This is a genomic window from Pedobacter ginsengiterrae (assembly GCF_039537385.1).
GTDB classification, from domain to species: domain Bacteria; phylum Bacteroidota; class Bacteroidia; order Sphingobacteriales; family Sphingobacteriaceae; genus Pedobacter; species Pedobacter ginsengiterrae.
The window spans coordinates 173,015-230,685 of record NZ_BAABAK010000019.1 but is presented as its reverse complement, the minus strand read 5'-3'; the positions used below and the strand labels follow the sequence as shown (position 1 = coordinate 230,685).

The 57,671-nt window shown below is 40.0% G+C and carries 52 protein-coding genes (2 of these 52 running past the window's edge); 23 read left to right on the top strand and 29 right to left on the bottom strand.

The window, feature by feature from the left end:
• The 3 genes from ABD692_RS18540 to ABD692_RS18530 all read left to right on the top strand — a co-directional run.
• Window positions 1–392, top strand: the final stretch of a protein-coding gene (locus tag ABD692_RS18540) for a helix-turn-helix transcriptional regulator (protein WP_344769370.1). Its footprint begins 463 nt before the window's first position; 392 of the gene's 855 nt are visible here — the last part of the coding sequence; the start codon falls outside the window, past its left edge; its stop codon occupies window positions 390–392.
• An 85-nt stretch (window positions 393–477) separates the two neighbouring features.
• The gene (locus ABD692_RS18535; protein ID WP_344769368.1) at window positions 478–894 is read left to right on the top strand and encodes an OsmC family peroxiredoxin; all 417 of its coding nucleotides are present in this window, start codon (window positions 478–480) and stop codon (window positions 892–894) included.
• Between the two features lie 14 nt (window positions 895–908).
• The gene (locus tag ABD692_RS18530) at window positions 909–1,403 is read left to right on the top strand and encodes a hypothetical protein (RefSeq protein WP_344769366.1); all 495 of its coding nucleotides are present in this window, start codon (window positions 909–911) and stop codon (window positions 1,401–1,403) included.
• A 248-nt stretch (window positions 1,404–1,651) separates the two neighbouring features.
• Here the strand turns inward: ABD692_RS18530 and ABD692_RS18525 are convergent, their stop codons facing one another.
• Window positions 1,652–2,722, bottom strand: coding sequence for an SDR family oxidoreductase (locus ABD692_RS18525; RefSeq protein WP_344769364.1), 1,071 nt, complete (start codon window positions 2,720–2,722; stop codon window positions 1,652–1,654).
• 136 nt (window positions 2,723–2,858) lie between these two features.
• On the opposite strand from ABD692_RS18525, the gene ABD692_RS18520 reads away from it, so the two are divergent.
• Window positions 2,859–3,437 carry a Crp/Fnr family transcriptional regulator gene (locus ABD692_RS18520; protein ID WP_344769362.1) on the top strand — a complete coding sequence of 193 codons (579 nt, stop codon included), beginning with the start codon at window positions 2,859–2,861 and terminating at the stop codon, window positions 3,435–3,437.
• Window positions 3,438–3,743: 306 nt separating this feature from the next.
• Here the strand turns inward: ABD692_RS18520 and ABD692_RS18515 are convergent, their stop codons facing one another.
• Window positions 3,744–4,274, bottom strand: a complete 531-nt coding sequence (locus ABD692_RS18515) for an NAD(P)H-dependent oxidoreductase (protein WP_344769360.1) — start codon at window positions 4,272–4,274, stop codon at window positions 3,744–3,746.
• 95 nt (window positions 4,275–4,369) lie between these two features.
• Here ABD692_RS18515 and ABD692_RS18510 point away from each other — a divergent pair, with 95 nt between their 5' ends.
• A complete protein-coding gene (locus tag ABD692_RS18510; protein ID WP_344769358.1) occupies window positions 4,370–4,759 on the top strand; it encodes a winged helix-turn-helix transcriptional regulator in 390 nt (129 codons plus the stop codon).
• A gap of 6 nt (window positions 4,760–4,765) precedes the next feature.
• On the opposite strand, the gene ABD692_RS18505 is transcribed toward ABD692_RS18510, so the two are convergent.
• Window positions 4,766–5,239, bottom strand: coding sequence for a DinB family protein (locus tag ABD692_RS18505; protein WP_344769356.1), 474 nt, complete (start codon window positions 5,237–5,239; stop codon window positions 4,766–4,768).
• 1,085 nt (window positions 5,240–6,324) lie between these two features.
• Window positions 6,325–7,656 carry a putative sensor domain DACNV-containing protein gene (locus ABD692_RS18500; protein ID WP_344769354.1) on the bottom strand — a complete coding sequence of 444 codons (1,332 nt, stop codon included), beginning with the start codon at window positions 7,654–7,656 and terminating at the stop codon, window positions 6,325–6,327.
• 460 nt (window positions 7,657–8,116) lie between these two features.
• Between ABD692_RS18500 and ABD692_RS18495 the strand changes: the two genes are divergently transcribed.
• From ABD692_RS18495 to ABD692_RS18475, 5 genes are all read left to right on the top strand, one after another.
• The gene (locus ABD692_RS18495) at window positions 8,117–8,899 is read left to right on the top strand and encodes a (2Fe-2S)-binding protein (protein ID WP_344769352.1); all 783 of its coding nucleotides are present in this window, start codon (window positions 8,117–8,119) and stop codon (window positions 8,897–8,899) included.
• A 14-nt stretch (window positions 8,900–8,913) separates the two neighbouring features.
• Window positions 8,914–9,897 carry an FAD binding domain-containing protein gene (locus tag ABD692_RS18490; RefSeq protein WP_344769350.1) on the top strand — a complete coding sequence of 328 codons (984 nt, stop codon included), beginning with the start codon at window positions 8,914–8,916 and terminating at the stop codon, window positions 9,895–9,897.
• 10 nt (window positions 9,898–9,907) lie between these two features.
• The gene (locus ABD692_RS18485) at window positions 9,908–12,040 is read left to right on the top strand and encodes a xanthine dehydrogenase family protein molybdopterin-binding subunit (RefSeq protein ID WP_344769348.1); all 2,133 of its coding nucleotides are present in this window, start codon (window positions 9,908–9,910) and stop codon (window positions 12,038–12,040) included.
• Window positions 12,041–12,118: 78 nt separating this feature from the next.
• On the top strand, window positions 12,119–12,523 hold the full coding sequence (locus tag ABD692_RS18480; protein WP_344769346.1) for a hypothetical protein: 405 nt from the start codon (window positions 12,119–12,121) through the stop codon (window positions 12,521–12,523).
• 291 nt (window positions 12,524–12,814) lie between these two features.
• Window positions 12,815–13,366: a hypothetical protein gene (locus ABD692_RS18475; RefSeq protein ID WP_344769344.1), complete on the top strand. Its 552-nt coding sequence runs from the start codon at window positions 12,815–12,817 to the stop codon at window positions 13,364–13,366.
• A 1,489-nt stretch (window positions 13,367–14,855) separates the two neighbouring features.
• On the opposite strand, the gene ABD692_RS18470 is transcribed toward ABD692_RS18475, so the two are convergent.
• From ABD692_RS18470 to ABD692_RS18450, 5 genes are all read right to left on the bottom strand, one after another.
• Window positions 14,856–16,664 carry a glycoside hydrolase family 13 protein gene (locus ABD692_RS18470; RefSeq protein WP_344769342.1) on the bottom strand — a complete coding sequence of 603 codons (1,809 nt, stop codon included), beginning with the start codon at window positions 16,662–16,664 and terminating at the stop codon, window positions 14,856–14,858.
• A 61-nt stretch (window positions 16,665–16,725) separates the two neighbouring features.
• Window positions 16,726–18,081 (bottom strand): alpha-amylase family glycosyl hydrolase, encoded by a 1,356-nt coding sequence (locus tag ABD692_RS18465; protein WP_344769340.1) that lies wholly within the window; start codon window positions 18,079–18,081, stop codon window positions 16,726–16,728.
• A gap of 72 nt (window positions 18,082–18,153) precedes the next feature.
• On the bottom strand, window positions 18,154–19,626 hold the full coding sequence (locus ABD692_RS18460) for a RagB/SusD family nutrient uptake outer membrane protein (RefSeq protein WP_344769338.1): 1,473 nt from the start codon (window positions 19,624–19,626) through the stop codon (window positions 18,154–18,156).
• A gap of 6 nt (window positions 19,627–19,632) precedes the next feature.
• Window positions 19,633–22,578 carry a SusC/RagA family TonB-linked outer membrane protein gene (locus ABD692_RS18455; protein WP_344769335.1) on the bottom strand — a complete coding sequence of 982 codons (2,946 nt, stop codon included), beginning with the start codon at window positions 22,576–22,578 and terminating at the stop codon, window positions 19,633–19,635.
• Between the two features lie 362 nt (window positions 22,579–22,940).
• Window positions 22,941–24,665 (bottom strand): DUF6377 domain-containing protein, encoded by a 1,725-nt coding sequence (locus ABD692_RS18450; RefSeq protein WP_344769333.1) that lies wholly within the window; start codon window positions 24,663–24,665, stop codon window positions 22,941–22,943.
• A 254-nt stretch (window positions 24,666–24,919) separates the two neighbouring features.
• On the opposite strand from ABD692_RS18450, the gene ABD692_RS18445 reads away from it, so the two are divergent.
• From ABD692_RS18445 to ABD692_RS18430, 4 genes are read left to right on the top strand one after another with little or no spacing between them, the layout of a single operon-like run.
• Window positions 24,920–25,276: a hypothetical protein gene (locus ABD692_RS18445; RefSeq protein ID WP_344769332.1), complete on the top strand. Its 357-nt coding sequence runs from the start codon at window positions 24,920–24,922 to the stop codon at window positions 25,274–25,276.
• Window positions 25,267–26,067, top strand: a complete 801-nt coding sequence (locus ABD692_RS18440) for an MlaE family ABC transporter permease (protein WP_316761640.1) — start codon at window positions 25,267–25,269, stop codon at window positions 26,065–26,067. Before ABD692_RS18445 ends, ABD692_RS18440 begins: the two co-directional genes overlap by 10 nt.
• Window positions 26,068–26,074: 7 nt before the next feature.
• Window positions 26,075–26,848, top strand: coding sequence for an ABC transporter ATP-binding protein (locus ABD692_RS18435; protein ID WP_344769329.1), 774 nt, complete (start codon window positions 26,075–26,077; stop codon window positions 26,846–26,848).
• Window positions 26,849–26,850: 2 nt separating this feature from the next.
• Window positions 26,851–27,828 (top strand): MlaD family protein, encoded by a 978-nt coding sequence (locus ABD692_RS18430; RefSeq protein WP_344769328.1) that lies wholly within the window; start codon window positions 26,851–26,853, stop codon window positions 27,826–27,828.
• A 280-nt stretch (window positions 27,829–28,108) separates the two neighbouring features.
• On the opposite strand, the gene ABD692_RS18425 is transcribed toward ABD692_RS18430, so the two are convergent.
• Window positions 28,109–28,501: a hypothetical protein gene (locus ABD692_RS18425; protein WP_344769326.1), complete on the bottom strand. Its 393-nt coding sequence runs from the start codon at window positions 28,499–28,501 to the stop codon at window positions 28,109–28,111.
• Between the two features lie 448 nt (window positions 28,502–28,949).
• On the opposite strand from ABD692_RS18425, the gene ABD692_RS18420 reads away from it, so the two are divergent.
• Together ABD692_RS18420 and ABD692_RS18415 are read left to right on the top strand one after the other, a co-directional pair.
• On the top strand, window positions 28,950–29,525 hold the full coding sequence (locus ABD692_RS18420; protein WP_316761631.1) for an arylesterase: 576 nt from the start codon (window positions 28,950–28,952) through the stop codon (window positions 29,523–29,525).
• A 10-nt stretch (window positions 29,526–29,535) separates the two neighbouring features.
• Window positions 29,536–30,018 carry a hypothetical protein gene (locus tag ABD692_RS18415; RefSeq protein WP_344769324.1) on the top strand — a complete coding sequence of 161 codons (483 nt, stop codon included), beginning with the start codon at window positions 29,536–29,538 and terminating at the stop codon, window positions 30,016–30,018.
• A 13-nt stretch (window positions 30,019–30,031) separates the two neighbouring features.
• Here the strand turns inward: ABD692_RS18415 and ABD692_RS18410 are convergent, their stop codons facing one another.
• From ABD692_RS18410 to ABD692_RS21005, 3 genes are read right to left on the bottom strand one after another with little or no spacing between them, the layout of a single operon-like run.
• Window positions 30,032–30,712 (bottom strand): SOS response-associated peptidase, encoded by a 681-nt coding sequence (locus tag ABD692_RS18410; protein ID WP_316761626.1) that lies wholly within the window; start codon window positions 30,710–30,712, stop codon window positions 30,032–30,034.
• A gap of 19 nt (window positions 30,713–30,731) precedes the next feature.
• Window positions 30,732–31,976 carry a Y-family DNA polymerase gene (locus ABD692_RS18405; protein WP_344769322.1) on the bottom strand — a complete coding sequence of 415 codons (1,245 nt, stop codon included), beginning with the start codon at window positions 31,974–31,976 and terminating at the stop codon, window positions 30,732–30,734.
• A complete protein-coding gene (locus ABD692_RS21005) occupies window positions 31,960–32,388 on the bottom strand; it encodes a LexA family protein (RefSeq protein ID WP_316761620.1) in 429 nt (142 codons plus the stop codon). The genes ABD692_RS18405 and ABD692_RS21005 overlap by 17 nt, the downstream gene beginning before the upstream one ends.
• 169 nt (window positions 32,389–32,557) lie before the next feature.
• Here ABD692_RS21005 and ABD692_RS18400 point away from each other — a divergent pair, with 169 nt between their 5' ends.
• Together ABD692_RS18400 and ABD692_RS18395 are read left to right on the top strand one after the other, a co-directional pair.
• Window positions 32,558–32,797 (top strand): hypothetical protein, encoded by a 240-nt coding sequence (locus ABD692_RS18400; RefSeq protein WP_316761616.1) that lies wholly within the window; start codon window positions 32,558–32,560, stop codon window positions 32,795–32,797.
• 18 nt (window positions 32,798–32,815) lie between these two features.
• Window positions 32,816–33,250, top strand: a complete 435-nt coding sequence (locus tag ABD692_RS18395) for a hypothetical protein (RefSeq protein ID WP_344769319.1) — start codon at window positions 32,816–32,818, stop codon at window positions 33,248–33,250.
• An 18-nt stretch (window positions 33,251–33,268) separates the two neighbouring features.
• Here ABD692_RS18395 and ABD692_RS18390 read toward each other — a convergent pair whose 3' ends face one another.
• A complete protein-coding gene (locus ABD692_RS18390) occupies window positions 33,269–33,985 on the bottom strand; it encodes a DUF3891 family protein (protein ID WP_344769318.1) in 717 nt (238 codons plus the stop codon).
• Window positions 33,986–34,390: 405 nt separating this feature from the next.
• On the opposite strand from ABD692_RS18390, the gene ABD692_RS18385 reads away from it, so the two are divergent.
• On the top strand, window positions 34,391–35,083 hold the full coding sequence (locus ABD692_RS18385; RefSeq protein ID WP_344769316.1) for a DUF421 domain-containing protein: 693 nt from the start codon (window positions 34,391–34,393) through the stop codon (window positions 35,081–35,083).
• Window positions 35,084–35,141: 58 nt separating this feature from the next.
• On the opposite strand, the gene ABD692_RS18380 is transcribed toward ABD692_RS18385, so the two are convergent.
• The 13 genes from ABD692_RS18380 to ABD692_RS18325 form a co-directional block, all read right to left on the bottom strand.
• A complete protein-coding gene (locus ABD692_RS18380; protein WP_344769314.1) occupies window positions 35,142–35,432 on the bottom strand; it encodes a hypothetical protein in 291 nt (96 codons plus the stop codon).
• A gap of 182 nt (window positions 35,433–35,614) precedes the next feature.
• On the bottom strand, window positions 35,615–36,070 hold the full coding sequence (locus tag ABD692_RS18375) for a GNAT family N-acetyltransferase (RefSeq protein ID WP_344769313.1): 456 nt from the start codon (window positions 36,068–36,070) through the stop codon (window positions 35,615–35,617).
• Between the two features lie 405 nt (window positions 36,071–36,475).
• Window positions 36,476–36,841 carry a hypothetical protein gene (locus tag ABD692_RS18370; RefSeq protein ID WP_344769311.1) on the bottom strand — a complete coding sequence of 122 codons (366 nt, stop codon included), beginning with the start codon at window positions 36,839–36,841 and terminating at the stop codon, window positions 36,476–36,478.
• A 265-nt stretch (window positions 36,842–37,106) separates the two neighbouring features.
• A complete protein-coding gene (locus ABD692_RS21000) occupies window positions 37,107–37,322 on the bottom strand; it encodes a hypothetical protein (protein ID WP_425567355.1) in 216 nt (71 codons plus the stop codon).
• A gap of 149 nt (window positions 37,323–37,471) precedes the next feature.
• The gene (locus tag ABD692_RS18365; RefSeq protein WP_344769309.1) at window positions 37,472–38,332 is read right to left on the bottom strand and encodes an ROK family protein; all 861 of its coding nucleotides are present in this window, start codon (window positions 38,330–38,332) and stop codon (window positions 37,472–37,474) included.
• A 9-nt stretch (window positions 38,333–38,341) separates the two neighbouring features.
• On the bottom strand, window positions 38,342–39,514 hold the full coding sequence (locus ABD692_RS18360) for a glycoside hydrolase family 76 protein (protein ID WP_344769307.1): 1,173 nt from the start codon (window positions 39,512–39,514) through the stop codon (window positions 38,342–38,344).
• A gap of 35 nt (window positions 39,515–39,549) precedes the next feature.
• Window positions 39,550–41,904 carry a GH92 family glycosyl hydrolase gene (locus tag ABD692_RS18355; RefSeq protein ID WP_344769306.1) on the bottom strand — a complete coding sequence of 785 codons (2,355 nt, stop codon included), beginning with the start codon at window positions 41,902–41,904 and terminating at the stop codon, window positions 39,550–39,552.
• A 15-nt stretch (window positions 41,905–41,919) separates the two neighbouring features.
• Window positions 41,920–43,128 carry a glycoside hydrolase family 76 protein gene (locus ABD692_RS18350; protein WP_344769304.1) on the bottom strand — a complete coding sequence of 403 codons (1,209 nt, stop codon included), beginning with the start codon at window positions 43,126–43,128 and terminating at the stop codon, window positions 41,920–41,922.
• Window positions 43,129–43,173: 45 nt separating this feature from the next.
• Window positions 43,174–44,301, bottom strand: coding sequence for a SusE domain-containing protein (locus ABD692_RS18345; RefSeq protein ID WP_344769302.1), 1,128 nt, complete (start codon window positions 44,299–44,301; stop codon window positions 43,174–43,176).
• A gap of 11 nt (window positions 44,302–44,312) precedes the next feature.
• Window positions 44,313–45,935 (bottom strand): RagB/SusD family nutrient uptake outer membrane protein, encoded by a 1,623-nt coding sequence (locus tag ABD692_RS18340; RefSeq protein ID WP_344769300.1) that lies wholly within the window; start codon window positions 45,933–45,935, stop codon window positions 44,313–44,315.
• A gap of 23 nt (window positions 45,936–45,958) precedes the next feature.
• Window positions 45,959–49,111, bottom strand: coding sequence for a SusC/RagA family TonB-linked outer membrane protein (locus tag ABD692_RS18335; RefSeq protein WP_344769298.1), 3,153 nt, complete (start codon window positions 49,109–49,111; stop codon window positions 45,959–45,961).
• A gap of 70 nt (window positions 49,112–49,181) precedes the next feature.
• The gene (locus tag ABD692_RS18330; protein WP_344769297.1) at window positions 49,182–50,597 is read right to left on the bottom strand and encodes a sugar porter family MFS transporter; all 1,416 of its coding nucleotides are present in this window, start codon (window positions 50,595–50,597) and stop codon (window positions 49,182–49,184) included.
• 5 nt (window positions 50,598–50,602) lie between these two features.
• Window positions 50,603–52,423 carry a class I mannose-6-phosphate isomerase gene (locus tag ABD692_RS18325; RefSeq protein WP_344769295.1) on the bottom strand — a complete coding sequence of 607 codons (1,821 nt, stop codon included), beginning with the start codon at window positions 52,421–52,423 and terminating at the stop codon, window positions 50,603–50,605.
• Window positions 52,424–52,796: 373 nt separating this feature from the next.
• Between ABD692_RS18325 and ABD692_RS18320 the strand changes: the two genes are divergently transcribed.
• The 4 genes from ABD692_RS18320 to ABD692_RS18305 all read left to right on the top strand — a co-directional run bounded on the left by ABD692_RS18320 (window position 52,797) and on the right by ABD692_RS18305 (window position 56,223).
• Window positions 52,797–53,531, top strand: a complete 735-nt coding sequence (locus ABD692_RS18320; protein WP_344769293.1) for a GntR family transcriptional regulator — start codon at window positions 52,797–52,799, stop codon at window positions 53,529–53,531.
• A 509-nt stretch (window positions 53,532–54,040) separates the two neighbouring features.
• Window positions 54,041–54,664: a PAS domain-containing protein gene (locus ABD692_RS18315; protein ID WP_344769291.1), complete on the top strand. Its 624-nt coding sequence runs from the start codon at window positions 54,041–54,043 to the stop codon at window positions 54,662–54,664.
• Between the two features lie 34 nt (window positions 54,665–54,698).
• Entirely contained in the window at window positions 54,699–55,097 is a 399-nt protein-coding gene (locus tag ABD692_RS18310) for a response regulator (protein WP_344769289.1), read from the top strand.
• 367 nt (window positions 55,098–55,464) lie between these two features.
• Window positions 55,465–56,223 carry an endonuclease/exonuclease/phosphatase family protein gene (locus ABD692_RS18305; RefSeq protein WP_344769287.1) on the top strand — a complete coding sequence of 253 codons (759 nt, stop codon included), beginning with the start codon at window positions 55,465–55,467 and terminating at the stop codon, window positions 56,221–56,223.
• Window positions 56,224–56,503: 280 nt separating this feature from the next.
• Here the strand turns inward: ABD692_RS18305 and ABD692_RS18300 are convergent, their stop codons facing one another.
• Complete coding sequence (locus ABD692_RS18300; RefSeq protein WP_344769285.1) at window positions 56,504–57,295, bottom strand: hypothetical protein; 792 nt, start codon at window positions 57,293–57,295, stop codon at window positions 56,504–56,506.
• A gap of 273 nt (window positions 57,296–57,568) precedes the next feature.
• Window positions 57,569–57,671, bottom strand: partial view of a tRNA uridine-5-carboxymethylaminomethyl(34) synthesis GTPase MnmE gene (gene mnmE, locus ABD692_RS18295; RefSeq protein WP_344769283.1) — the end only. The gene runs 1,256 nt beyond the window's last position; the window shows 103 of its 1,359 coding nt (coding positions 1,257–1,359); the start codon falls outside the window, past its right edge — the gene reads right to left on this strand; its stop codon occupies window positions 57,569–57,571.

Genomic DNA, 57,671 nt, shown 5'->3' with positions numbered 1-57,671 from the left:
AGATTATCATTTTACTTTCTCAAACTAAAAATGCCGATGCTGTACAAATGATTTTGGCGCAGTTGTTCTCCCCTACCATTTATTCCTTCAAACAAATTATAGAGGCCAATCTATTCGCTCCCATTACCCTTAATGAACTGGCAGATTACTGCAACCTCAGTTTATCATCCTTCAAAAGAGAATTTGCCAAACATTACAACGATACACCTGCCAACTACATTAAAAGCAAGCGACTGGAAAAAGCAGCGGAACTCTTAATGGTTTCCAATATGCGCATTACAGAGATTGCTTTTGAATGTGGCTTTAACGAACTGGCCAATTTTACCAGGAGTTTTCACGATAAATTTAGCATTACGCCCAGCAATTACAGGTTGAACCAAATTGCCAAATAATTGAACCAAATAGCAAAAGGCCTTTCTGTTTTCTACTCCATATTTGCATTGTCAATAACGACAAAAAATATAAAAACTAGAAAATATGAAACGTACAGCACAAGCACAATGGTTTGGTAACCTAAAAGAAGGTAAAGGCGACATTACTACACAAAGTGGAATTTTAAACCACACTAACTATAGTTTCAAAACCCGTTTTACAGGCGAAGAAACAGGTACCAATCCTGAAGAATTATTAGCGGCTGCCCATGCGGGCTGTTTTACCATGGCGGTTAGTGCAGCCTTAACCGAAAAAGGTTTAACTCCACAATCATTACACACAGAGGCAATTGTGCAAATGGAAGGTTTGTCCATCACAACCGTACACCTTAACATTACTGGTCAGGTAGAAGGTTTAAGTGCTGATGACTTTGAATCGATTACCAAAATTGCAGAAAAAAATTGCTTAATCTCTAAAGTATTAAGCATTCCAATAAGCTCAGAAGCACATCTTTTAGCCTAATTAAAGATAAAATTATGGGATTATCATCATTAGGAATTTTTCATACCATTATAGGTGTTGCGGCTATTGTTGCCGCAATCATATCTTATATTAAATATGCAAAAATCAATTTAGCAGTAACATCTGGCAAAATATATGCTTACAGTACCATCATCACCTCGTTAACCGCCCTGGGCATTTCAAAACACGGTGGCTTTAATGCAGGCCATGTGTTCTCCATATTTATCCTGACTTTAATTATGGCAGCTTATTTCCTGTTTAGTCGAAAGCCAGGCAATAACAGAAATCGATACGTAGAAAATTTCCTGCTCTCCTTCAGTTTTTTTCTATCTTGGGTGCCTACCATTAACGAAACCTTTACCCGTGTGCCACTTGGGCACCCCTTGGCAAAAGGCCCAACTGATTCAATTATTGGCCAAACCTTATTAGTGCTGCTGGTTTTGTTCATTGTAGGTTCAGTTTTACAATTTTCTAAACAAAAGAAAATTAACAAGACACTTGACCTTTAAATAAGCCATCGAAAAGGGTTTTAATATTCAAATTCCTGTTCAAACCTGGGCAGGAATTTTTGAATGTTGATTGAAATCATAATTCAAAGTCATCAAGGAATCTTTTGCGGGTTTGGATTTACATTTCGGAGAGAAACACCCTCCTTATTTTAAGGAGGGGTTGCGGGTGGTTTAAATGAATTATATTATCTTAATCGGAGGCCGAAAGATAAATAAAGTCATATGGGCAGAGCAAGTTCTGCCCTGAACTATGGAATCAGATGAGATGCACGCAGTTCATCAAACAATTCGAAAAACGTTTCTTCCGTATCCTGATAAACCTGAAAACCCATTTTCCTACTCTTGCCCATGTCGGTCATCACTTCAATTGGTCTGCCTAAATCCAGATCGGTATGCCATGCCGAAGACAAACGGCTAAGTTCGGTTTCCTTAAGCTGGTATTTTTTAGCAATTTCTGCCCAGATCGCTGCATCACCAGCCATCTCCTTTTCCAATGGTTTAATATGCATTTCAAAACCCACAGCCTCAATACCAAAGTAATCAGCTAAACGGAACCAGAGTCTGCTCCAGCGGAAAACTTCACCATTTACGACATTAAATGCCTGGTTCTTTGCAGCATCTGTGGTAGCAGCCCAGATCAGATGTTTAGCCAACACTCTGGCATCTGTAAGATCCGAAATCCCGTTCCATTGCGCTTCCGATCCAGGCCAAATAAATTTTCGCCCAGTTTCTTTGCAAATCGAGGCATAAGCAGCCAGGGTGGTGCCCATGTTCATCGCATTCCCGATAGCCTTTCCAATAACGGTGTGCGGACGGTGGATGCTCCAGCTAAACCGATCACGGGTTGCAGCCGCATAAACCTCGTCTTCCTGTGCGTAATAGAAGTTTTCAATATCCAATCTTGGATGCGATTCCCGTACAGGCGTTTCAGGTAAAAATCCTTCCTTCGCATAAGCCTCGAATGGGCCGAGGTAATGTTTTAGTCCCGTCACCAAAGCCACATGTTCTACTGAACCTTTGGCCGAAAGCACATCCAAAAGATTTCTAACCATGAGAGCATTAACCCTTATATTTTCAGATTCCGTATCCTGGCGCATCCAGGTGGTAATAAATATGTGTGTAGGTTTAATGTCTTTTAACCCAGCTCTCAGGCTTTCCATCTCCAGCAAATCTGCTGAAATGGGTTTCAAACCTTCAATATCTGTATTCGGTTTACGGGCAAGACCAAAAGTTTCCCAGCCCGCATTAATTAATTCTTTGGCTAAGTTGGAGCCAGTTATACCACTCGAACCTACTACCAATGCAACTTTATTTCTCATGTTTTTTTTATACAATATTAACGTTAAGGCCATGTTTTTTTCTTGATCTGCATCATGAAATAATCTTGACCTGGATCAAGTAAACAATTCTCTGGTGGGTTTCCTTTGGGTGAAAAGCTTATCTTTGCCAGCGAAAATGGTAGAGGTACTTTTTGAGCATATAGAAAAAAAGGTGACGTTAAGCGATGCAGAACGTGCAGCCGTAAAAGATTTTTTTACACCAAAAAGTCTTCGTAAAAGACAATACCTGCTGCAAGCTGGAGACAGCTGTAAATACCTGGCTTTCATTGCAGAAGGTTTGCTGAGAACTTATAATACCGATGATAAGGGAAATGAGCATGTGAGTGTATTTGGATGGGAAGGCTGGTGGCTTTCAGACTTTAACAGTTTTCTAACTGGAGAACCAGCCATTTATAACATCGATGCCATCGAAGATGCACAGCTACTGCTACTTTCGCGTGCAGACTACGAAAAACTGACCCTGAATGTACCCATTATGGATCGCTATTTCAGAATACTTTTTCAAAACAGCATCCTCACAAAAGAACGAAGGCTGACCAGTTCGATCAGCCACACGGCGAAAGAAAAATACCTGGAATTTATCAGTAGCAATCCCGAAGTATCCAAGCGCATTCCCCAACATTTGATTGCTTCCTATCTAGGTATCGCACCCGAAACAATTAGCCGTATCAAAAAAGATTTGCTAAAAAAATAACCACATTTTAATCCTGAGTGAAGTCGAAGAACAACCCAGCTTATCATAAACTGTCACCCTGAGCAAAGTCGAAGGGCAACCCAGCTTATCATAATCTATCACCCTGAGCGAAGTCGAACGGCAACCCAGCTTATCATAATCTATCACCGGGAGCGAAGTCAAAGGGCACCCAGTTTATCATAAACTGTCACCCTGAGCGAAGTTGAAGGGCATCCCAGCTTATCATAAACTGTCACCCTGAGCGAAGTTGAAGGGCAACCCAGCTTATCATAAACTGTCACCCTGAGCGAAGTCGAAGGGCACTTACTAAAAATCAGCTAAAAAATCCAGGTATGATTTTACACCCTCTTCGATATGAATATCTGAAGCATTATGTTCCATTCCATAAAAAGCGAAGAGTGGTTGGTAATCTGCCTTAATATATTCAAAACTTAATTCAAATGGCCTGGTAAGTTCGTTTAGCGGATACTTGTAAATTCCTGATGTACTTAACTCATACGCTTCAACGCCCAAGGATATGGCTAGCGCTATTTTTTTTCCCGCCATACGATAACCACTTTTACTACCGTAAGCCCAGCCATGGACTAAAACTTCATCGAGCCATTTCTTTAAAAACGAAGGACAATTAAACCAGTAGTAGGGAAATTGAAAAATAATTTTATCGTGCTGTTCCACTAAAAGCTGTTCCGCTAAAACATCTATTTTTTCATCTGGATAAGCTTCATGTAACTGATGAATCGTATAACTTTCAGGAAATTTACTTAATTCCTCTATCCATCTTTTATTAATTACAGATTCGTTTATATTTGGGTGGGTGACAATTATCAATGTTTTCATCTTAAGTTTTTAAAATATTTAACACAAAGTTATTACCTAACCCAAGCTTTTGTATATTAACTGCCAATTGTTAGGTACTATATAAAATGTAAGTAATGAGTGAGATTAAAGAAACGTCGACCAACTTCGCCAACAAATTAGCTCTTGCCGATGAATGTCTGGAAGCCTACGCTTCAAATATTATTGGAGGTCAGTGGACTTTGGTAATCTGTTCCTGGTTATTGAATGGGAAGCTGAGGTTTGGAGCGCTAAAAAAAAACTTACCAAACATTACCGAACGAATGTTAACCTTACAATTGCGGAAGCTAGAAGAAAATAAAATAATCAGTAGAACGGTTTACGCAGAAGTTCCTTCTCGTGTAGAATATGAATTAACACCAATTGGATACGCATTAAAACCTGTAATCAAAGCATTGGAAAGCTGGGGCGATGAGCACAAGAAATTAATGAAAGAACCCCAGGAGGTTTCTGGTTCAAAAAATTGAGGTGCTTTAATTATTGAATAACAGCTTCAAATACGTAAAAATCACCCCGCTATGCTCTGCTTCGTGATAATTAGCAGCTTGAAGTGCCTGAACATGATTTCTCACTTGAAATCCAATGGGTAACTCAAAGGGCGTATAATTAACAAATAATCCAGCTTCCAGATCCAATTCTAGGCGGTTAACCGTATCAATCAATAAATGTTTTACCTCATTAACATCTGGAGTAATTTTCCATGAAGCTGGCGACGATCCAATTTTGAAGGATTCCATGAATTCATTGGATATATACATGGGCAATCCACTTCGCATATACATATGTCTTTGCTGAGAAGTAATGCAATGGCCGATTTGCCAAATTATATTATTGTTAAAACCCGCAGGAATTTTAAATAATATCTCATAATTACTGGTTTCCATTAATTGAAATAGCCTGATCCTGCTAGCTCTTAAAATTTCACATTCGAAACGTTCATTAATCATTTAAATTGATTTAAGTCTTTAATAAAGCTAGAAGCCATAGTATTCTCTAAATTAATCTTTTCAGATTAATGTTCAAACTTAGTACCTTTTAGGAATATAGAAAGCAAAAGTATATTATTGATTCATATTATGCTTCGCGTACCCTAACCTGCAATGCCATTAACTTAAGGAAAAACAAAAAAGAATGGTCATCCTGAGCGTAGTCGAAGGACAGATTATTTTTGTTTTCGACCATCAAACTGGTCTTCGGCTACGCTCAGACTGACAACACTTAGGGAAAACAAAAAAGAATGGTCATCCTGAGCGTAGTCGAAGGACAGGTTATTTTTTTGTTTTCGACCATCAAACTGGTCTTCGACTACGCTCAGACTGACAACACTTAGGGAAAAACAAAAAAGAATGGTCATCCTGAGCCTAGTCGAAGAACAGATTATTTTTTGTTTTCGACCATCAAACTGGTCTTCTACTATGCTCAGACTGACAACACTTGTGCTTCAGTTAATAACATTGCCCTAACCCGCTCTTCTAAATGTTAACCGCAGCGCATATCAAAGGAATAAGAATCTAATTTGAAAACTCTTAATTTCCTTTTATATACTCCGTTAGTAATCGTTTTTTAAAAGATCTCTAAGCGGGATAAAAATTTAACATGCCTTAAAATGCAATCATCATGCCTTAGGACTGGGATGGGCATGCAATGGGAAAGCAGGATGCCTTTAATGGACTATAGCGAGCTAGCAAGTTAAAAGGAGCGTAAGTATTCGACTATTGGGTATCAACAAAAATAGAATTTCAATTTAGTACTATTACAGTACTCTATCTATGCTTTATCCCTACCTGATCTATGCTTTATCTATACATTTGGCTAGCTGATGCAATTAAAAATCCAGCGTTAATTCACGAAAATTCCAACGCTATTAAGAAATTTGTTATTATAGCTTGAGGGATTTACTTCCAGACAAATCGCTTTAGCGAACTAATAATCAAATATTTACAACACAAACTACACAATATCATGAAATTTTTGATAGTCAGATAAATTCAATTGTCTTTTTATAAAGTGGACGTTCCGCTTAAACTAAAATTTAACCTGACGCTTTCCGCTTCTTTTGGCTTCCTGTCATGTATTGCTGGGTTTTGATGTTCTCCCACATAATCAGCTTATCTTCGATTTTCGAGAAAGCTCTGATATCTCCATCCTGAGATATTACCAGTCCAAGTGCAGAGGGATGGTTCCAACAATAAGCAATCATAGAACGGTGCCTAGTGCCATAATGCCTTGGGTCATGTGGTTCAAGTGACTTTGGTGTAGCAGTAGCAGTGGAAGAAACATGGATTTTTCTGGGCATCTTCTTTGCACGGAGCACAGCGCCAAAGCCATTACTAACCATACTGCGATTGAATAATACCACGCCATCTACGCAGGTTTGTGAAGCAATAAAGCTGATCGCACCTTTGATCTCATCGCCTGTCCCCTTTTTACCATAAAAAGAACTTGTCTCTTTTAAATAAAGTGCCTTGTTAACCGATCTTTTGCCAGCACTGAGTTGCGTTTCTATTTTACTCTCCGCAACAAAGTTATCAATCGCGGCTTTGGCATGAGAAACCATGGCAAGAGTAAGGCGCTCATAGTGAATTCGGTATTTAACATCAAGGTCAGCGCTATCATCCGCAATAAGTATTGCACCCCCATGCTGATAGTTCTGTATCTTTAGCAAGAGCCTTGAAAAAGTCTGGATCCACAGACCGTCCAAAAAATTCTCCCAGTCGGTATAGTTCTCTTCAGGATGAATCTGCTCAATATATTCTTTTATGGAAATCTTCAGAAAGTCTGCATTCTTCCTCAACATTTTAGATATCGGACCAATGGTAAGCACATCCAGATAACGCTTAACCAGAACATTGTGCTTCAAGGTGGCTAATAGCTCATAATCAAAGAGTACATTTAGCGTACCAATATCACTAATCGAAACCTGAAAAAGGCCAGGCTGTTCAGAACCAGTATCAGACTCATAATTCAAAAAGTTCTGATAATGCATCGCCTGGTCAATCATCCCCCAGATGTAAATACACCCTTTCTCATCGTAATACACCGCGAGAGAAGAGCTGGCGGGATCTGCCGCTTTTGAAAGTTTCGCCAGCGACTTAGTGGTCATCATAACATGGTGATCGAAAGGAACGCAGCTCCATCTCTCTGGAACAATATGCTTTGGAGGAGCAGGATCTGGGTTAGCGGGGTCTATAAAAGTCACAGTTACTCTTATCAGCTCACTTTCCTCCTTGCACATGCTCGAGTAAAACAGGCAATCGAATAGGTCTTCAAGAATTTTAATTTCAGGAAGCGTTGAACTGCTTTTGGCTAGCCTGAGCTTGTTATGCACCAAAACTGCCAAGTCATTAGGGCGTGAGTTTTCCAAGTTTTTATTATTTAGCTATCAAACAGATGATTTTGAAAATCGTTTGCGCTCAAGCTCATAATTGCTAAAACTAATAAGCATAATCTCTGCCAGGAATCCATTTGGACTGTCTGGTATCATTATGCTACAAACAAAGGCGATCTGGATACTGGTTAAAAAGCCAATTAACTGCCTTGTGCAATGCTGCGCATTTGAGGCAAGAATGGCTTCTTAATAGGTAAATCGCTGGAGGATGTGCTTATGGATCTTAAAGAACAATTCGACTAATTCGGCTTTTAATTTTCATTGAGGTGTTATTGAAGGCTACATTGTTTTTTAATTTGCGGATTTTTTTCCTTGTAGGGCGATTTCTCCGTCATGTATCATTTTTGATTTAATAAAACTAAGTGTTTTCGAGATTGTTTATTCTTTAAGTAGTTGGTTTAAAACCTGCTGCAGGGTTATCATTCCATTCATCAACATGAAAAATAACAAAACATTGCTCAGCCCTGAAGAACGAAAGCTTTTCGGCGACTTAATGCCTGAAGAACTTGAAGAGGTCCTCACTTCGGGTTTTAACAGAAGACATTTTTTGAAACTGATGGGCCTTGCAACCTCTGGAATGTTGGCCAGCCACCTTATCGGTGCAGAACAGCTTTTTGCACGGGCGGCAACCATTGAGGAAATTCCTCACCTGATTCCTGAAGCTATCGAAAATGGCATCCATGTTAATTTTAAGGTAAATTCTACGGAAAGGAAGGTACTCGTTGATTCGAGAATGACTTTGCTGGACACGCTCCGCGAAAGGATTGGATTGACTGGTTCTAAAAAAGGCTGTGACCACGGTCAGTGTGGCGCCTGTACAGTAATTGTTAACGGCAACCGCGTACTTTCCTGCCTAACGCTGGCTGCTAGTTGTGAGGGAAAATCAGTGATCACCATTGAGGGGCTTGCCAAAGGCAGTGAACTTAACCCAATGCAGGCAGCCTTTTTAAAACATGACGGTTTTCAATGTGGCTTCTGCACGCCAGGACAGATTTGTTCTGCTGTGGCTTTAATGAAAGAAGCCAAAGAAGGTCAGGCAAGTTTTATAACTGGCGATATTCGAAATCAAAAACAAGGACTGCTTTTAAGTGATGAGGAAATTTCAGAACGGATGTCTGGAAATATCTGTAGATGTGGTGCCTATCCGAACATTGTGGATGCCATTAAAGAAGCGCAGAGCGGAAAAAATGTCGAACAAAACTGGCTTTATGCAGGCTAAAATACTCTATTGATATGAACCCTTTTAAATTTTCTATGGCACAAAATCCCAATCAGGTGATTTCGATGCTATTAAAGAATGAAAATGCTGCCTTGCTCGGCGGTGGAACCAATCTGCTGGATTTGATGAAGGAACATGTTTCCAATCCCAATGAGCTGATTGACATCAGTGGATTGGACCTGGGCGCAATAAACCAGAGTTCCATCGGCATAAGCCTGGGCGCAACTGCAAAAAATACCGATACAGCAAACCATCCGACGGTGAGAAAAGATTTCCCTATGTTAAGCAAAGCTATTTTGGCTGGTGCATCAGCGCAGATCAGGAATATGGCAACCAACGGCGGAAACCTGTTACAAAGAACGCGTTGTAGTTATTTTTACGATATTGCCATGCCCTGCAATAAACGGCAGCCAGGCAGCGGATGCGCTGCAATGGAAGGCTTCAACCGAATGCATGCCATCTTTGGCTGGTCGAATAAATGTGTAGCGGTATACCCTTCTGATATGGCCGTAGCACTTTCAGCTTTGCGGGCATCAGTAAGGGTACTTCAACCCGACGGTAATCTCAGAAACATCGCATTTGATGACTTCCACCTGCTGCCAGGATCGCAACCTGAAAAAGACAATAGCTTAAAACGAGGCGAATTAATTACCTCTATTGAAATTCCAAAAAATGAACTTGCAGCACACTCTTCCTATATAAAAGTAAGGGATCGGAATTCTTATGCATTTGCTTTGGTTTCAGTTGCCACAGGACTTGAAATCAAAGAAGGGCGAATAAATGCTGCACATATTTCGCTTGGTGGGGTTGCGCATAAACCCTGGCGGGCTTTCAAGGCTGAAGCCTATTTGAAAGGTAAAACGCCTAGTCAGGCAAATTTTAGAAAAGCAGCGGAAATGGAGATGGTTTCTGCAAAACCGCTTTCACAAAACAAATTCAAAGTTCAGATGGCTGAAAACTGCATCGTAAAAGGACTTGAATTGGCACTAAAGGGATAATCTTAGTAAAATGGAAGAAAAAAACAAAGCGATTGGCAAGGGTATTGACAGGATTGACGGGATACTGAAAATAACAGGAAAAGCAAGCTATGCAACTGATTATCCTGAGAAAAACATCGCATACGCGGTTCTTTTTAAGAGCACAATTGCCTTTGGTAAAATTACCGAGATAGAAAGTAATGATGCGAAAAAATCAACAGGTGTAATTGCAGTCATTACCCATGAAAATGCTCCTAAGTTAAACGTTAAGGGGGGCTTGAGGGGTGGTGCCCTTTTGCAAAGCCCAGATATTATGTTTTATGGCCAACACATTGGAATGGTTGTCGCCGAAACCTTTGAGCAGGCAACTGCAGCCGCGAATCTTATAAAAGTTAAATACGAGCAAGCAGCTAATCAGAAAACTGATTTTGATTTGGAAGCTAAAACTCCAGTAATGCCTAAAGGAAAAGAGCTGCAGGATTTTGTCAAAGGCGCTGGAAAATCTGCCATAACATCAGGACAGATAACTATAGAGGAAGAATATGAAACGCCAATTGAGCACCATCATCCCATGGAACCTCATTCTACGCTGGCGGTATGGAAGGATGAAAATCTTACACTGTATAATGGTTCGCAAATTATAAACGGCGCACAAACTGCAGCCGCAGCAACGCTAAACCTAAAAGCAGAACAGGTTAGAATTGTTTCGCCTTTTATTGGTGGTGGATTTGGATCAAAAGGTGGCCAATGGGCAAACCTGGTGCTGTGTGCTGTAGCTGCCAAAATGGTTAACCGACCTGTAAAACTTGCCTTAACTAGGCAGCAAATGTTCAATTCAGTTGGTTTGCGCCAGCGCAACATTCAAAAAATTACCTTGGCGGCTTCAAAAGATGGAATGCTAAGCACCCTTGCCCATGAAACCATTTCACATACCGCTATTGATGACGAATATATAGAACCTTGTGGCGACTGTTCTAAAATCATGTATGATGCATCTAATACCTTAATCTCTTACCGTTCGGTTCCGATGCATGTTATTCTCCCGACTTACACGCGTGGTCCGGGCAAGTCGACTGGAAGTTTTGCGTTGGAATCTGCTATGGACGAACTTGCGCATAAACTAAATATCGACCCTATTGAGTTAAGAATTAAAAATGAACCCAAACAAGATCCTTCCAATGGGAAGCCCTGGAGTTCAAGAACAACGGTACAATGTTTAAAGGAAGGCGCAAAGGCTTTCGGCTGGGATAAGCGTAAAAAAGCGCCAGGAAGCAATAAAGTCGGCGATGATTTGGTTGGTTATGGGGTAGCCTGTGGTACTTACCCTGCCCGCCAGCGCGACAGCTCGGCCAGTATTAATCTTCGCCTTCAAAATGGAAAAGTCTTTGCAACGGTTGAAATTGCCGCCTCAGATTTGGGTACTGGAACAAATACAATTTTAGCGCAAACGGCTTCCGATGGACTGGGCATTCCTGTTTCACAGATTACCATGAAGATAGGTGATTCATCACTTCCGCCTGCCGCTGGCTCAGTTGGTTCTGTAGGCGCGTCTAGTTTCGCCAACGCGGTTAATGATGCCTGTACAAAAATTACAGATGAACTTTTGGCGAAATCGGGCAAACAGTTTTTTGTGCGACCTACGGCTAACCAGCTTATGGTTTCGGAAAACATAGGTTCCTTTCAGACCCGATCAGATTCCAAAGCGCCTGCTGAAGCTGAAAAATATTCATGCCACAGTTTTAATGCTAATTTTGCGGAGGTTAGAATAAGTAGCGTTACTGGTATGGTTAAAGTAACACGTTTTCTTGCCGTTACTGGCGCAGGTAAAATCTTAAATCCTAAAACTGCCCGTTCTCAGATTATTGGTGGAAATGTTTGGGGGATCGGGATGGCACTGAGTGAAGAATCGGTAATTGACCCTCGTTATGGGAGCTTTGCAACCAGATCGTTTGCAGATTACCACGTCCCATCGAACTTTGATATTGGAAAACTCGACGCCATGTTTATCAATGAAGTCGATTTAGTTCCAAATAAAATGGGCATCAAGGGAATTGGTGAGGTTGGCATTGTAGGCGTTGCTGCAGCAATCGCCAATGCTGTATTTAACGCAACTGGAAAAAGAATAAGGTCACTGCCAATTACTCCAGATAAGTTATTACTTTAATTTGCTATTAACAGGCCTTAATTTCCAACAATTTTAAAGCAGATCAGATTTTTATATTTACGTCATAATTTTTTTAAGTTGCATTTCCTCGTATCCAAACCTGAAGCATTTTATTTCTGCCTGACAATTGGGATTTTCCCTGGCGAATGTCTGATCTTTCACCAAATTGCAGGCTTGGATTCACATCCCAATGCTGCTGATCAACTGCTGCAAAAACCTGGAACTATACGCCTGGAAAAGGGCATTGCGCTAGAGGGAAGGCTATGGAGCTGGTTGCTTAGCCAGACGAATGAGACCTCGAAAACGGAAACCTTACCCATGGAAATTTCCCTGCTGGGACCAGAAAAGATCTTGTCTGGCTGGCTGCTTATTAAAGCGTCGCCAATAACTGTGGTTTACGATGCAGAAATAGCCGATGGTCAGGTTGTCATTTCTGCATTAGAAATTTCCTTTAACCTCCAGCAATGTATTTACCCGCTATAATTTATTGCCTGATGATCCCTCCAATTCTGATCGGAACATTCTTATGGATTTCCAGACATTTTGCCATAGCAGGAAGTAAAAAAACCGTACCCAGGCTACTCCCCAAACTATTACAGACGTATGTTGTAAGCATTTAATATGAAATACTGACTGATTTTAAGCCGTAATTTTGTATATTAAATAATATGAATTTAAAGATTATTGATACTCATTGTTTTGAGAAATGTCATAATTCTATTTATCCTATAAACTCGTTTTCTTAAAAACTAACTTGCGCAATAAAGCTAACCAATGATACGTCCCTTGCTTTCTTATATTCTGCTCTACTGTGTGCTCTTGGCTATGCCAATTTTATCTAAAGCCGCTACAGATCCTTTAAGAGGAAGAGATTTATTTACAGAAAAACCTAATCGATTAGTAAGTTGGCTAGGCTACATAAAATCGAATCTCAAAGAGGGAATTAGCAACGTTCCAATGTTTATTATTGAAGACACCGACACCTATGCTAAAATAATCTGTGTGCCCAGCAAACCAATTGATTGGAATTCAAAATTTAAAGGGAAAAGCAGTGCCCAAAAAGCCTCAATTACTAAAACATTGGCACAAGGTATTCATGACAGAAGTATTGGTGCTAACCAATTCAGTATTTTTGCTTTTGTAAAACAAGTTACCAATACAAAAAGCAACGTTAAAAGTTCTAGAAGCAACGATATTACATTCCCGTCAAGGATATTTGTTTACGTATCCTCTGGAAGAAAATGGATAAAAATAACGGAGAAGGTTGTTACTAATATTTCAGACTACGGAAATTTACAATACCAAACTGCCACAGCCACTTTATAGCTCTTAATTTCCGTCCTTCGACTACGCTCAGGAGGACCATTCTTTTTTGTTTTCCCTTAAATTAATGACATTGTGGTTTGATCCAATATCATTAACTTAAGCATAAGTTTTGTCAGTCTGAGCGGAGTCGAAGACCAGTTTGATAGTCGAAAACAAAAAATAATCTGTCCTTCGACTACGCTCAGGATGACCATTCTTTTTTGTTTTCCCTTGAGTTAATGACATTGTGGTTTGGCCAAATGCCATTAACTTAAGCATAAGTGTTGTCAGTCTGAGCGGAGTCGAAGACCAGTTTGATGGTCGAAAACAAAAAATAATCCGTCCTTCGACTACGCTCAGGAGGACCATTCTTTTTTGTTTTCCCTTAAATTAATGACATTGTGGTTTGATCCAATATCATTAACTTAAGCATAAGTTTTGTCAGTCTGAGCGGAGTCGAAGACCAGTTTGATGGTTGAAAAGAAAAAATAATCTGTCCTTCGACTACGCTCAGGATGACCATTCTTTTTTGTTTTCCCTTGAGTTAATGACATTGTGGTTTGGCCCAATGTCTTTAACTTAAGCACAAGTGTTGTCAGTCTGAGCGGAGTCGAAGACCAGTTTGATAGTCGAAAACAAAAAATAATCTGTCCTTCGACTACACTCAGGAGAATCATTCTTTTTTGTTTTCCGTTAAATTAATGACATTGTGGTTTGGTCCAATATCATTAACTTAAGCATAAGTGTTGTCAGTCTGAGTGTAGTCGAAGACCAGTTTATGGTCGAAAACAAAAAATAATCTGTCCTTCGACTACGCTCAGGATGACCATTCTTTTTTGTTTTCCCTTAAATTAATGACATTGTGGTTTGATCCAATATCATTAACTTAAGCATAAGTGTTGTCAGTCTGAGTGTAGTCGAAGACCAGTTTGATGGTCGAAAACAAAAAATAATCCGTCCTTCGACTACGCTCAGGATGACCATTCTTTTTTGTTTTCCCTTAAATTAATGACATTGTGGTTTGGCCAAATGCCATTAACTTAAGCATAAGTGTTGTCAGTTTGAGCGTAGTCAAAGACCAGTTTGATGGTCGAAAACAAAAAATAATCCGTCCTTCGACTACGCTCAGGAGGACCATTCTTTTTTGTTTTCCCTTAAATTAATGACATTGTGGTTTGGCCCAATATCATTAACTTAAGCATAAGTGTTGTCAGTTTGAGCGTAGTCGAAGACCAGTTTGATAGTCGAAAACAAAAAATAATCCGTCCTTCGACTACGCTCAGGATGACCATTCTCTTTTGTTTTCCCTTAAGTTAATTTTGTTTTCCCTTAAATAATGACATTGTGGTTTGGTCCCCATTACCGTGGAAATAATTGATTAACTAAAAGCTGCATAATGGCAAAAAAGCAAGGGTCTGCCATCCAGCAAACCACTTGCTAATAACCAAATCAGCGGCGGCTTCGAGGCGCCACTTACTAACTAGTTAACTTAAAAGAATTTATAACGATGTTATTTACTCAAATCCAGAATATACTGTCCCTTAGCTGGAATGGAGATAGACTGTTTAAGTGCAATTTCTTTCGAAGAGATCACATCCTTTCCAGATGAATACCCAGTAATGACATCACTGAATCTATCCAGTTTTAGTTCCTTATCGGTTAACGAACTATTTATTACAACTAATACCGTTTTATCATCCTTAATCCGAGCGAAAACATATACCCCATCCTTTGGGGCATAGTGAATCATTTTTCCTGAGTTAATGGCTGTACTGGTTTTCCGCCATTGAAGAAGTTTTCGCAAATAATCCCATGCTTCATTTTGTTTATCACTTCTGCCTGCAGGGGTAAATTCATCTTTTTTATCATCTGGCCATCCCCCAGGAAAATCAACACGTAAACGCCCGTCACCGTCTTCTTTTGTTCCAACCATTAACACTTCAGTACCGTAATAAATTTGAGGGATTCCACGCATAGTTAGCAGAAAAGCAAGACCCTGCTTGTACCTTTTAAGATCTTTATCTTCCTTCCTGCTAAAACGCCCAAGGTCGTGATTATCTAAAAAAGTGAGCACATTATAAGGATCTGCATATACGAAATCCTGAGCAATATCTTCAAATAGATCGCCTAAGTAACCATTATCCGTTTCCCCGTCAAATGCCTTTTGCATGGCAAATGTGAGGGAAAAATCCATTGGTGTTTTTAAAAAGGGATTTTTTTTATTCAATACAGAATTAGCCTGCCACCAGGCTGGGGAAGTCTTTTTATTATACCAGGTTTCGCCCACAATATTAAAATCAGGATACTCATCATACACTTCTTTATTCCACCTAGCCAGAAAATCAAAATCCATATAAGAGTAGGTATCCTGTCTGATTCCATCAATACGAGCATATTCTATCCACCATATGCTGTTTTGAATGAGATAAGTTGCCAGATGTGGATTCTTTTGATTCAGATCTGGCATCCCACGAGTAAACCACCCATTCAAAAAAGTATTGCGCTCGGTTTGCGAGGCATGCACATCCATAACCGAAACCGTTGCATGGTTAGTCTGTAAAAAAACACCATCATTATTAATCCAGTTTTTGGCTGGCAAATCCTTCATCCACCAATGTGAACTCCCACAATGGTTCAATACCATATCCATCACCATTTTCATACCCTTGTCATGAGTCGCTTTGGTAAGGGCTTTGAACTCTTCATTACTTCCGAAACGCGGATCAGATTGATAAAAATCAGTAATGGCATAGCCGTGATAAGATCCACCACGCATTTTATTTTCCTGAATCGGATTTAGCCATACGGTAGTAATACCAAGATCTTTCATGTAATCAAGCTTCTGCTTTACCCCTTCATAATCTCCTCCATGACGGGCATTAGGGCTTTTTCTGTTCACCAGGACGCTATCCCAGTTATCATTCTGTACGTTTCCATTCACAAATCGATCTGGAGTTATCAAATACAAAACATCCGAAGCATTAAATCCAAGCGCACCACTATTATCTGTGCGGCTTTTGAGCGGGTAATTATAAGTAAATTTTTCAGTGCCATCGGTAAAAGTGATCGGCACTATCCCCGCTTTTGCATTCTTAGAAACATTCACATAAAGAAAAACATAATTCGGGTTCTCAACTTTTACTGCTTGATTTAAAGTAACCCCTTTATAATTCAGACTGACCTTAGCATTACCAATTCCAGGGCCATATACCAAAATCTGAAATTCTGCTTTTTTCATGCCTGTCCACCAGTTTTCTGGTTCAATTCTGGAAATTGAAATCTTGGCAAATGCCTGGTTGGCGGTTAGAAAGATTGCCAAGAGCAATATTTGTATTATCTTTTTGTACATAACCCTTTTAATTATTGGTCGATTTATAATTTTATTTTTGAAGAACGATATATTGGTAAGGTTCAAGTTTTACCACCTGGGCCAAATTAGCTTTCGAGCCATTGAAAGCATCTTTCCACTTGCCCGCTAATGAGACTGGAAGACTGTAATCAATTGGCTTATTTCTCAAATTAGAAAGAACCAACACCTGTTCTCCGTCGAGGGTTTTGCTGAATACGCATACATCGTCACTACTGTAGGAAATCATGGTACCCCTTCTCACCGTTTTACTTTTATTCCAGAAGGCAACTATTTTTTTATAATCAGAAAGCACATCGCCGTTAGCTTCTTGTAAAGACCAGTCAACTGATTTCCCTGTGAAAGGGAAAGTAAGGCGAAATGGGGTTCCGATTTCCTGTCCATTGTAAATCATCGGAATTCCTTTCATATAGGCTGTAACCACAAAAGCTGCCATAGAACCTTTTTTGCCGCCAAAAAGGTCAAGTGGAGTACCATCTGATCCGTTTACATCGTGATTGGTTAGGTAACGAACCACGGCCTGGCCTTCCTTTGCATCTTTATAATCACGTTCATTTAATGCATCAATTGATTTCACTGATTTGTTCTTATTGAATATGCCTTTCATATTCCCGAAATAATTAAAGCCAAAAAAGTAATCAAAACCAGCACTAAGATATTTCGGACTGCTGCCTTCGGCCAACATTAAGAGTTTGTGAGTTTTAATGGTTTTCAAACTATCGTTTACCTGTTTCCAGAAATCTAATGGAGGACCATCTGCGTAATCACAGCGGAAGCCATCGATATTAGCTTTATATACCCATGATTTCATGGAATGAATTAGTGATAACCTAAGTTCCTGATTGCGAAAATCTAATTGGGCCACATCTTTCCATGTTTCCGGATATTTAATTTGCCCGACACTATCGCGCAGGTAATAACCTGGCTTTTCTATCCATGGATGATCCCATGAAGTATGATTGGCCACAATATCGAGCATTACTGCGATATTTCTTCTATGAGCCTCATCCACCAGCTTTCTTAAGTCGTCAAGCGTACCAAATTCTTTCCCAACCTCGTCGTAGTTCATGGTTGCATAGGGAGAATTTGCACCTTTAAGTTTGCCAACTGGATAGATGGGCATCAGATAGATCACATTAATGCCGAGATCTTTTATCGCATCCATTCTAGCCGTAACGCCAGCAAAATCACCTGTCTTACTAAAAGCCCTGGTATTTACCTGATAAAGCATTACATCTCGGCGATCTGGAACGCCTTTAAATGGCTTTCCATACTGAGCTGGATAGGCTTTATCCTGGGCGTGGGTAGAGAACGGTACTATCAGCGCATAAAATGCTGCAAGGAAAAATATCGAAACTTTATTTATCATAAGTAGATTTTTTAAATATTGAAGATCATCCAGAGCTTGACAAATGCCAACCTCTGGATGTAAAAACTCAGATTAATAACCTGGGTTTTGCTTTAAATTCGGATTTGCATTCATTGCCGCAGTCGGGATCGGGAATAATTGCCAATGTGCATCCACCGCTGGAACCAGTCCATGTCCGAGGGTGAAAGTACCAAAGCGGATCATGTCTTGCCTGCGATGCCCCTCCCAGTTAAGTTCAAAACCACGCTCATCATATATATTTTCGAGTGTAGGATTTGCACTTAACGCTCCAACTCCTGCCCTTGTTCTTACCTGATCAATAAATGGTTTTGCAGAAGCAGCATTACCAAGACGAACATGGCATTCGGCAATCATGAGCAATACATCTGCATAGCGGTAAATTGGAAAATCATTGGATGATCCGCTACCATCATTTGGAGCAACAGGATAAAACTTAACACCACGTACGCCTTCGGTAATTCCCGCACCTGGATTTATAAGTGAGGTTACTTTCGGCGTATAGGTTACTCCACCAGGCTGAGGTCCGATTAAAAATTGCTTTATTCTAACGTCATTTGCGGCGTATTTGTTATAGGTCTCTTCTGGCACAATTGTTCCATTCCAACCAGAATAGCCAAACATTGCAACGCCGTTGGGACCATTTACGCTCCGTAGTGCCAGCACATTGTTGCCAATTACATTGCGTTTAAGCCAAATGGCTAAAATTGTTTCATCATCCGGGCAAGTATCTCCAAAGAGTTCAAAATAACGGTTACCCAGCGGACTTGAAGCATTTGCCGTTCCTGGATGCAAGGTATAACCTGCGGAAGCAACTTTAGTACAAGCCGCCAGACATTCTGCCCATTTAGCTGTTCCAGTGTAAACCCCTGCATTGAGGTACATTTTGGCTAAGAAAGTGTAAGCCGCCCATTTATTAAATCTTCCATAAAAGATGCCACCCTTGGTTTCTGGTAATAGATCGGCATTAGCCGTAATCTCACCAACAATCCAGTTGAAAATTTGGGTTCTGGTTTGCGTTTTTAGCTGAGCAGTAGTTACATTGTTGTCCGTATAAAAAGGTACATCACCGAAATCATCAATTAACAGGTAATAAAACCAGGCACGTAATATCTTAACCTCGGCTAGTTTAGCGGCAGGTGCATTGGCTTTTTCCAGTTGCTCTACTGCCAGGTTCGCCAGATAAATAGAATTGTAGCAGGCATTCCAAGTGGTATTGATTTGACCTAATGCAGGCGTCCAGGCACGGGTGTAAAGCCACGCATTCTCAGGCCCCCAGTCACCGCTTACACGATGCGGCACCACCTGTTCATCTGTACACATATTGTTGGTATCATAGTAACCGTTATCTCCGCCCCCAAACTGAGGCATACGAGCATACACGCTCGCTAAAGCAATATCGGCACCTTTAGGATCTGCAAAGAACTGATCTGCGGTGTATTTATCGTAAACGTTTTCATCAACTTTGGTGCAGCTCTGAAACATCATACCTGTACCTATTATCGCTGTGATTATTAATTTTTTCATGATTTTCTATTTTAAGATAATATTCAGACCTAAAGCAATATTTCTTACCCTTGGATAAATTCCGTTGTCTCCTCCGGTTTCTTCGGGGTCGATTCCAGAATACTTGGTAATTAGTGCCAGGTTTTGACCAGTAAGCGAAAAGCGTACAGAACTGATGTGTTTTGATTTTGTTGTTGGAATCCTATATCCCAGGTTCACATTCTCCAAACGGATGAATTTTCCGTCTTCGAGCCAGTAGTCTGATGCCAAAGGATAAGCTGAGGTGAAAAGATTATCGTCTATTGCGCTTTTCAATAAATTAGATCTTCCAAGATTTTCCAGAAAACTTAAATTTGAACGCAGGGCATTGAATAGCTTGTTCCCCCCAGAACCGCGAATTAATATAGAAGCGTCAAAGTTTTTGTAGCTAAAGCTCGGCGTAAAGGCGAAGGTATATTTTGGCTGTGTTTGGCCTTCGAAGATTCTGTCGGGGCTGGTTGCAGCTGCATCAATACGACCATTTTTATCCTGATCAACAATAATCTGTGTGCCATTAGCGCTTGCACCACCATGCTGCAGAATGTAAATTGAACCGATGGCTTGACCAACCACTAAGTATGCATTTTGTCCGCCATAAGGAACATTGTTGGTAATTAATGGAACTCCGTTTAGTGAGCCGCTTAAGTTGAGTACCTTTGAATCCATTAAAGTTACATTTCCACCAAGCGTTAGTCTTGTGGAGTTATTGCTAATCAGATCATAGTTCAAAGCCATTTCTATACCCCTGCCTTGTATGCTACCCACATTAGCCTGAATTGACCCAGTTGGAAAAGGCGGCTGAGGAACCGTATAGCCATACAACAATTTATCGGTTACATTTTTATAAATATCGAAACTTCCATTTAAGCGGCCTTTCAACAACGCAAAGTCAAGCCCGATATTGGTCGATTTCTTTTGCTCCCACTCCAGGTCCACATTTGCATTTTGAGTAACCCTAAAATTGGTTTGCACATTTCCGGCAAAATATACCGTTCCCGATCCTTGTACGATTTGCAATGATTGTAACACACTTAAAGGCTGTTGATTCCCAGTAATACCAAAACCGCCTCTCAGTTTCAATACAGTAAAGATATTAAGGTTCTTCATAAAAGGCTCTTGGTCAATCTTCCAGGCCAGTGAAGCTGAAGGAAAATTCCCCCATTTATGATTAGCACCAAAAACGGTTGCACCATCTCTTCTAAAATTGGCTGTCAATAGGTATCTATCTTTGAAAGAATAGTTTACACGGCCTAACACGGATACAGTTCTGCGTTGATTGCGATAAGATGAATAATCGCCAGCCTGCACTTTAGAAAAATCACCCAAGCCAAGGTTATTATAAGTTGCCAAGTCATTAACAAAACCTCTAGCCGCGCTTCCGCTTCCAGAATCCATTTGCGCCTGCCATTCATAAACAGCGGCAGCGTCGACATGATGATCGCCGAAATCCTTACTATAATTCAACTGGAAATCCATCAATTTGTAATCCGAGTTGTTATTATTGACACTTGCATAACCTTTCTGATCGATTGCAGCGGCAACTGTAGAAACCGCTGGGGTATAATTACCAGAAGTTCCATTGGTTTTCTGCCAACTACCAAATACCTCAGCAGAAAGCCCGCTGATGATCTTGTAATTAATGCGCATCGACCCCAGCAGACGGTTAGTTTCAGATTCACCGATAATGTTGTTTGCAGCTGCCAATACGTTCAAAGGCTGGAAAAGGTTCGGGTCTGTAAAGTAACTTCCGTCTGGACGATACACTGGATCGGTAGGTCTTGAGATGTAAGCATTGGAAATTAAGTTGGACGTAAATGCAGCACGTCCAATGGAGCCCGGGCTTCCGTTGTTTTGTGAATTTGTTCCATTTAACGTCATTGTAATGGAGAGCTTATTATCCAGAGCTTTTTGGGTAGCCTCAATGCGACCAATAAACCGTTGATTATCTGAGTGAATCACAATGCCATTTTGAAGCACCATACCTAGTGAGGCTCGGTAAGAGAAATTATCACTGCTTCCTCCTAAGGTTAGCGTGTGATTCTGGGTGGTACCATTACGGGTGATCAGCCCAAACCAGTCGGTATCGGCTCCGAAATTAGAAGTAGCTGGGATGCCCCGAGCCGCAGCCTGCTGTGACCATTCGGCTGCTGTAAGCATTTCGAGTTGTCTGGTAACCACATCTATTGAAGAATTCGCGTTGTATTCAATCGAGGTACCACCCCTGCTCTTCTTCATCGTCACAATTAGTACCCCCGATGCCCCTCTGGAACCGTATATTGCGGTAGCAGAAGCATCTTTAAGCACTTCGATACTTTGAATTTCCGTTGGAGGAATCTGGTTTAAAAAACTTACATCTCCTTGAACCCCATCGATAACGACAAGTGGATTGTTATTGCCCTGAATCGAGGTAATGCCCCTTATCTTTATATTAGGTGCACTTCCTGGCTCACTACCCGTTTGGGTGATGACTACTCCAGCTGCTTTTCCTGCAATCTGTTGCAACGGGCTTGTTATGGCTCCCTGATTGAAATCTTTACTCCCTATACTGGCCACCGCGCCGGTTACATCAGACTTCTTAGTTGTGCCATAGCCGACAACCACCACATCAGAAAGTGATTTTGCATCCTGCTTGAGTTGGATGATTGCCTCTTTTCCCGAAATTAAAGTGCGTTCCGCAGGATCGTAGCCCACATAGTTTACAATTACGGTCAAGGCAGACTGGCTGCTGCTTAACTGGAACTCTCCTTTAGAATTGGTAGTGGTCCGTTGAGTGGTTCCTTTAACCTGCAGTGTGGCACCAGCCAAAGCGTCATTATTTTCATCCACAACCCTTCCATTGAAAGCCGATTGTTGAGAAAATCCGATGGTGGAGATGAATAGACAAAGTAGGGTTAGCCCATACTTAAAAAAGTAAAAGAAGTAGTTTTTTCTCATAATGATTTTGTTTACTATTTGGTTATTGCGCTGCTGAAATGGCTTCCAGCGAATGCAAATCAAAGTAAAGAGAGTTTTAAAGCATCCACAATAGCAGGAAATCCAAATATTAAAAATAATGAACTCAATAAATCATTAAAACACTTGTAATCAACATATTAAATCAAAATCCTTACCAGTAATATATAGATAAGTACGGGATAATACTATCGTATATGGGCGATATATATTAAAAAAAGAGATACAAATCCAGCAATGAAGCCGTTCTGCTACAAATTCATTCAAGAGAAGAATAAATTAACTTTAGTGAGAATCAAGGTCTGAACAAGGAGAACAATTGAACACACATTTTAGAATTAAAACTACGAATGGAAATCTACTGGCAGATCGTTTTTCACCGTTCTTATGCTCATGATTTTTTCCTTGAAGATATCATTGGCAACTAAAGAGCGGTTCTTGACTTTCGTTTTGTAGGTGTATATGGTATTAACCGAATAATTTAAAATTTTTGCGATGGTTTCGTTTTCATCAATTCCGAGTCGAATCAGTGCAAAAATCCTGAGTTCATTATTCATTAGTTGACCAAGTGAAGGAAGGGTTTTATCTTTTTCCGCAAACAAGGCGTTAAAGTCTAAAATAAAATCGGGGAATAAATTTAAAAATACTTCATCAAATCTCTGAAAGAAGCTTTCTCTTTCAATATTCGTATCCATTCGCTTTACCACAATCTGTAACTGATCATATTGTTTTAAATGGGTAATTTTTTCCAGGCTTCTTTTCAGCTTTTCCAGCTTATCAATATAATCAGAATGGATGTTAAAGAACTGACCGATGTATTCCTCTTTGATCAGGTTGACCTCATCAAGTTTTCTATTCGTCCGTGTTAAAGATCGGTTAGCAACATCAAGTGAAGCATTTATTATAAGCAGTTCGGCGTTTGCATGGTTTAAGTCATGGTTTTTTTCCATTATCAACTTATCGGCAATACGGATTTTCTTTAATTGCCTAAAAGTTTTTGAAGCAAAATATATCGTCAGAATAATCAATAATGTAATAATCGATGCATAAATTAGAAGAGACTGTTTCTGCTTTTCGATGTCGTTTATTTTATCTTTTTCAATTATGGGCAGAATATTGCTGATTTCGACTTTTCGCTGCTTTGCACCGTAGAAGTTATTATCTTCAATAGCGCTATGAATATAATTAAAAGCCTCTTTTGTTTCGCCTTTTTGGTAGATGTATTCAGCAAGCTTAACCATTGCCAAAGATTCTTTTATAGAATGTGTATTATCGAGAATAGAAGACTTTAAAAGATAACGTAAACCAAGTTCTGGCTTATTTACACTGAAATAAAGATAGCTCAGGCAGCTATAATTAATGGCGCTATCGCGATAGGATAATTTAAGCTTGAGTAATGATTCGTATGAACGGATAGCCTGACTAAATTGCTTGGCTCTGAGTTGCTTTAATCCTATTCCCGACAGATATTCATAAGATCCTTTACCATATTTACTCATGATTGTATCACAATACTTCAAGCCTTCAGCCCGGTATAGTTCGCTAAAATCATGAATTTTATTATAGTCTGTCAAATCGAAATTTGCACGGGCCATCAAAAAATAATATTCAAACTGTTGAGCTTTGTTTAATACTTCAGGATTAACACGCTTTAAGGTATCTATACCTTCCTTGAACATACCCGAAGAAACCAATACGAAACCTAAGTTGACTTTAGAGTAGTTTATTTTTTCATTATCATTTAGAAGCTTTGCGTAGCTGGCAACTTTTTGACTGTACACATAAGCTGAATCGTGGATAAAGGATTTATATGCGTTAAATAAATTTAGGTAGGCCTGGTATCTTAAATTCGGGGATTGGTCATTTGACCTCAGTTTTCCCTCAAGTTTACGAATGCTTGACCATTTACTTGCATCCAACTCTTTTTTATTCTGCAGAACATCTTTTAACACACCTTTTAAACTGTCAATATTCTCCTGAGACTTTGCATCGTGGCCAGTTAGACACAGCCAGAGGGACAACATAAAGAAGATCAATATTTTTCCAGTTTGTAGGTTGTTATTTTTCAAGAGGAGCATCGATTTAAACTGTTTTACCCGGGAAGCTTTTGAAAATAGCTTTTAACAGCTACTATTTATATTTGGCTAATCAAATATAGCAAAAGCTAAGGAAAAATTATTTTATAGTGTTTATGTTACAATAACAGCGATTATTGTGCTGTCAAATTATTCAGAGCACTAAGCAAATCCTAGAAAACAGCTGAATAAAAATCACTCAAAGAGGCTATTATCAAACAATTATTGAATCCAAGTGTATTCTATAAATGAGCGTAAAATTCATGGTACCCTTGTTGCTTTTTAGTATTGGCTGCCACAACTCCAATCCCAATCAAGGTTCTGGCGGGAATAGGGTTGAAAAACAGACAACATTGTCAAGTTCAGGAATCATGGATTCCACCAAATCACTTATAAATCAATCCATTGCCTTGAAAAAAGAACTAAAGGAAGGAAAAATTAGTCGTGCAGCATTTGAAAAAACTAATTCAGACCTGATGACATCCTATCATACTTTGTTCAATAGTTTATCCCCAGCCGATACACTGATCATAACTCAATATAAAAAAGAAAAAGAAGTTTTGAAGGATAGTCTTAAAAATACCAATGCTCCAAGATGGAAATAGATAAAGATAAAAGTGGCAATTTGCCGCAGGCAACAGGCAAACTTGCCAATTGGTTCATTGGACTGTATAACGTTTTTGGTTTTATTGGAAGATTTTTCAAAGAAGCTTTTCTTCCTCCTTACGAATTTAAGGAACTTATGCGGCAATGTTACGAGATTGGCTACCGTTCTGCCTTGCTGATTTCTACAACTGGTTTTATAACTGGTTTGGTTTTCACCAAGCAATCCAGACCGTCTTTGTCAGAATTTGGCGCCACATCCTGGTTGCCGTCGTTGGTGGGCATTGCATTACTTCGCACACTTGCTCCGCTTTTGACAGGGCTAATTGCGGCTGGTAAGGTAGGTTCTAGTATTGGTGCAGAGCTGGGGTCGATGAAAGTGAGCGAGCAAATCGATGCCATGGAGGTTAGTGCAACAAATCCGTTTAAATTTCTGGTTGCTACCAGGGTTTTGGCGGCTACCATAACCATGCCTATTCTAACATTTTATACCGCAATGGTTGGCATGCTTGGCGCACTGCTGAATGTGTCTGTTAATGAAGGGACAAGTGCAACAACATTTTTTCAGAGCGCACTGGAAAGTATAACTTTTTTAGACATTATCGCATCTACGATAAAGGCGATCTTATTTGGCTTTACTATCGCAATCGTTGGATGCTACCAGGGATACCATTCTTCAAAAGGTACTGAAGGGGTTGGTAAGGCTGCAAATTCAGCCGTCGTTACAGCCATGTTCCTGATTTTTATAGAGGAGGTTGTGTGCGTACAAATTTTTAGTCTTTTTAATTCATAACCACACTATGATCTCAAAGAGTATAACAAATCCGCAAAGCGATAAGGTTATTGAAATTAAAGGTTTAAACAAGGCTTTTGGTACTTATCAGGTTTTAGAAAATGCTTCCCTGGATTTATATAAAGGTGAAAATCTTGTGGTTTTGGGAAAAAGCGGTACTGGAAAATCAGTGCTAATTAAAATCATTGTAGGCCTGCTTTCTCCAGATAGCGGGAGCGTTATCGCATTAGGAAAAAAAATCGACGAAATTTCTTATCCAGAGCTTTTAAAGCTTCGGTTAAGAATTGGATTTTCCTTTCAAAATAGTGCGTTATACGATAGTATGACCGTTCGGGAAAACCTGGAATTTCCTTTGGTTCGCAATGAGCGAAATAAAAGTAAAACCGAAGTGAATGCACTGGTTGAGGAGATGCTGGACGCCGTTGGACTGTCGCAAACCATAAACCAGATGCCCTCGGAACTTTCTGGCGGACAGCGAAAAAGAATTGGCATTGCCAGGACTTTGATTTTAAAACCTGAAATTATGCTCTATGATGAACCTACTGCTGGCTTAGATCCTATAACTTCAAAAGAGATCAATAAACTTATCAACGATGTTCAGGAACGTTATCACACCAGCGCAATCGTGATCACACACGACCTTACCTGCGCGAAAGAAGTCGGAAACAGGGTGGCAATGCTGGTCGACAGGCATTTTGACAGACAGGGAAGTTTTGATGACATTTTTACTAAGGGCGATAAACAGGCCCAACCTTTCTTTGATTACAATTTTATACAATAAGCATGAACGATAACAGAAAAAAAATTACGGTCGGCATTTTCCTGGCCATTGGGATACTGATATTTGTAGTAGCCATATTCACCTTGGGGAGTCAAAAGAAAACCTTCGTAAAAAGCTTTAACCTAAGCGTGGTATTTAATGATATTCAGGGCTTGAAGAAGGGAAATAACGTTTGGTTTTCTGGTGTAAAAATAGGAACCATAAAAAAGATTGATTTCTATGGTAGCTCACAGGTTAAAGTCCTGCTTAGTATTGAGGAAGATGTTCATAAATATATCCATAAAGATGCTGGGGCCAGCATTGGGGCTGATGGACTGATCGGAAACAAGATTGTGGTATTAACTGGTGGAACACCAAAATTCCCTTTTGTTGAAGACGGAGATATGCTTAAAGTAAATACCTCGCTTTCAACCGACGATATTATGAAGACTTTGCAGGTGAACAACAAGAACCTGGTTGATGTGACCTCTGATTTCAAAATACTTTCCCGTAATTTAATTGATGGAAAAGGTGCTGCGGGAGCACTGCTGAGTGATGAGCAACTGGCGCAGAATTTTAAGTCAATGGTATCGAATTTAAATCGAACTTCGCTTGTTACCTCAAAGGTAGCTATGGACTTAAGTGCCTTCAGCAAAACGATGAACACCAAAAACGGATTGATGGATAAGCTGCTGACAGACACTGCAGTGTTTTCCAGATTAGAGGGATCTGTTGGAAGCTTACAAAAAACTACCCAATCAGCAAGCGTAATGGCCGCAAATCTGGAAGCCGCATCAGGAAAACTTAAGACATCAGACAATGCTGCAGGACTGCTGCTCAACGATGCGGCGACAGCCCAACAGGTAAAAACCATCATGTTAAACCTGGAAAAAAGCAGCAAAAAACTTGATGAGGATCTGGAAGCCCTACAAAGTAACTTTTTACTGCGTGGTTTTTTCAAAAAAAGAGCTAAAGATTCCTTAAAAACAAAAAACAATTAAATTATTTAAACCCAAATGCAGGGTTCAAACGTTACGCTTTAAAATAAATAAGACGGGCTAGTTGAAGACTTATATTATTCGACGGAATGTTTAACTGGGAAACTAATTATTAAAAAATGAGGAACAACTGAGATCGTTCGATCAGAATATAAAAATAGCTGACAGATGCCGGTGACGCCATTGTAGCCATCAATATAATTTATGGAATTGTCTGCTTTGTTTTTATTGATTTCCTGAAGTGGGGGAAATATTTGGCTTCGAATATAATCAATGTAATAGACTATATTCTGGAGTTATCAGCTTTAATACGCTTGCGATAACGCAGGAATAAAACAACTAAAATCACCAGATATGGCATACAAAATAGAATTCCTGGCCAAGGTTGATCCCACATTGCTAGCAGTGTAAAAAACACAAAAACGATTGGAAGAAAAAAGAAGCTCAAAGCACTCCACATTTGGTTAGATCGGACCCGATCATTAAGATTCAGAAAAACAGGAAAAGTTCCCAAGCCCAGGCAAAAGTTGACACCAATAGCTATTCCATAGGGAAGGTTTCGGAAGTCTGAATCAGCATTACCTATCAGATTGAGTGACAACAATATAAATACGCCAATTAAACTAATGATAGACGCAGATAAAAAGCACATAATAATCAAGGCCAGATATTTCATATTTAAAGCAAAAGTTTACTAATACGAACGAACAAATAACAGCAATGTTTGGATTATTTTAATGTAATGACCTGGAATGATTTATCGTTCCATTTTATATTATTTGCAAAATGTAGTTGGGTAATTTATTTCATATCTGCTTTCAGTTAAATTACATAGATATGCAAGAGCTTGTTGAAGGTTTGGCTAAATGGACCGAGAGTAAGAATGCATCTTTCTGTCAGCATAGCTAGCAATGTAAGTGAATAGCCGAATTACCTGGCAACAGTTGCAATCATCTTCAGCGGGGATCAGTACATCTGGTATCCAGATAAGAACTGCTAAAAAAACATTTGTATTTGTTATTGGGTTTATAAATAATGAGACCTATTAGTAAACTTGAATATAAGAAAAGGAATATTGTAATTATTGGTGCTTACAGTAGAGTACTAAAAAGACTTTAAGGTATATGAAAAAAATTGTTTTTTTTGGCAATAGCCTTATCGCCGGATATGGATTAATTAACCCATCGACTGAATCTATACCAGCCTTGATTGCTGGAAAACTTAGATCTGCTGGTATGGAATATGAGGTAATCAATGCAGGAATTAGCGGAGACACCACAGCTACTGCCCTGGATAGACTCGACAGGCATTTAAATGGAAATATCGACATTTTTGTCGTCGAACTTGGTGCAAATGACTTTTTACGAGGTGTAAGCCCACAGGAAGTTTCACATAACCTGCAAGGCATCATATCCAAAGTGATAACCTTTTGCCCGCAGGCATCCATTATGCTACTGGGGATGGCACTACCAGAGTGGGCACATGGCATCCATGGCACACAAAGCCTGGCTTACCAAAACATTTATAAAGACCTTGCGGCAGAAAACAATATTTCCCTTGTGCCATCCTTTTTAAAAGGAGTAGCTGGCAAACCTGGGCTAAACATGCCTGACGGTGTACATCCGCTTGCGGCAGGATACCAAATTGCAGCAGAAAACATTTGGCCAGAACTGTCTAAACTCATCAACAGATTGCTCTAAACCAACTTCCATGAAAAAAATTACAAAAAAAGCCAGGATTCAGGAAGGCGAAAAATTTGAAAGTGCAAAAAAGCTTGAGTTGGAAGGGGCCTTTGCTGATGCTGTAAAAATTTATCAAACTATAATAAAGCGAAATCCAATCCATATCGATGCGGTTTCCAGACTGCTTATTCTTTACAGGAAAACAAAAGCCATGGACGCAGAAATTGAACTTTTGAAAAATGCAATTTCCTCACATGAAAACCACATTGAGGAGGCACAGCAAGAATGGATCGATAACCATCAGGAAATAGCTGAAGATTCCCGTCCCCTGGCCCAGATTCTTGGATTGCTCAATGCCAAGCACCTGCCATATTATGAACATGAAGTACTTCAAAAATGGACACGGCGTTTAGCCCTATTAAAACAAAGGCTAGATAAAAGCAGCAAGCAAAAAAATGTTGTCCGAAAAAATAAAGATCGCAGTCCTGAAAGAAGCGAGATAAAAAAATAAATGGATTGTAGAATTAGTCAAAAAGTGTCAGGTCAGGGCCTGAAGGATTGTTGTTATTTTCATCTTTATTCCGTGCATTATTTATTTTTGGATCAACCTGCCAGCCCTTTAGCAATGAATTATCAATTGGATGGAGGACTTTTAACCGCTGCTCAACTGGGAGTTCACGGTCCAGCCAAACTGCACTTTCCGCCTGCGAAAGAATACATGGCATGCGGTCGTGGATTTTTCCCACATAGTTATTAGCCTTCTGCATAATCATTGTACATGAAGGGATCACAATACCTGTACTTGGATCTTTCCAGCTGTCCCAATAACCTGCCAAAAGTAATATATTGCCATCTTTCCTTTCGAAGAAATAAGGCTGCCTGGTCGTTCCGTTACGGTCCCATTCATAAAAACCCTCTACTACAAATACACAGTGCCTTCTTCCAATCAGCGGACGGTAGGTAGGCAGGCTGTGCATGGTTTCGATTCTGCAGTAGGTTGTAGAAAATTTAGGTACTTCTTTCGCTCCAGATGGAATCAGTCCCCATTTAACATAATGCAATCTTCCTGGCCTGGCATCCAAAATTACAGGCATATCCGTTCCTGGAGGACGGTTTGTATCCTTTTCCCTTGCATCTCCTCCCAGCAATATGCCTGCCTTTGCAGCCATTGCCAAACTCTCTCCAATTAGTGTTCTTCCGCACATATCTTTATTTTACCTTTAATTAAATAACCTTGATGATATCGGCCCACCTGGTGGTGTAGCCTTTTGACAAATACTCATGTTTCAGCCGCCACTTTTTATCATATCCTTCTGTGGCCATCCTCAATGTACCCCTACCATAGGCGAGGTTCAGCTTGTCGAGTACCTGAGATACCACATCTTTTTTTCCGTTATCATGGGAAGCAAATACATTTAACTGTAGCTCGCTTTCTGGTACCAAACCACTGGCAATCACCCCAGCCTTTCTATATTTTACCCCATATTTGAAAAGCATTGCAGACACGCGTACTGCTATGCTGACCAGGTCTGATGTACTGTTGCTTGCGATCAGCAGCTTATGAGTATGGCTGGGAAAATGCTGTGGATGGTCTTCCCTGTTCTTATTGGTATAAAGGAAAACCTGTAAGTATAAACACCGCAAATTTTCTGCTCTAAGCTTTTCAGCCAGCCTGCTTGCATATAGCGTCAGGGCTTCGGCCAGGATATCAGGATGCTCGATGTAATTCCGAAAAGACCTGCTCACCGTAATTCCCTTTTTAGTTTCCCTAACCGCATCAAGCGGAATAACTGGTCTTCCCCAGAGTTCATTCCACATTCGCTGGCCTATAATGGTCATATTCTGCTTGAACCACATTTCTGGCATCTCCCTCAACTGTCCAGCGGTAGAGATGTTAAGCTGCTCAAACTTTTTATAGTGCTGACGGCCCACACCCCAAAGGTCATGAACGGGAAAGTCTTTAACTGCTGCACTTATTTTTTTATCGGTATCCAGCACCATCACGCCACCAGCCTTTTTTGAAAGTTTGTTTGCAAGTTTTGCGAGGGTTTTGGTTGGAGCCACACCTATCGATACAGGAATACCTGTATTACGGATCACAGAACTCCTGATGACTGGAGTATAATTTTCCAGATTCCTTATACCGCCAAGCCAGCCAAATGCCTCATCAATACTGTAGACGTCAAGCCTGGGAAACCAGCGACCAAGATTGTGCATTACTCTTTCGCTAATATCACCGTACAAAACGTAATTGCTGGAAAAAACATGAATGTCGAACTTTTTGATCAGATCCCTCACCAAAAATTCAGGGTCACCCATTTTTATACCACATGCTTTCGCTTCTTCGCTCCTTGCGATTACGCACCCGTCGTTATTACTGAGGACAACCAAAGGTTTTCCAATGAGCTCAGGACGGAAAAGCCTTTCAGCCGAAGCATAAAAGTTATTACAATCACAAAGTGCAAACATTGCTGTACCTCCCTCTTCTTAATGTTTTTGGCAATACATTTCTGCACACTGAAGTGACGACTCCCCAGATCTGAAGGGTCCCGATTTCTGTTTCACAGATTGCTTCGGCATCATTTCGAAGGAGGTACGCACCATTCTCTTTCACAAAAAGTCTGCAGCAAAAACTCCCTGAAATAAACGCAATGATAATTGCTCCGTGAATGGGTTCGAGGGAGCGATCGATTACCAAAAGATCACCATCAGATATACCGTATGAGTTCATGGCATCCCCCTGCATCTGAAAATAAAAAGTAGAATGCGGATCTACGACCAGCTTTTCAGAAAGGTCAAGTCTGCCTTCTAAATAATCTGCCGCTGGGGACTGAAATCCCGAAATCTTCTGCTCTGCTCTTTTCTCAAACGACCTGATCATAAACCCATTGCCTTAATGCACATCAAAATTATACTAATTTTTTTAGTAATTAAAATGTATTCGCATATTAAACTACAACCCATTGGAATAATATTAATTAAGTTATTCAAAACCATCTTCTACGAGATTTGTCTTAGCAAGAGAATACTGATCTTTAAATCATTTATCAATGGAAAAACTACTTTTATCGGAACAAGTCAAAAAGTTTATGGATTATGCCGTGGATACCCTAAAAGCTATGGATGGTGCACCAGATCATAATGAGCAGGAAAAAGCAGAAGTTTTGAATAGGATTTCAATATTAAAGGAATACCTTAAAGATGTGGAGCGCTCCTATCTTGAAAATTCGCCTGCTGATACTTCTGCACCAGTAGACCCTGGATATATAACCGAGGTAGGTCACAGTTAGAATTTTAAATCAAAGAACATGGCTAAGATAATAAACCTGATTGCTGGCCTTGGTGGAGCAATCGCACTGAATATCGTTCACGAATCATTAAAAAACAAAGGCAGAAATATGCCGCACATCGATGAGCTTGGGGAAGAGGCATTGCAAAAGTCAATGAGCTATTTCGGCGTGGAGGTGGGCGATAAACAAGACCTATATCTTTCAACCCTTGCCGGAGACCTTGCCAGCAATGCTCTTTATTACAGTTTTATCGGTGGGAGAAGCAGTCTGATCTGGCCAAAAGCAATTGCATTGGGCTTGGCAGCAGGTTTCGGTGCAGTTAAGCTTCCAAAACCATTGGGTCTCGATCCCGCACCTGTTGCAAGAAATTCCCAAGTGAGCAGCTTGACAGTCATCTATTATCTTTATGGGGCATTGGTAACTGGAGCACTACTAAAATTGTTAAAACGTTAAGTTGATAAGACGTTAGATCTAATTTTTAGATATGATAATATTTTGCCTGATTATTTTAGCCGCCCGAATTGCTTTCCTAAAATCATCTTCAGATTTATATGTCAGGGATGCTAAAGTGATGCGTTCATAAGCTATTTCAAAGCGACTTACTTCGAAAGGCCAAGGAGAAACGATCAGCCTACCATCTTGATGTTGAAAAAACTCATAGGACCGCCCGTGCGGCCCCTGTCCTATTTCTAAATTACGTTTTTCTGGTGGAATCAGATGCTGACAGATGAGCAGGGAGAAAGCATCACAGAATTCCAATAAACTATACGCATAATCAACATCTTCGACTGATATTTGGGCATCTTTAAGCCATTGTTTCTCTAGCTTCTTCAATCTGGCAAGATATTTTTTCGCCATAGGCTCTTCACCATGGGTGAAAGCAATATGTCTGGCAAACAGCAAAGCGATAAAACGGCTTTTGGTCAAAGCCATACCGATCATTCTGCTACATGCGTTCTGGTCGAACTTTGTCATTGCAAAATCGATGGGCCCTCCTGTTGAGGTAAGCAAAGGACTGATATTAAATTCATTAAATACATCATCATGCTCAGTTGTTGCGATAAGGGTTTCTATCCACCTCCCTGGCCGCTCTGATATCTTCCATTCCGCACATATTTGTCCTGCAAGAAGTCCATGGCACCTTTGGGTAATAATCTCCCAACCTTCCTTAGTGTAATTAACAATCAAAGCCTGAATTCCTTTCTGTTAACATCATATTTTAATTCTGAACTATTAATTTTACCCATACTAGAAATTAAACCGTGAGGCGCATTCTGCATGTTTTTGACATCACCTTAGTTTTTCAAAAAGTAGGATGTGATCTGCATATTCATATAACCTTTTCCGTAAAAGAAAGTTTAGATTAGATTAATGATAAAATTTTTCTTCAAAATCGATGTATTAAATTATACGGCTTATCTCGCTAATTAAAATTACCGAAGAATCAAACATTATCTAAAAGCTTTGGTTAACAATGGATGGAAACCAGTATATATGTTGAGGTACAACTCACCGCATGCTGAAATCGCATAAGTTAATGAAGTTAACCTAAAGGCAAGTTCGACAGAATAAAAAACAAATATTAAATATAAAATGCAGGATTTAGACTGGACCAAAATGATGGTAGGCGAAGAAAAATGGGGATTTCTAATTGAAATTGCCATCCGTACCATATTGATGTATTTTATCATACTGATCGGCTTGAGGCTTTTGGGGAAACGTGGTGTAAGGCAGTTGTCAGTATTCGAAATGGTGGTTATTATTAGCCTTGGCTCCGCTGCTGGAGATCCGATGTTTTACAAAGAAATCGGGCTGATGGTGCCCATTGCGATTTTTGCGATAATAGTTGGTGCATACAGGCTAACTACCTATTTGATGGCCAAAAGCGAAGGTTTCGATGATCTTGTCGAAGGAAAGGCGACATATATTATTGAACAGGGGATGTTTTCCATAAACGGATTCCGCAAGGAAACACTTGCCCAGGATGAATTTTTTTCCGAGCTGCGGCAGCAGGGCGTATCCCACCTGGGGCAGGTAAAAACAGCCATTCTGGAGACTTCTGGATGCGTCAGCCTTTTTTTCTTTTCCGATGAACAGGTTAAGCCAGGACTACCCATCCTGCCAAAAGAATTCGCCCGTGCGTCAAGTACCGTAGATCATAACGGTCTTTTTGCCTGCAGCTTCTGCGGAAAAGTGGAGGCTTTAGACAAAGGACAGGAAAGAGAATGTTCTAACTGCGGGCACTATAAATGGGTAAAAGCGGATGATCAGCCAAGGATAAAATAATCATCCGTAGGATTGAAGTCAACAATTTGAGTCGCCTAAAATGAATTGAATTTCCAGCTTACTCGATTTCTCCTTCTGCAAGTCCTTCCAAAAACCAGCCAGACTTATATTCGAATGGCACTTCGGAATCTGCTGATTCATTGATAACCTTACTGGTAAAATCATGGGCGATTTCCCGATCATGTTCCAGTTGTCTCTTGGCCAAAAGTGCATATTCATTCAGGTCGAAGCCATCCCGAATTACATAGTACGGTAGTCCATTCTGTGTCCATTTGGTTTCGACAAGCCCCTCTTTAAACCTATTTTGATCTGACGGACTGAATTCTTTCTGTTTGTTGTTGCTTTCCATATGTTTGCACAATTACTGTTTGAGATATCGGTTTAAACCATAACAATAGAAGCATTAGATTGGTTTGGGAATAAAGTCGATCATTTAAATACAGTAAAATTCGCACTCCAGAAATATAGCAATAGAATTTAGATAGTTTAGTTGAATCTTAGTGAGAATAATTTCTGATGAAATCTGCCTGGTTACTCCTCTTTCTCACAATGCTGCCTTAGCTGTTTTGGCCCCTGTGGCCAGATAAACGAAGTAGTCTGTTTCTTCCATCCCATTTTCTTATAAAAATTGTCTGCGCCTGGAGCTGCTGTGAGGTTCACAAAGTGATAGTTTTCCAATATACCATTCAGCGTAGTGATCAGGTATTTACCGAGGCCCTTTCCCTGATAATCGGGATCTACAACGATATCGGCAAGCATAGCATAATAGCGTCCATCACCAACTATCCTTCCAAAAGCAATGATATCACCTTGGTTATAAATAAACAAAGTAGAGGTGCTCATTTTGAAGGCTGCCTTAAGCTCATCAGCAATCCTATATTTCCAGTTTATTTTCTGGAACAGCAAAAGGACGTTATCCCAGTCAATCTGGCTAAGGTCGGGATTTAGATAATATTGATACGTTGTATTGACTTTAACAATCTCCATGGTGAAAAGCTGGCTAAGGATTTACTTTTTTTGAAATATTTAAATTACATTTTTAACGATAACCAATTTTAATGTAAATAGTTTAACAAATCCTGATCCGTGCTAAGGTTTGGTTTTAAATTTAGTGTAATTGAGGTATATAATATTTGGTTATACTAAAAAGAAACGCTGTATTGCTGGTTCTTTTGGATCGATAATAAAATAAATTCATACGGTCTGATTGGTATAATTGTAAGCGGGCATCCAGAATATGCAATATCTACCTTTAAAATCCAAGCAGATTTTTTTTTGTTAAGCATGTAAGATTTAATAAATTTCTTTCAGCAGTCACCAAAGCTATACACAGCGAAATCAAAAGTTGCGAGCGCCAGTCTTCTATGAAATAGCTTCGAGCATGCCTAATGATTACACATGAATTGGACTTGCTACTTCTTCAGAGAAAACATCAGATCCATCATACCAGAAGTTTAAAGCCTCCTGATTTTCCATATTAACGAGAATTTTATGCCTTTCAGGAAAACCGACTTGCTTGAGTAAAAAAATGATTCGGTTTTGAATCCCTAAAAGTTTACCAGGGATCAGGGTCATTTTGTTTACCAGGGACTCAATTTCAACATAACAATCAACTTTCTTCTGCAAGGCCTGTATGTCAAACATTTGTTCATTTTCATTGGTTCCCAAACCTTGTCTTAATTGTTTTATTTTAGATTTTATGCTTTCTAATTCTCTGGACATTTCATAAAAATTGATGATATTTTCCTGAAGATTCATTAATATTAGGGGTTAATATGGTTATACAATTATCCCATAGAAACATCAGATGGAATCTAATGTTTGAATAAAAATTATTTCCGAATAGGCTGCTCTACACATGTCTGTTTAGTCATATTTGATTTTTGCGAAAATTTATAACTGATTGTTTAGATGAAATAATTAACGGACTCCAACTAGTTAAGCCATTAGGATAAACCTACCAAGCAAACTTGTGAGAAGTATTTCAATTATAACGATGCGAAAATAATATATCAGCAATCTTTTAAAAAATATTATTGTTCGTGACCCCAGGGCATTGAGGCTTACCATAAGCTGCTGAAAAGTAAACTCGACGATTACTTATCCTCAAGGCCGCAATAATTATCGTAGCAAAAAATAGGGTTATTAAAAATGTCAATGTTTCAACTAACCTCGCGGTCAGTTTAATATCCTCCTCTCCAGGATTTGTTCTTTCGGATAGTTGGTTATGTGAGCGGATGATATGGCCAGTTTAGACCTTTAAGGTCCTTGATAATATGACTTTTTACATTCACCAGAGTAGTTGAGGTGACACCCTGAGGGATATCGATGGAAAGAGCTGTTAATAATAAAGCCGCAAACTGTTCCCTTATACAAATTTCAACAAACTTATAAAACTGAACAGGCGGCACCAATTAAAGCTGCATTTTCCCCTTTAGAAGAAATATAAACAGGAACGGATATCGCCATGGTTTGCAAATAATATTTCAGCTGAGGCAAAAATAGTGTTGATGCATTGGATATATTTCCTCCAAGCACTACGCATTCAAATTTGTACTTTTTATAAAGCTGGGTCAGAAAAATGCCCATGTTCATACTAAATTCATCGAATACTTGTAGTAAAGGTCCTCCTAGATCGACATTTAAAATGAGCTCTCTAACGTTATTTACCTTTAAGCCCGAATAGTTGTTATAGGTGGATACAAACCACCTGGATGAAAAGAAATCCTCACATATTCCACCCATGAAGGGATGGCACCAGAAATCGGCATCGAACACATGTCCACCTTGTCCAATAGCCGAGCCAAAACCAGTTCCCAATGTAAAACCTACAACCTCCTGATAGGCAGCAGCCGGCCCATAGCTAATCTCGCCCTGCAGGAAACAAGCTGCATCATTCACAAAGCTAATTTCATGTTCATTGTCCAATAACTGAGACAGCAGCAAGGTGCGCACATTCATTCCATAAAGGGCATCATATTTTCCTACACCTTTTATTAAGGAAATACCATTTTCATAGTCAAATGGCCCTGGCATTGCAATAGCGATTTTTCTGGAGTTTGGGGCAGATTGCAGGCTCTTGCTCATTACTGCAATCCACGACTGAATAATCTGGCCTGCATCAGCTAAAGAGTCGACCTTTTCCCGATGTGTGGAGTCTTCGAGTATTCTTCCGTTAGTAATATCAACTAAGGCGGCAGTAATGTGAGAGCCACCAATATCCACACCAAGAACAATGTTATCGCTCATATAAAAAGGTTAGTTTTTTAAATTTAATAAGCCAAGACGACCATAGAGTTCGGCAATGCAGGCTTCATCCAGCAACCATTTTGGTTTTCGTTTCGAAGCTTCATCGGTTGCCCATTTTGGAGTTAAAAATCCATATTGATCGGCAGATTTTTCCCAGGCGCTGTCCAAATCTGTAGCTACTGCTAGGATGTATTTCGCGTTATGATCTACTTTGTATAGCGCTTCATAGCCTCTAAACAAAACCGTAACAAACCAGGGAAGATCAATATTAAGGGTACGCAAGCCATTTTCTTCTATAGAAAAAAACCGATACGAATTTGCTGCAACATACTGAGCTTCTTTCAGGTAAGTGGGGTCTTTGGTAAACTGATAAAGCAATACGGCAGACTCTAACATTGAACCAGTATTGTAGGTATAATAAGTTGCATTGGTTTTACCATCCATTTTGATATCATTATAATAGATTCCTTCAGGATTTCGTAACCTCGCCTGCATCCACTGATAAAAACGTTTCGCCCAGTCTAAATAAACCCGATCCTGGCTAGCCTGATAAAGTTTAAGCGCAGCCAACGTGGCCATTCCATTACTACAGGCTGGCTTCTGGTCTTTATGGCCTTCCAGCCAGTAAACCCCGCCATTAAGCTTTTCATCCCAACCGCTGATAATGAAGTTAAAAACTTCTTTGGCTTTGCTCACATATTGAACATCTTTTGTATTGAAGTAGGCTTCAGCATAATCAATACAAACGAGGGCATTATCATCATAATAACGGTCAGATTTTTCCAGCGTGGCTGGGTAAGCCTGATAACCTACAGGCAAACGCGTGGTATCTCGGTATGTCCAAACTCCAATTGTTAAGGTATCCAGGAATTTCGCGTACTTTGTCTTCAGGTCAGGATACCGCACCAATACGTTGGCGGAAGAGAACATTCCTGAAAACGGCCATAAGAAACTGACTTCTTTTTCTTTAACATTTGAACCTTGAAAGTAATCCAATTCCACTTTTTCACCATTTGGAAAGTGCTCACTAAATAATCCAGGGTGTTTCTTCAACCGATAGTTTTTCCATACTTTTTCAAAAAAAACATCAGCCCTTTGTTTGTAAAAGTTACTCGACTGAAAATGCTGGGGATAGCTCTTCCCCGATAGCACCATCATGGTGATAATCAATAAGTATTTCATATGTTCTTGAAATCAGTTTCTAATAAAAAAATCCCTTACTGGCTTGAGGGCGGTGGAACTGTTATTCCCCAGGCCATATTAGGTTTGCTCCCCATGATTAAACTCAATGTGCCACCTTTCATCAGCTCGTCCCGAAAAAGCCAGGCTTGATTTAGCACTTTTCCATTCCAAGTTGCAGACTGCACATATACATTGCTTTTACTATTGTTTTTTGCCTCAATCGTTAAGCGTTTTCCATTGCCAAGGCTAACTTCTGAACGATCAAACATCGGACTGCCAATCTGGATAGCAGGTTTGGCATCTGTTAATCCTTTCACATCGAACAATCCTAAAGAAGCCATAACATACCAAGAACCCAACTGTCCCTGATCCTCATCCTGACCATAGCCATATCCATGGATACTTTCAGTGCCATAAAACTCGTCACAAATTGCCCTAGTCCATTTCTGGGTTAACCAGGGTGCAGCGGAATAGTTAAACAACCAGCTGATATGCAGATTAGGCTGGTTACCGTGGTTATATAAAGATTGAATACCAGAGAAAGCATCAATCGTTTTGCCACCACCGAATGCATTTTTCTGAGAAGTTTCAAAAATATTGTTCAGACGCTCATTAAAAGTTTTTTTTCCGATTTGCTGGATAAGCCCATGAGGGTTTTGCGGCACATAAAACGTATATTGCGTTGCATTGCCCTCCTGAAAACCACGCCAGGCTTCCAGTGGATTAAACTGATCAATAAATTTTCCATCAGTTGTTTTAGGCCTTACAAGTTTAAGGCTTTGATCAAAAATCGTTCGCCAGCCATCCGACAATTTTATAAGCCTTTTATAGTCTTCAATCTTACCAAGGTTTTTCGCCATCTGTGCAGCAGCAAAGGCGCTGTAACTGTATTCTAGCGTATGCGATCCTGAAAAATGTGACCCTGTTGAATCCGTTTTATCCGCATCTAAAAAAGGCACATAACCTTTGGATATAAAACTTTTTGTATCCATTTTCCCCGAACCTACTAACCGGTTTTGATAGCCAATTTCATTTCCCAGAATAGCTTTATAAGCGAGATTCAGATCGTAATCCCTGATATTTGCCTGGTAAGCCCCAGCAATAGCTAATCCAACAAAATTGGTTCCGACACCAGATACAAAGTTGCTGTTCGCGATGCCATCACCAAACCAGCCGCGCTCCTTATAAATTTCCAGCTGAGTGTGTACAAAATCGCTATAATGCGATGGGTAAGATAACGCCCATAATTGCGTAAGATTCCAGAATCCTCCCCAAATGGCGTCGGTATTCATAAAATTGTAACTGAATTTGCCTTTGGCATCCTTTGGCAGTTGCCCTATGCTTCCATCATGTCGCGGGAAATTACCATTAACATCACTCGCTATTCCTCTACCCAATAAGGCATGATATAATCCGGTATAAAATTTTGTTTTGTCGGCCTCTAGTTTTCCTGATACCTTAAGTTTTCCGAGTTCCGAGTTCCACTCTAGCTGAGCTACAGCTTTCGCACCGGCAAAAGTTAGATTTTCTGCTTCGGTCTTAAGGTTTAATTTCGCATTTGCGATGGAGGTATAAGAAAGTCCTACTTTAATTTCCACGCTTTCATTTGCAGAGGTTTGATAGTTTAAAAATAGCCCTGCCCCGACTCCTTTAGCAGATCGCTGATTCGCAATCGCAGCATCTTTGATTATAGCACCAACTTCAGCTGGTTTTTTATTAAGTGCTCCATAAAAATACATCGCAACACGACCACCTTCATCGTAGGTTTTCACATACTTTGGATAAGTAATTACAAAACCCTGAAAATGGGTATCATCAATCATTTCTACTGAAGCATCGGTTATCGGACCACTTTCTCCCTGCACGTTACCGATTGATAAAATGATTCTCGAGCTATTGCTCTGTGGAAAAGTATAGCGATGAAATCCAACTCTTTTTGTGGCGGTAAGTTCAGCTTTGATTTTAAAATCATCCAGTACTACGGAATAATATCCAGGCTGTGCAATCTCGTTTTTGCGGTCAAATGTGGAGCGATATCCACTCCCCACTTTCTCCAGTTCACCTGGAACGGTTTTCAACGTGCCTGCGGTTGGCATAAAACTGATCCCACCTACTTGCCACTCATGAAAATGGACAAATCCTTCTATGGAGTTGTGGCGGGTATCATAACCCACAGCCTCCCAACCTTGTTGGTTGCCATAACTACCGTTTGTTGATGGCGCAAGTTTTGCCATGCCATAAGGAACCGCGGCAGGTGTATAAAAAAACCACCTGCTATGTGCGGTTCCAATGTTTGGATTAACATATTTCAATAAATCCTGCGCAATAGAAGTAACTGCTGTAACCAGAAAAAAAAGAAGGAGAAATATTGATTTATAGTTTACTTTCATAATTGAAGATTCTGATTATTGATATTTTGACAACATCGCCTGAAGGCGCTGCATCCAAGCCTGGTCAACAGTTTCCATTTCGGTAGAACGATTTTGCCCGTCAAAGCCAGCGAAAAAGTAGTAGCCCAGGTTAGCAGTATTTCGGTTTGCGATGTTCAATCGGTTTATATTTTCCTTGGCATAAATCAGCCAATCCGGATTTTTATCCTCTTCGTAAAGACGAATCATGGCCTGAGAACCCCAGGCGCACCATGCCGGGTTGATCCTTGTTTCAGCAGTATTAAAAATATAACCTTTGTAAATGGCATTCCATAATGTGCTGTTCATCGCTTTACCTAGATTTTGCGCTTTGGTTAAATAAGAGGGATCTTTCATAATTTTACTGTATAAGATCAGAGCCTCCACCATGATCGCATTATCATAAGTAAATTTTTGCGTGCGCTTCGTACCTTCACCTGGTCCATCTATTTTCCAAATATACAATCCAGTATTTACATCGAACATTTTGCCTGTCAACCATGCATCCACCTGCATGGCCCAATCGCGGTAAATAGATTCTCCCGTCAAACTATACAGTTTTAGAAACAACTGGAGCGTAAGTCCATTGGTTTGGGTTGGTTTTTCGGGTTTGAGTGTATTCCAGTAAAATCCGCCCCCATATACATTGTCCCAGAGACCGCTGTTAATTAGCCAATCTCCACAAGCTTTAGCCTTGGCAAGATAAGTTAGCTTATCGGCGCCTGTGGTAACATCATAAGCTTCGAGATATACCATTCCACTTAATGCATTATCATCTACATACTTATCACCTCCTGCACCTGTACCGTCCAGGTTAACTGATGCAAAATAACCACCCCTTAAATCATTTTTATCCCACATATTATCCATGAATTTAAAGGTATTGTTCATGTAAACCAGATAGCTGGTTTCTCCTGCTGCCACCATAGCCGCATCTGCATATATTTGACTCACGTTGTACCATTCAAAACAATTGTTTGATTTCGAAGTAGTATTCGCCCTGTATCCATAACTTGCTGTTAGCAGGTTATTTACCGTAAAAGCATGCGTATCCTTTGCTTGTTGAAGATAGTTTACCGAAGAGCCAGGAAGCACAGGCGGAACAACCGGTGGCGGTACTACAGGTACTGGATCTACCCCCTTTTTACAGGAGGCAGAGGCCAGGAGTGCGAAAATCAGGAATGTATTTCTAAGTATTTTTTTCATGGCGTAGATCTTTATCCACCAGCCTGAAAGCTGGCAGTGCAAAAATTATTGGGTCACAATTGTATGGGTATATGGACTACTGGCTCCCAAATTTACCGTTGCCTTTATGCTTTTATTGTCTGCTGAAGGGTTAAACTTATATGTATTGTTCCACTGATCATTGGTTACAGTATTCAGGTAAAAATAAGAAGCAGCCTGACCAACCGGGCTCACATTATTCACATTGCTGCTGCCCATATATTTAATACCAGAGGAAGTATGGATCGCAAATTTGTAGCGCTCATCTCTGCCCCAAGAAAACTGGTAAAAAACGACTGGAATGATACCAGAAGCCCAGGTACCTGCCGAAGTGTAATTTAGCTGTCCAATTTCATTGCCATAAGCAGACATATATAGTCCCACGCTTTGCACTTCACTAACCTCAATCACACTGGCTACATTAAAATCGTATTTCAGGTAATAGGCTTTTGCGTTGCCCGTTACCGTAATGGTTGATGTTCCTTCTTTTATCGAAGCACCTTCTGCAAAGAACTTTCTTCCTGCTAGAGCTGGTTTATCGGTGAGGCTGTAAGTTCCTGCTTTTAATGAAGTGTAAAGTTCGAACACACCATCCTCCAGTTTTTTAAATTTTACAGCTTTGGATACGTCATCACCTCCTTCACTTGCCGACCCAGTTAAATAAAGTTCAGTGGGTACTTCAGCAAATCCAGCAGGGCGCTCCAGTTGGAGGGTTCTAATGTCCTGCCCGGTTTTTTTGTTACTTGCTTTCGAGGCAATAACGGTCCAGTTTACCTTACCTGTAGATGAGGAATTGATGCCGCAAAGGGCCGCGATCTTAGTTAAATCTTTATGGGAGATGGTTATCTGAGGCTGTACACCCCCTCCATCGGAAACTACTTTAAAGACTGGAGCCGAAAAATTTTCTCCTTCTTTATCGAAAGCTACTTCGTAAAGAATCAGTCCACCATCTTCAGGTACTGCTGAAGTCCACTTAAACTGCTGTGTTGCCGCAGCATTGGAAGGCGTTAACTTAATTGAGGCCTGATTAGCTGGTAAACTTAGTGCTCCAATAGGACTAATATTTTCATTTAAATCCTTTTCATCCTTTTTGCAGGAAACAACTGCGAGAGATAAAAGCAGCATTAAGGCAAATATTGTTTTTAGATTTTTCATAGCTTGATTCGTTAATAACCTGGATTCTGCGTCAAATTTTTGTTAAGACCGACCTCACCTGAAGGCACTGCCCATAAATAATCACGCTGAGGATTGAATTTACGCTGCTGGGTTCTGATGTAGCCGCCATCAACATTTTGATCGGTAGCGAATTTTGCCCCGTGAGCGAAACCATTCATTGTGGTTTCCGCCACTTTCCAGCGCCTGATATCATCCACTCTTAAACCTTCCATTGCCAATTCGGCCCTGCGTTCGCGACGAATTACACTGGTTAAATCACCTGAAGGAAAGCTCAAAGCGCCTGCATCAGTAAAACCTGCTCTCGAGCGCAAAGCACCGATTGTTTTAGCCCAAACTGCTGCATCCATTTGACCAAGGCTATTTTTGGCTTCCGCGTAACTCAGAAGGACCTCTGCATAGCGAAACAGGTGCAAATTATTTCCTGAAACGAAACTTGATAAGGCGATCGGATCGAAATATTTCCGCCAATAATAACCAGTTGCAGAAGCACTCTGTGAACCTGGAGAATATTCATCCAGTCCGGGCTGAACCGGATCCGATCCTGGTTTGATATAAATTGTTTTGACTGTGTTGTTTGGATTTACCCAGCTGTACCTGTCGTAAACAACTGTTGCAGTAAGTCGTGGATCACGGTTTACGTAAGGATTACTTTCCAGATAACCAGAGCCCGCTTCTTTGATTCCTCTTCCATTGAGCATGATATAATCATCTACAAGTTCCTGGGTAGGCGCCATAGCACTTACCCTTCCACCCACGGTTCTCGGTGCAAAATCCCAAAAATTTTGCCAGGTGCGCACGGTTGGTACATACTGGAGTGATAATATACTTTCACTATTGGTCTTATTAGTATTGGGATCGCTAAAAAGCGCACTGTAATTAGGTGTTAACGCGTACGTTCCGTAGGTAGCTTGGTTATTAATCAGTTTTTCACATACCGTTACCACTTCTGCCATTTTATTGCCTTGGTAAAGCAATGTTCTCATTTGCAGCGCCAGAGCAGCACCTTTTGTGATCCTGCCGTTCTCACTGGCTGGAAGTTGATCCTTGCTTGGCAGATTAGGAAGGGCTGCTTCAAGCTGGGTAATAATATAATCGCTGATAGCAGCTTTCGAGGTACGCGGAATGACTTGTGCTTCTTCAGGTGTTAAATCGTGATCAGGAAGTGGCACATCGCCAAACCATTTACTGAGGTTGAACAGTGCGAAGGCACGCATAAACTGGTTTTCCGCTTTCATTCTGGCAATGGTTGCCTGCGGCAGGGTTTTATTCTGATCCACATTTTCCAGAAAAATATTTACCGATTTGATCGTTCGGTAGTAGCTTGCCCAGTCTCCTGCAAATTTCGCCGTGAGCGATGTTGCATTACCACTCGCTATCAGGTTTAAATCCCCCGACGGCGAATAAGCATTATCCGAAAGTGCTTCAGGTTCGAAAAATAAGCTGCTATTGTAAAGCAAGCTATAATTGTTGTTCAGTGCATTGTTTACATTAACATCCACCGTCCAGAAGGTTAAATCTGAGAACCGGTCAGTGGGTGCAATGTCGAGCTTTTTGCAGCCTGCCAGGGCAAGTAAGGCAATAGCTATAATTAGGTTTTTGAATGTAAATTTCATATGAGTAATGCTTACCATGATTATTAAAAGGTAATGTCTAAACCAGCACCATAAAAAATAGGCAGCGGATACTGTCGTGCACTATTTGAGCTGGAACCAGTACTTAGGTTATTTCCGAATTCTGATGTTTCAGGATCAATAAATTTGAGTTTACTCAACGTAAACAGGTTTTGGCCGATCAATGAAACACGCAAACGGCTTATTCCGGCTTTGCTGGTCATCGCTTGCGGTAAGGTGTAACCAATGTTTACGTTCTTCAAACGGGCGTAAGCCGCATCATATTTATATAAATCGGAACCTGTTCTCCAATTATTGGTATTAGACGGTGACCCGATGTTCGCAAAAATTGGATAACGGGCATCTGGGTTACTCGGACTCCAATAATCTGTCATATGTTCATAAACTGTTGCTCCATATCCATAATGGAAAGGTTCAACAAGTTCACCCCGCAGGAACGTTTCCCGCTTGCCGACGCCTTGAATAAACAACTGTAAATCAAATCCTTTTACTGCCAAACGGTAAGTAAATCCAAAAGTATAGCGTGGAAATGGATTACCCAATACGGTTTTATCTTTCGCATCAATGATCCCATCATTGTTCAAATCTTTAAATTTCACATCACCAGGAACCACGGCATTACCAGCAATTTTTGGGGAGTTGTTAACGTCGGACTGGTTTTGAAAAAATCCATTGGTTTGATATCCATAATATTGAGTAATGGGTTCGCCAACACGTCTCAATAACTGAAACACGTCTTGATTGATGATTTGCTCGGTGGCACCGCCAGATAATTGCAATAATTTATTTTGGTTATCGGCCACATTAACGCTAAAACTCTGGGTAACATTTTCTCCGCGAAGATTATACGTTAGTGAAGCTTCCCAACCTTTGCTTCTTACTTTTGCCACATTGAAATCGGGTGTTGCTGCACCAAAAATTAACGGAATATCCTGCCTAGGCTGAAGAATATCTCTGGTTACCTTATTGAAATATTCAAAAGTCGCTGTCAGCCTGTTATCGAAAAAGCCTGCATCCAAACCTATGTTGAACGTTGATGCTTTTTCCCAGGTAAGATCACGGTTAGATAACAAGGTTCCCGCTCCGCCAACTGGGATGTTATTGAAGCCATAAGCACTTGCATAATTGAAATATGTAGTCTGGTACTGGAAATTGCCAACGTTCTGATTTCCAAGGACACCATAAGAGGCACGAATTTTTAAACTATTCACTGTATTTTTTATTGATTGCATGAAAGTTTCCTGCGAGATCAACCAGCCAGCGCTTACTGATGGAAAGAAACTACCACGGTTGCCTTTAGCAAATTTTGAAGAGGCATCGTAACGTGCCGTTGCCTCGAGTAGGTATTTGTCTTTAAAAGCATAGTTCAACCTTCCAAATAACGAAAGTAAGCTGTTAGAATTGATAGCCAAGCTGTTGTTCGAATTAATCGGATCAACTATGGTACCTGTGGTCGGTGTACCCAACAACTGATCGGTTAATGTTTTTTGCAACTGGAATCCACGCTGAGAATAATTTTCACTTGATGCACCAAACTGAGCCTTGAATTCGTGGTCTGAAATCTTCTTTCCATATTCCAGATATATTTTGGTATTAAAAAGCTGAGATTTACTATTTGCATCAAGTACGGAACGATCGTCGCCATAAACCCCTGACGGTAGGTAATTTACCTGCAGACGGCGGAAAAACGTACCATTATTTTGCAGCGTTCCACCGAATTCGCCGGTCAGTTTTAAATCTTTGGTAATGTTTAATTGACCATTAAAGGATCCAAAGATTTCATCGTTGTCTGCTTGGTTGAAGCCGCCTTTTTCGAGCACACCATATTCATTGTATTGAGAAGCAAAGGGATTGGTCAGGTAATTTCCATTCTCATCCTGCCAGTTAAAATTGGCTGGGACACGGTTGGCATCGGCGAAAATGTTATTATCCCCCACACTATTGGTTTTGTTTCTGGTTTTAGTATACAAGAGGATGAAATTGGTTCTGAGCTTACCGATAATATTGGTTTGATTTAACCTTAAGTTATATTTCTGATAGCCGAAATTTGCGCCGTCACCCCCATTTCCAATGAAATTACTTTCCTGATCCTGATAACCTGCAGACACAAAAAAAGCACTTTTCTCGCCACCACCAGCAATGTTAACATTGTGTGACTGTTGTGGCGCGGTACGCAAAAGATTTTCAATTTTCCATGTTCCCTCACCTAGATCTTTCAACTGTTGGATTTGATCGGGCGTGTAAGCTGGACTGAGACCTGAATTAACGAGGGACTCGTTTTTATAATAGGCATTCTGCCAAGCTGGGACCTTATGTACTAATACGTTTGCATCCTGAAGGCCATAGCTCCCGTTATAGGAAACTGTAGTTTTCTGATTCAGCTTACCTGCTTTTGTAGTAATTAAGATCACACCATTTGCGGCCCTTGATCCGTAGATTGCAGCCGAACCTGCATCTTTTAACACCGATACACTGGAAATGTCATTCGGGTTTATTGTATTTAAATTACCTCCAACAATCCCATCCACTACAACAAGGGGTGTATTATCACCCAAAGTACCTACGCCCCTTATGTTAACTGTTACATCACTCCCAGGATTTAAGTTACTTTGCTGGATGATCAGATTTGGTGCCTCACCCTGCAATGCCTGGTAGGCATTCAGCACTGGTTTGTTTTCTATATTTTTTCCATCAATTGTGCTTACCGATCCAGTTATGGATACTCTTTTCTGGGTACCATATCCAATAACGACAACATCTTCTAACGCATTATCCCCACCAGCTTTTAATTGAACGTTGATGGTCTTCTTACCCGCTATCGAAATGTCTTGACTCACATAGCCCAGGTAAGAAAATGTAAGGTTTTTGGACGCTAGTTCATCTGGCACAGAGAGACTGTAAAGACCATTTCCGTCAGTTACAGCTCCGATATTTGTGCCCTTGATTTGCACGCTTACTCCCGGAAGACCGATGCCTTTTTCGTCCGTAACTTTTCCGCTAACGGAAATTACACGCGTAGTCAGGATCGTAACTGGCGTTTTGAATGTGCTTGCCCTAAGATATCCAGGGCTAAAAGGAACCAGTATGGAAACCAGTACCACAAGCTTTCTGAAGGGCAGTCGCTTTAGTTTTTTGAATTGGTAGAGTTTATGTCTCATAACATTTTGATTAAGGATGATGCAATTGCATCTGATATATTAGGTTAGTGGTTCGAGCAATGTACTTTTCTTATTTTTTTTGATGATCTTTCTGCCAGTAAGCATCTATTTCTTCAAGTGAATGACCTTTGGTTTCTGGAATGAGTTTCCAGGTGAGATAGAGCGCCGGAGAGCAGCATATTGCAAATATCCAGAAGGTCCATGATGAACCAAGCCCTTGTAGCATAACTGGGGTAAGCTGGCCTACAAAAAAATTACCAATCCAAAGGGTTAACGTGGCCAAAGACATGGCCTTACCTCGAATTCCATTGGGAAATATTTCGCCGATAACCACCCAGCAAACCGGACCAAAAGAAAAAGCGAAGCAGGCGATAAAGGCCAGGATAAAAATCAGTATCCATGGACCTGTATTTACGCCAAAATGAAAAAGCAGACCAATAATAACCAGTGAAATTACTGCTCCGCCAATTCCGACATAAAGCAATGGTTTTCTGCCCCATTTATCGACGGTAAATATTGCTACGAATGTGAAAACCACATTGACCAAGCCAATGGTTACTTGTCCGCCAAGTGCATTGTTTAATGTAAAACCAGCTTGCTCCAATATTCTGGGACCATAATAAATCACAGCGTTTATGCCGCAAACCTGCGACAAAAAGGGCAATAATAAACCTATCCATAAAGCCTTACGGTAAACTGGTTTGAATAAAGTCTTCAATGAACCTGCTTCGTCTGTTATTGGCTGACTGGCGAAAACATCAAGTTCTTTTTTAGCCGCGGTTTCTCCATCGATTTTGATCAGAATTTTTTCTGCTTTATCTTGTCTTCCCATGGACAGCAGCCACCTTGGAGATTCGGGTACCAGCAAGAGAGAAATTAGAAAGATAAGCGCTGGTAGCGCACCAAGGCCAAGCATTGCCCGCCATATTTCCCGAGAAAATATTTTTTCAGCATCAGCTCCAGAAAAAATTTCCCCGCTGTGATTAGCTAGATAAGCATTAGTAAAATAAGCTGTAACAATACCAATGGTTAAAGCCAGCTGATATAAGGATACCATGGTTCCCCTGAGTCTTGATGGAGCAAATTCGGAAATGTAGAGTGGAGAAACCATTGAGGCCACGCCAATTCCGATTCCGCCAATTAACCTAAATGCGATCAACGTAGAAAAATCACCAGCATACATACAACCTAGCGCAGAGGTAAGGAAGAGAAATGCTGACAGAATTAAAACGATTTTGCGACCGAATTTATCACTCAGCTTACCCGAAATAATAACACCGATAATGCAGCCTAAAAGTGCACAACTCACAAACCATCCTTCACTTATTGCGTTTAATCCGAAGTCCCTGGTTACCAGGCTTATTGTTCCAGAGATCACAGCAGTATCAAATCCGAATAAAAACCCACCCAAAGCTGCAACCAGGCAAACCAGGTACAAGTAGGAGCTGCTCGTTTTAATTTCGGTATGTTGTTCTTGTTTAATCATGGTGTTTATTTTAAAAAAGCTTTGATCACTTTCGCTTGCTGGTCTGAATGGTTGACGATGGTATAGCTATCTGCAGCTGCAGGAATAACGAAGGTTTCCGCATATTGAAAGCTCATACTTGAACCATCTGCAGTCGTTACACTAATCGATGAACCTTCTACAAGCATTAAAACATGACAAACATTATCGGTTTCTACCGTTATTGATGTGTCAAAGTCCAATCGGTGAATATCATAAAAATGATCCTGGTGGGTAGGCAAATGGTAACAAGTCTGCCCAACCTCTTCAGAAAGGACTATTGGTTTGGCGATGAGTTCCTTTGGAACCTGTGCCCCTTTTCTGGAAAAATCAAGGTTTTTAAAAGCATGTTCAATATTGATTGGGCGCGGTTTTCCATTTAAATCCAACCTTAGCCAATCGTACATCTTAAAGGTAAATATGTATGGTGTAGCACTAATTTCCAGAACAAGGTTCTGTGCGCCAGCACTATGAATTGTACGGTTAGGAATGAGGAACAAATCATGCTTTTTGGCTTTATGCACCTGTACATATTTTTCAATATCTACTTCAATACCGTGCAAATTACTTTCCTCGAGCACTTTTTTAAAATCTCCCTCCTGAATATCGTCCTTAAAGCCCAGGTAAACACTCGCATCTGCTTTGCAATCGAGTATATAGTAGGTTTCATCCTGGGTAATATTTTCTCCGAACTGATCTTGAATATATTCAAGTCCAGGGTGACATTGAATGGATAGATTTCCACCATCAAAGGTATCCAGAAAATCAAATCTGATCGGAAACTCCGCTCCAAACTGTTCAGCATGGCTTCCAAGGATATTTTCATTTTGGGTAAACATCAAAGTATCAAATGAAACTTCCAGCAGCAAACCGCTACTTTGGAATACAATGCCATTTTCGGGTACAATCAACTCAAATGACCAGGCATAATTCACTTCATTCTGATCAAGTTGCGACATGTGTTTTTTCATCCACTGTCCACCCCAAGCACCAGGCGCAAACCATGGCCTCGCCCTAAAGAGCGTATTCGACATCTTCTCCATACCGTTACGAATGTCATTTGCTAGCGCCCAATTAATTTTTCCTTCCCACTGCGCATCAACAAATACATCGATTAAGTTGCTCAGTTGTTTTTTATGCGCATTGAGTACTACCCAATCGATAAAATAGAAACGTTTGTACATCTCCATCTGTTCCTGCGGATCAGATATACCAAGATTGGAAATTGAGCCAGCACTCATGCGATGTTGGAGTTCATTTTTAGGCATATCCACGTAAATCAGTTTAGCCTCCCATCCCGCCAAAGCGGCACCAGTACCAATCAGAATGTTAACAGACGCATGCTGATCTGGGAATACAGTTTTTATACGTTCTACATTAAAGTAATCCTTCAGCGATAATGTTGTTTTTTTGCCCCAAACAGAATCTTCCTGCCCCATAAAAGGTGCAGTTATACGTATAATTTCTTCTTCGGATTTCATTGCTTTACCTAAATCAACCAAGTTGACTTGTAAGCTTCTTAATTGCAACTCGTTCGTTATCGCTGTAATTAACCTGTCCCAGTAAACGCCTACATAGCCATCTATCACCACGGTTTTATGATCAACAATGTAATCGCATAAAGTTTCAATACCCGAGAATATCTTTTGATCTCCCAGATTGAAATACGGATATATATCGTAACCATCGACTTTTTTGATTTTAGCTGTATGATCGGGCATGATCTCCTGCTCGGTTTTTCTTAAAGGTTCTTCTAAAGACATAGTACTGTTCAAAATATTAGGAAGACTTAAATGTTGCTGTTGCATGTTTTATTTGTATGTACATATATATCAAATACTAAAATGAAGGTTTGACCGAAGTAGCGGCTCTTGAAAGCAATGAACAAAAAGCCGAAAAAGACTTAATGCGCACAATGAATGCTGTTTCACAATATAATTAATCAGAACAAAAAATATGAACTGAAAAATTTTTAACGTAAAAATCAACACATCAATACTTGGTTAGGCAATACATTTAAAAGTATGTACATACAAATGTATTATTTAATAATTATAGTCCAAATATTTTTGAATTTTTTTTCATTAAATTGCGATTAAACACATCTTAGAAGCATTAACGACTCTAATTATGTACACACATACTTAAACAAGGTATTTTTTTTCTAATATTGTGATGATTATGAAACTTAAAATCGATCATAAAAGTCAGATACCATTGCATATCCAGGCCGAAGAACTGCTTCGAAGGCTGATTGAATCGCAGGAATATATAGACGGAAAACTTCTTCCTAATGAGGTAGAGCTTTCAAAAGACCTTAACATATCGAGAACCACCTTAAGGCAGTCGATCAATAAATTGGTTTATGATGGTTTACTGGTTCGTAAAAAAGGGGTTGGAACCAGGGTTGTGGAATCCAAATCTCTAAGCTCAAAATCTAAAAACTGGATGAGCTTTTCCCAGGAAATGAGTGCCCGCGGGATTCCGATCAAAAACTTTGAGCTCCATGTAAGCTGGGTACTCCCTGAAAAGCGCATTGCAAGCTTTTTCGGAATTAAAGAAGACATAAAAGTACTGAAATTAGTCAGGCTCAGAGGCCGGCCTGAAGGTCCTTTTGTATTCTTTGAGTCGTATTTTCATCCAATTGTTGGGCTTACAGGAGAGGAAGACTATAAGGCTCCTCTATACGAAATGCTTGAAAAATCACATGGAATCGTTGCGATGGTATCTAAAGAAGAAATTAGTGCTTTGCTGGCAGATGAATTTATTGCGGAAAAATTGGAAACCGCTATTGGCTCCCCTATTTTATTCCGCAAAAGGTTTGTTTACGATAACGAGGAAAGACCAATAGAATATAACCTGGGTTACTATAAAGCCGATAGTTTTATCTATACTGTAGAGAGCCGACGGGCGTAATACCTGAAACAAAATAACAGATTTTTGTGCCAAAGACCAGATGATTTCAGGGGCGAGTTGATCAATTTTGCTCTGCTCAAGGTAGGCTAAGCTTTAGGATAATTATCATTTCGCCAGCTAATCATGTTACTGTTAAGCCTGTATTTTAGCCCACATTATTAAATTATCCTTTTAGTTTCGACAAAACCCTGATTTCTCTACCTTTAAATAATGCCAATGCCATTCAGGACATCTCAAATAGCAAAGGCTAGCTTTTGTTTTATAGCATTCGGTGGTTTGGGATTACTGGATCTTTCGACTATGCTCAAGATGACAAGTGGAGAGATGAAAGATCTTTTTGTGGCAATCGAGATTACTTGGTGTATGGCCTGACAAGTACAGCCAGTTGCACTTAGAGCCGAAAACGCCTAATAATCTCAAGAAATCTATAATTAATCCGTCGATTTATAATCAAATTCTACAGATAAAAAACTTTTAACCTGCTGAAATGTTAAAATAAAAACATCTAAATGCAAAACTTTACTCAAACTCGTGACCTTCTGGAACTGTCCAGTTATTTTTATTTAATCAGTGTGGGCATGGATGGTAATTATAGCTATACCAACCCTAATTATAAGAATCAATTCCAATTCCTGCACGATGATCTGGTTGGCAAACCCTACCATATTACCATGCATCCTGATGACTGTAAGATTTGTGAAGAGGCTTCAGCTTTATGTTTCCAAAACCCAGGAAAATTGATACCAGCAACTATTCGAAAACATGATGGTCAGGGAGGCTATGTTTGTACGCAATGGGAATTCAGAGCGATGATTAATAACCGATCTGAGCCAGTTGGAGTATTTTGCATCGGTTATGATATCACAGAGCTTGTCGCTGAGCGAGCTGCATCCCAAAAAATAAATGAAGAAGTACTTGCGCACTCCACACTTTTGGAAAATATCGTTTTCCAGCAAACCCACACGGTAAGGGCTCCATTAACAAATTTGATTGCACTTACCAGGATTTTGAACAAATCCCATGATGATGTTCAGCTCCGAAGCAATTTGGCGAATATGATTTTAGAAACAGCAAAAAAATTAGATGATATCATCTCTGATATCGTAAAAAATGTTCGAGAAAAAATAAGATAATCAAATTTCTCAACCAAACCCCTTGTTTGCACTTATGAATAGAAGCGTTATAATAGTAGATGATGACAATTTTACACTATACATTAATCAAGAAATTCTGGAACCTATCATTTCAACTACCTGGAAGACTTTTCTTGGGGCGAAAGCGGCCCTCGTTTTTCTGGAAGCGTATGTTAATGAAGAATCGCAATTATTGATTTTTCTGGATTTAAATATGCCTGTAATGAATGGCTGGCAATTTCTGGACGAGTTAAAAACGTCCAAGTTTCAAGCTAATATTTTTGTAGTTATTGTCACCTCATCTATAGATCAAAGGGATAGTTTTAGGGCTCTCGAGTATCCTTGTGTACATGGCTTCATCTCCAAACCTTTAGAAGAAAAAACCGTTTTGGCATTAGCCGAGATACCACAACTCTCATTTTTCTTCAAATAATTTTAAATGCTATTTCATTATATTAGCCCATTACTCATTTCGTTGTACAACATTCTAAAATCCAGACTTCAAAGATTTGCTAATACATAACCTTTTACTATACACAGGACTTTTTCTTGTTGCTGCAACAGTCATCCCATTCATTAGGCACGACTATTGGATTTTTAGGGTTTTCGAATATCCCAGACTTCAGAAGCTCACGCTCAGTATACTCATTTTTGGCACTCTTCTTATTTATTTTCCACCGATAGGTTTCTGGCAAACTGCGCTCTCTATTTGCCTTTTTATTAATATCTGCTATCTATCCTACCTGATCCTTCCTTACACAGTTTTCGGAAAAAAGCAGCTGATTTCTTCGAAAAACCCTGTGAACGACAATAACATCAATATACTCATTGCGAATGTTTACCAGGAGAATAAAAAATCCAAAGACTACCATAAACTAATCAAAAGATACCAGCCCGACCTGGTTTTGATGGTCGAGACCAATCTATGGTGGCAGAAAGAGATGGATAGTTTATCAGCAACTTACCCTTATCAGATTCTTGAACCCCTGGAAAACACCTACGGAATGCTTATGTATTCAAAATTTCCAGTCGAGGGAAAAATACACTATTTAGTTGAACCTGATATACCTTCAATTATAGCCGAGGTAAGCCTGGCAAGCGGACAGCGTGTCAAACTGTTCTGTCTTCATCCAAAGCCTCCTGTGCCTCAAGAAAATCCCCGATCAACAGAAAGGGACAAAGAGATCCTTTTGGCAGCGACAATGGCGAAAGAAAGTAAATTGCCAGTAATCGTGATGGGTGACCTTAATGATGTGGCATGGAGCTATACAACAGAACTGTTTGGAAAAATCAGCGGATTATTGGATCCGCGTAGAGGAAGAGGGTTTTTTAACAGCTTTAATGCCAAGTACTTTTTTCTGCGTTTTCCCTTAGACCATATCTTCTGCTCTTCCAATTTCTCACTAAAATCCATAAAGCGGCTTGAAAGATGCGGCTCGGACCATTTTCCTATGGGTGTCAATCTTGAATTTGCACCGCAGGCTGAAAAGTTCAATGAGCATTTGGTGCCTACAGCTGAAGAGGTTGAGACCGCCGAGGAGAAACTTAATGCAGTTTAAGTTTGTCATTAAAAATGATACAGTTAATGAACTCGAGTACGCAAAACAGTATGTTCTACTAATAGTAGAGGAACAATAACCTAAACTACAGTTTTTCAAGCACAAATATTGTCAACTATATCGGTAACAATAATAATCTCACCGAAACGTATAGGGTGATTACAAAGAATAATAAAATGACACTGTCGCATGAAGGTTCATGCAAGAATGGTTGTGACTATGCTAGTGCAAAGATGACGCATTAGAATAAAAAATAAGTTACATATGCGTACAGCACCGATCACATATTATCAATAGAGCGTTTGCGGCTTTTCAGTCCATTATGAATGATAAAGAAGGCAATTATAAAAATTGAGGCATAACAAGCATACACAATATTCTTTCCATCAGGATGACCGTTATTGGAGATAGAAATCGCGAACAATGCCCAAATCCCCACTGCTGCAAATTCCCGAAGATTTCGGACATATACCATAATAATATTCACCAATCCAGCTACACAGATCAAGATGATCGCCCATGTGTGGGCCGAAATACCCCACCCCTGCCAGCTTATTTTAGTAAGATAAGCAGAAATATTTGCAATCAGGGCGACCGTAATCCATCCTGAATATAACGCAAACGGCCAGTACACAAATAGATATTCCTTTAAAGGATGGGCGTCCAGTTCCATCCTGGTATTGATTATAATCTTAACCAGACAAAAAAGAAGAAAACCCATCACAACTACGGAGAGGCCAATATAGTCATACAACCAGGCGCCAACCCAAAGCGAATTCGCCAGACATGATAAAACGAACCACCAGCCGATTCTCGAGAGAACAGTGGATGCGGATAGATCTTTTTTACCGTTGTTCCAGGTATAAAAAACAAAACCCAATAACCCGAGGTAAATAATTCCCCAAATAGAAAAGGCATAGCCTGCGGGCGTAAAATAATTAAAATACCTGTCAGAAATTGTTTTCATTGTATTACCATTGAGTAGGCCGGCATTCGACAAGTAGTTTACAGCAATGGTTAATACCAAAGCTATTCCGTTGGCAATAGAAAGAATTTTTTTCTGACTGTTCATGATTGAATAAGTATAGCAATTAAGGGAATTAAGATAATAAATTTATAACCAAAGCGCAAAAATGCAGGCGGGTTATCTAAGAATCCGCAGCTTTAAGTAATAGAAGAATAGCTCAAGACGATATTACATATCATGCAGAAAACTTTCAACCTTAAAATACGAACTGCCCGCTTGCAGAACAACTACAAAGCTATATTTGTCAACCGCTAGATTGTGTACATTAGCTGCGAATCTGAAACCGTTGACTGACATTTGTAACTGTGGACCACCAAACTACTTACCGATACAAAACTTGGTAAATATATTTTCTAATAAATCATCAGTAGTAACCGTTCCGGTAATTTCTCCTAAATAATGTAAGGCTTGCTTGATATCC

Coding starts and splice junctions, on each gene's coding strand:
- ABD692_RS18535 (WP_344769368.1), top strand. CDS start 478: ATGAAACGTACAGCACAAGCACAATGGTTTGGTAACCTAAAAGAAGGT.
- ABD692_RS18525 (WP_344769364.1), bottom strand. CDS start 2,722: ATGAGAAATAAAGTTGCATTGGTAGTAGGTTCGAGTGGTATAACTGGC.
- ABD692_RS18420 (WP_316761631.1), top strand. CDS start 28,950: ATGAAAAAAATTGTTTTTTTTGGCAATAGCCTTATCGCCGGATATGGA.
- ABD692_RS18505 (WP_344769356.1), bottom strand. CDS start 5,239: ATGATTAATGAACGTTTCGAATGTGAAATTTTAAGAGCTAGCAGGATC.
- ABD692_RS18465 (WP_344769340.1), bottom strand. CDS start 18,081: ATGATAAATAAAGTTTCGATATTTTTCCTTGCAGCATTTTATGCGCTG.
- ABD692_RS21005 (WP_316761620.1), bottom strand. CDS start 32,388: ATGATCAGGTCGTTTGAGAAAAGAGCAGAGCAGAAGATTTCGGGATTT.
- ABD692_RS18330 (WP_344769297.1), bottom strand. CDS start 50,597: ATGATTAAACAAGAACAACATACCGAAATTAAAACGAGCAGCTCCTAC.
- ABD692_RS18395 (WP_344769319.1), top strand. CDS start 32,816: ATGGCTAAGATAATAAACCTGATTGCTGGCCTTGGTGGAGCAATCGCA.
- ABD692_RS18310 (WP_344769289.1), top strand. CDS start 54,699: ATGAATAGAAGCGTTATAATAGTAGATGATGACAATTTTACACTATAC.
- ABD692_RS18350 (WP_344769304.1), bottom strand. CDS start 43,128: ATGAAAAAAATACTTAGAAATACATTCCTGATTTTCGCACTCCTGGCC.
- ABD692_RS18435 (WP_344769329.1), top strand. CDS start 26,075: ATGATCTCAAAGAGTATAACAAATCCGCAAAGCGATAAGGTTATTGAA.
- ABD692_RS18410 (WP_316761626.1), bottom strand. CDS start 30,712: ATGTGCGGAAGAACACTAATTGGAGAGAGTTTGGCAATGGCTGCAAAG.
- ABD692_RS18345 (WP_344769302.1), bottom strand. CDS start 44,301: ATGAAAAATCTAAAAACAATATTTGCCTTAATGCTGCTTTTATCTCTC.
- ABD692_RS18405 (WP_344769322.1), bottom strand. CDS start 31,976: ATGTTTGCACTTTGTGATTGTAATAACTTTTATGCTTCGGCTGAAAGG.
- ABD692_RS18365 (WP_344769309.1), bottom strand. CDS start 38,332: ATGAGCGATAACATTGTTCTTGGTGTGGATATTGGTGGCTCTCACATT.
- ABD692_RS18415 (WP_344769324.1), top strand. CDS start 29,536: ATGAAAAAAATTACAAAAAAAGCCAGGATTCAGGAAGGCGAAAAATTT.
- ABD692_RS18315 (WP_344769291.1), top strand. CDS start 54,041: ATGCAAAACTTTACTCAAACTCGTGACCTTCTGGAACTGTCCAGTTAT.
- ABD692_RS18520 (WP_344769362.1), top strand. CDS start 2,859: ATGGTAGAGGTACTTTTTGAGCATATAGAAAAAAAGGTGACGTTAAGC.
- ABD692_RS18400 (WP_316761616.1), top strand. CDS start 32,558: ATGGAAAAACTACTTTTATCGGAACAAGTCAAAAAGTTTATGGATTAT.
- ABD692_RS18490 (WP_344769350.1), top strand. CDS start 8,914: ATGAACCCTTTTAAATTTTCTATGGCACAAAATCCCAATCAGGTGATT.
- ABD692_RS18430 (WP_344769328.1), top strand. CDS start 26,851: ATGAACGATAACAGAAAAAAAATTACGGTCGGCATTTTCCTGGCCATT.
- ABD692_RS18335 (WP_344769298.1), bottom strand. CDS start 49,111: ATGAGACATAAACTCTACCAATTCAAAAAACTAAAGCGACTGCCCTTC.
- ABD692_RS18320 (WP_344769293.1), top strand. CDS start 52,797: ATGAAACTTAAAATCGATCATAAAAGTCAGATACCATTGCATATCCAG.
- ABD692_RS18515 (WP_344769360.1), bottom strand. CDS start 4,274: ATGAAAACATTGATAATTGTCACCCACCCAAATATAAACGAATCTGTA.
- ABD692_RS18340 (WP_344769300.1), bottom strand. CDS start 45,935: ATGAAATTTACATTCAAAAACCTAATTATAGCTATTGCCTTACTTGCC.
- ABD692_RS18495 (WP_344769352.1), top strand. CDS start 8,117: ATGAAAAATAACAAAACATTGCTCAGCCCTGAAGAACGAAAGCTTTTC.
- ABD692_RS18300 (WP_344769285.1), bottom strand. CDS start 57,295: ATGAACAGTCAGAAAAAAATTCTTTCTATTGCCAACGGAATAGCTTTG.
- ABD692_RS18360 (WP_344769307.1), bottom strand. CDS start 39,514: ATGAAATACTTATTGATTATCACCATGATGGTGCTATCGGGGAAGAGC.
- ABD692_RS18380 (WP_344769314.1), bottom strand. CDS start 35,432: ATGGAAAGCAACAACAAACAGAAAGAATTCAGTCCGTCAGATCAAAAT.
- ABD692_RS18355 (WP_344769306.1), bottom strand. CDS start 41,904: ATGAAAGTAAACTATAAATCAATATTTCTCCTTCTTTTTTTTCTGGTT.
- ABD692_RS18445 (WP_344769332.1), top strand. CDS start 24,920: ATGAGCGTAAAATTCATGGTACCCTTGTTGCTTTTTAGTATTGGCTGC.
- ABD692_RS18485 (WP_344769348.1), top strand. CDS start 9,908: ATGGAAGAAAAAAACAAAGCGATTGGCAAGGGTATTGACAGGATTGAC.
- ABD692_RS18460 (WP_344769338.1), bottom strand. CDS start 19,626: ATGAAAAAATTAATAATCACAGCGATAATAGGTACAGGTATGATGTTT.
- ABD692_RS18530 (WP_344769366.1), top strand. CDS start 909: ATGGGATTATCATCATTAGGAATTTTTCATACCATTATAGGTGTTGCG.
- ABD692_RS18510 (WP_344769358.1), top strand. CDS start 4,370: ATGAGTGAGATTAAAGAAACGTCGACCAACTTCGCCAACAAATTAGCT.
- ABD692_RS18370 (WP_344769311.1), bottom strand. CDS start 36,841: ATGAATCTTCAGGAAAATATCATCAATTTTTATGAAATGTCCAGAGAA.
- ABD692_RS18375 (WP_344769313.1), bottom strand. CDS start 36,070: ATGGAGATTGTTAAAGTCAATACAACGTATCAATATTATCTAAATCCC.
- ABD692_RS18325 (WP_344769295.1), bottom strand. CDS start 52,423: ATGCAACAGCAACATTTAAGTCTTCCTAATATTTTGAACAGTACTATG.
- ABD692_RS18475 (WP_344769344.1), top strand. CDS start 12,815: ATGATACGTCCCTTGCTTTCTTATATTCTGCTCTACTGTGTGCTCTTG.
- ABD692_RS18385 (WP_344769316.1), top strand. CDS start 34,391: ATGCAGGATTTAGACTGGACCAAAATGATGGTAGGCGAAGAAAAATGG.
- ABD692_RS18440 (WP_316761640.1), top strand. CDS start 25,267: ATGGAAATAGATAAAGATAAAAGTGGCAATTTGCCGCAGGCAACAGGC.
- ABD692_RS18425 (WP_344769326.1), bottom strand. CDS start 28,501: ATGAAATATCTGGCCTTGATTATTATGTGCTTTTTATCTGCGTCTATC.
- ABD692_RS18455 (WP_344769335.1), bottom strand. CDS start 22,578: ATGAGAAAAAACTACTTCTTTTACTTTTTTAAGTATGGGCTAACCCTA.